Origin of the sequence: Hypnocyclicus thermotrophus (assembly GCF_004365575.1) — a bacterium.
Lineage (GTDB): Bacteria > Fusobacteriota > Fusobacteriia > Fusobacteriales > Fusobacteriaceae > Hypnocyclicus > Hypnocyclicus thermotrophus.
This window is the reverse complement of the sequence record NZ_SOBG01000006.1, coordinates 57,672-115,342: the sequence shown is the minus strand read 5'-3', so window position 1 is coordinate 115,342 and position 57,671 is coordinate 57,672. Positions and strand designations below refer to the sequence as shown.

At 23.9% G+C, this 57,671-nt stretch carries 48 protein-coding genes, 1 pseudogene and 1 riboswitch (2 of these 50 cut by a window edge); of the genes and pseudogenes, 38 read left to right on the top strand and 11 right to left on the bottom strand.

The features are described 5' to 3' along the window. From EV215_RS07670 to EV215_RS07620, 11 genes are all read left to right on the top strand, one after another. Positions 1-623, top strand: the 3' portion of a protein-coding gene (locus EV215_RS07670) for a class I SAM-dependent rRNA methyltransferase (protein ID WP_134113420.1). Its footprint begins 562 nt before the window's first position; 623 of the gene's 1,185 nt are visible here — the last part of the coding sequence; its start codon lies beyond the left edge, outside the window; its stop codon occupies positions 621-623. A gap of 10 nt (positions 624-633) precedes the next feature. Next, positions 634-1,185: a CvpA family protein gene (locus EV215_RS07665; protein ID WP_134113419.1), complete on the top strand. Its 552-nt coding sequence runs from the start codon at positions 634-636 to the stop codon at positions 1,183-1,185. Between the two features lie 3 nt (positions 1,186-1,188). Continuing rightward, on the top strand, positions 1,189-2,271 hold the full coding sequence (locus tag EV215_RS07660) for an LptF/LptG family permease (protein WP_134113418.1): 1,083 nt from the start codon (positions 1,189-1,191) through the stop codon (positions 2,269-2,271). Further along, positions 2,272-3,354, top strand: a complete 1,083-nt coding sequence (locus tag EV215_RS07655; RefSeq protein WP_134113417.1) for an LptF/LptG family permease — start codon at positions 2,272-2,274, stop codon at positions 3,352-3,354. Positions 3,355-3,363: 9 nt separating this feature from the next. Continuing rightward, entirely contained in the window at positions 3,364-4,590 is a 1,227-nt protein-coding gene (locus tag EV215_RS07650; protein ID WP_134113416.1) for a M16 family metallopeptidase, read from the top strand. Then, positions 4,583-5,026, top strand: a complete 444-nt coding sequence (gene dut, locus EV215_RS07645) for a dUTP diphosphatase (RefSeq protein ID WP_134113415.1) — start codon at positions 4,583-4,585, stop codon at positions 5,024-5,026. The genes EV215_RS07650 and dut overlap by 8 nt, the downstream gene beginning before the upstream one ends. A 17-nt stretch (positions 5,027-5,043) precedes the next feature. After that, a complete protein-coding gene (gene minD, locus EV215_RS07640; protein ID WP_134113414.1) occupies positions 5,044-5,835 on the top strand; it encodes a septum site-determining protein MinD in 792 nt (263 codons plus the stop codon). Positions 5,836-5,849: 14 nt separating this feature from the next. Beyond that, a complete protein-coding gene (gene minE, locus EV215_RS07635) occupies positions 5,850-6,122 on the top strand; it encodes a cell division topological specificity factor MinE (protein WP_134113413.1) in 273 nt (90 codons plus the stop codon). Next, a complete protein-coding gene (gene rodA, locus EV215_RS07630; RefSeq protein ID WP_134113412.1) occupies positions 6,112-7,224 on the top strand; it encodes a rod shape-determining protein RodA in 1,113 nt (370 codons plus the stop codon). Before minE ends, rodA begins: the two co-directional genes overlap by 11 nt. Positions 7,225-7,267: 43 nt before the next feature. After that, the gene (locus tag EV215_RS07625) at positions 7,268-8,137 is read left to right on the top strand and encodes an RluA family pseudouridine synthase (RefSeq protein WP_134113411.1); all 870 of its coding nucleotides are present in this window, start codon (positions 7,268-7,270) and stop codon (positions 8,135-8,137) included. Between the two features lie 54 nt (positions 8,138-8,191). Then, positions 8,192-8,289: riboswitch (purine riboswitch) on the top strand. Between the two features lie 77 nt (positions 8,290-8,366). Then, the gene (locus EV215_RS07620) at positions 8,367-9,671 is read left to right on the top strand and encodes an NCS2 family permease (RefSeq protein WP_134113410.1); all 1,305 of its coding nucleotides are present in this window, start codon (positions 8,367-8,369) and stop codon (positions 9,669-9,671) included. Between the two features lie 33 nt (positions 9,672-9,704). Here EV215_RS07620 and EV215_RS07615 read toward each other — a convergent pair whose 3' ends face one another. From EV215_RS07615 to EV215_RS07605, 3 genes are read right to left on the bottom strand one after another with little or no spacing between them, the layout of a single operon-like run. Beyond that, the gene (locus tag EV215_RS07615) at positions 9,705-10,091 is read right to left on the bottom strand and encodes a DUF1987 domain-containing protein (protein WP_134113409.1); all 387 of its coding nucleotides are present in this window, start codon (positions 10,089-10,091) and stop codon (positions 9,705-9,707) included. 3 nt (positions 10,092-10,094) lie between these two features. Then, positions 10,095-11,519 (bottom strand): PP2C family protein-serine/threonine phosphatase, encoded by a 1,425-nt coding sequence (locus tag EV215_RS07610; protein ID WP_134113408.1) that lies wholly within the window; start codon positions 11,517-11,519, stop codon positions 10,095-10,097. Positions 11,520-11,532: 13 nt separating this feature from the next. Continuing rightward, positions 11,533-13,173: an ATP-binding protein gene (locus tag EV215_RS07605; protein WP_166667376.1), complete on the bottom strand. Its 1,641-nt coding sequence runs from the start codon at positions 13,171-13,173 to the stop codon at positions 11,533-11,535. A gap of 131 nt (positions 13,174-13,304) precedes the next feature. On the opposite strand from EV215_RS07605, the gene truB reads away from it, so the two are divergent. After that, positions 13,305-14,177 (top strand): tRNA pseudouridine(55) synthase TruB, encoded by an 873-nt coding sequence (gene truB, locus EV215_RS07600; protein WP_134113406.1) that lies wholly within the window; start codon positions 13,305-13,307, stop codon positions 14,175-14,177. Positions 14,178-14,208: 31 nt separating this feature from the next. On the opposite strand, the gene EV215_RS07595 is transcribed toward truB, so the two are convergent. From EV215_RS07595 to typA, 5 genes are all read right to left on the bottom strand, one after another. Beyond that, positions 14,209-15,672, bottom strand: coding sequence for a glutamate synthase subunit beta (locus EV215_RS07595; RefSeq protein WP_134113405.1), 1,464 nt, complete (start codon positions 15,670-15,672; stop codon positions 14,209-14,211). A gap of 2 nt (positions 15,673-15,674) precedes the next feature. Continuing rightward, positions 15,675-20,126 (bottom strand): glutamate synthase large subunit, encoded by a 4,452-nt coding sequence (gene gltB, locus EV215_RS07590; protein ID WP_134113404.1) that lies wholly within the window; start codon positions 20,124-20,126, stop codon positions 15,675-15,677. A gap of 172 nt (positions 20,127-20,298) precedes the next feature. Then, positions 20,299-21,366 carry a mannose-1-phosphate guanylyltransferase gene (locus EV215_RS07585; RefSeq protein ID WP_134113403.1) on the bottom strand — a complete coding sequence of 356 codons (1,068 nt, stop codon included), beginning with the start codon at positions 21,364-21,366 and terminating at the stop codon, positions 20,299-20,301. A gap of 76 nt (positions 21,367-21,442) precedes the next feature. After that, positions 21,443-22,747 (bottom strand): PhoH family protein, encoded by a 1,305-nt coding sequence (locus tag EV215_RS07580; RefSeq protein ID WP_134113402.1) that lies wholly within the window; start codon positions 22,745-22,747, stop codon positions 21,443-21,445. 79 nt (positions 22,748-22,826) lie between these two features. Then, positions 22,827-24,632, bottom strand: coding sequence for a translational GTPase TypA (gene typA / locus EV215_RS07575; protein ID WP_134113401.1), 1,806 nt, complete (start codon positions 24,630-24,632; stop codon positions 22,827-22,829). A gap of 135 nt (positions 24,633-24,767) precedes the next feature. Here typA and EV215_RS07570 point away from each other — a divergent pair, with 135 nt between their 5' ends. The 6 genes from EV215_RS07570 (at position 24,768) to EV215_RS07545 (ending at position 36,813) form a co-directional block, all read left to right on the top strand. After that, entirely contained in the window at positions 24,768-29,960 is a 5,193-nt protein-coding gene (locus tag EV215_RS07570; RefSeq protein WP_134113400.1) for a response regulator, read from the top strand. 5 nt (positions 29,961-29,965) lie between these two features. Then, positions 29,966-31,051, top strand: a complete 1,086-nt coding sequence (locus EV215_RS07565; RefSeq protein WP_134113399.1) for a response regulator — start codon at positions 29,966-29,968, stop codon at positions 31,049-31,051. A gap of 100 nt (positions 31,052-31,151) precedes the next feature. After that, positions 31,152-33,251 (top strand): flagellar filament capping protein FliD, encoded by a 2,100-nt coding sequence (fliD, locus tag EV215_RS07560; RefSeq protein WP_134113398.1) that lies wholly within the window; start codon positions 31,152-31,154, stop codon positions 33,249-33,251. A 10-nt stretch (positions 33,252-33,261) separates the two neighbouring features. Then, positions 33,262-33,861, top strand: coding sequence for a hypothetical protein (locus EV215_RS07555; RefSeq protein WP_134113397.1), 600 nt, complete (start codon positions 33,262-33,264; stop codon positions 33,859-33,861). Between the two features lie 69 nt (positions 33,862-33,930). After that, positions 33,931-34,737 carry a glucodextranase DOMON-like domain-containing protein gene (locus EV215_RS07550; RefSeq protein ID WP_134113396.1) on the top strand — a complete coding sequence of 269 codons (807 nt, stop codon included), beginning with the start codon at positions 33,931-33,933 and terminating at the stop codon, positions 34,735-34,737. Between the two features lie 51 nt (positions 34,738-34,788). Further along, positions 34,789-36,813, top strand: a complete 2,025-nt coding sequence (locus EV215_RS07545; protein ID WP_134113395.1) for an alpha amylase N-terminal ig-like domain-containing protein — start codon at positions 34,789-34,791, stop codon at positions 36,811-36,813. Between the two features lie 17 nt (positions 36,814-36,830). Here the strand turns inward: EV215_RS07545 and EV215_RS07540 are convergent, their stop codons facing one another. The 3 genes from EV215_RS07540 to EV215_RS07530 form a co-directional block, all read right to left on the bottom strand. Beyond that, the gene (locus tag EV215_RS07540; protein ID WP_134113394.1) at positions 36,831-38,432 is read right to left on the bottom strand and encodes a Na/Pi cotransporter family protein; all 1,602 of its coding nucleotides are present in this window, start codon (positions 38,430-38,432) and stop codon (positions 36,831-36,833) included. Positions 38,433-38,657: 225 nt separating this feature from the next. Next, a complete protein-coding gene (locus EV215_RS07535; RefSeq protein ID WP_134113393.1) occupies positions 38,658-40,832 on the bottom strand; it encodes a sensor domain-containing protein in 2,175 nt (724 codons plus the stop codon). Positions 40,833-41,341: 509 nt separating this feature from the next. Next, the gene (locus EV215_RS07530; protein WP_134113392.1) at positions 41,342-42,193 is read right to left on the bottom strand and encodes an aldo/keto reductase; all 852 of its coding nucleotides are present in this window, start codon (positions 42,191-42,193) and stop codon (positions 41,342-41,344) included. A 120-nt stretch (positions 42,194-42,313) separates the two neighbouring features. On the opposite strand from EV215_RS07530, the gene EV215_RS07525 reads away from it, so the two are divergent. The 20 genes and pseudogenes from EV215_RS07525 to EV215_RS07430 form a co-directional block, all read left to right on the top strand. Beyond that, the gene (locus tag EV215_RS07525; RefSeq protein WP_134113391.1) at positions 42,314-43,582 is read left to right on the top strand and encodes an RnfABCDGE type electron transport complex subunit C; all 1,269 of its coding nucleotides are present in this window, start codon (positions 42,314-42,316) and stop codon (positions 43,580-43,582) included. Next, positions 43,575-44,903, top strand: a complete 1,329-nt coding sequence (locus EV215_RS07520; protein ID WP_134113390.1) for an RnfABCDGE type electron transport complex subunit D — start codon at positions 43,575-43,577, stop codon at positions 44,901-44,903. Before EV215_RS07525 ends, EV215_RS07520 begins: the two co-directional genes overlap by 8 nt. Before the next feature lie 9 nt (positions 44,904-44,912). After that, positions 44,913-45,365 (top strand): hypothetical protein, encoded by a 453-nt coding sequence (locus EV215_RS07515; RefSeq protein WP_134113389.1) that lies wholly within the window; start codon positions 44,913-44,915, stop codon positions 45,363-45,365. Then, on the top strand, positions 45,362-45,808 hold the full coding sequence (locus EV215_RS07510; protein WP_134113388.1) for a hypothetical protein: 447 nt from the start codon (positions 45,362-45,364) through the stop codon (positions 45,806-45,808). Before EV215_RS07515 ends, EV215_RS07510 begins: the two co-directional genes overlap by 4 nt. A 125-nt stretch (positions 45,809-45,933) precedes the next feature. Next, positions 45,934-46,245 (top strand): 50S ribosomal protein L21, encoded by a 312-nt coding sequence (rplU, locus tag EV215_RS07505; protein ID WP_134113387.1) that lies wholly within the window; start codon positions 45,934-45,936, stop codon positions 46,243-46,245. Continuing rightward, the gene (locus EV215_RS07500) at positions 46,245-46,595 is read left to right on the top strand and encodes a ribosomal-processing cysteine protease Prp (RefSeq protein WP_134113386.1); all 351 of its coding nucleotides are present in this window, start codon (positions 46,245-46,247) and stop codon (positions 46,593-46,595) included. Before rplU ends, EV215_RS07500 begins: the two co-directional genes overlap by 1 nt. Beyond that, entirely contained in the window at positions 46,595-46,876 is a 282-nt protein-coding gene (gene rpmA, locus EV215_RS07495) for a 50S ribosomal protein L27 (protein WP_134113385.1), read from the top strand. Before EV215_RS07500 ends, rpmA begins: the two co-directional genes overlap by 1 nt. A gap of 185 nt (positions 46,877-47,061) precedes the next feature. After that, entirely contained in the window at positions 47,062-48,342 is a 1,281-nt protein-coding gene (gene obgE, locus EV215_RS07490) for a GTPase ObgE (RefSeq protein WP_134113384.1), read from the top strand. 87 nt (positions 48,343-48,429) lie between these two features. Next, entirely contained in the window at positions 48,430-49,326 is an 897-nt protein-coding gene (miaA, locus tag EV215_RS07485; protein ID WP_134113383.1) for a tRNA (adenosine(37)-N6)-dimethylallyltransferase MiaA, read from the top strand. 59 nt (positions 49,327-49,385) lie between these two features. After that, a complete protein-coding gene (locus EV215_RS07480) occupies positions 49,386-49,889 on the top strand; it encodes a hypothetical protein (RefSeq protein WP_134113382.1) in 504 nt (167 codons plus the stop codon). 6 nt (positions 49,890-49,895) lie between these two features. Continuing rightward, the gene (locus tag EV215_RS07475; protein ID WP_134113381.1) at positions 49,896-50,282 is read left to right on the top strand and encodes an ATP-binding protein; all 387 of its coding nucleotides are present in this window, start codon (positions 49,896-49,898) and stop codon (positions 50,280-50,282) included. Between the two features lie 12 nt (positions 50,283-50,294). After that, the gene (locus tag EV215_RS07470) at positions 50,295-50,639 is read left to right on the top strand and encodes an STAS domain-containing protein (RefSeq protein WP_134113380.1); all 345 of its coding nucleotides are present in this window, start codon (positions 50,295-50,297) and stop codon (positions 50,637-50,639) included. A gap of 30 nt (positions 50,640-50,669) precedes the next feature. Further along, complete coding sequence (locus EV215_RS07465) at positions 50,670-51,752, top strand: tetratricopeptide repeat protein (RefSeq protein ID WP_134113379.1); 1,083 nt, start codon at positions 50,670-50,672, stop codon at positions 51,750-51,752. Positions 51,753-51,772: 20 nt separating this feature from the next. Continuing rightward, entirely contained in the window at positions 51,773-53,338 is a 1,566-nt protein-coding gene (gene rny / locus EV215_RS07460) for a ribonuclease Y (protein WP_134113378.1), read from the top strand. Positions 53,339-53,403: 65 nt separating this feature from the next. Then, a pseudogene (locus tag EV215_RS07455) lies at positions 53,404-54,191 on the top strand (TIGR00282 family metallophosphoesterase). 12 nt (positions 54,192-54,203) lie between these two features. Further along, positions 54,204-54,635, top strand: a complete 432-nt coding sequence (locus EV215_RS07450; protein ID WP_134113377.1) for a hypothetical protein — start codon at positions 54,204-54,206, stop codon at positions 54,633-54,635. After that, complete coding sequence (gene surE / locus EV215_RS07445; RefSeq protein WP_134113376.1) at positions 54,632-55,381, top strand: 5'/3'-nucleotidase SurE; 750 nt, start codon at positions 54,632-54,634, stop codon at positions 55,379-55,381. The genes EV215_RS07450 and surE overlap by 4 nt, the downstream gene beginning before the upstream one ends. A gap of 8 nt (positions 55,382-55,389) precedes the next feature. Further along, on the top strand, positions 55,390-56,322 hold the full coding sequence (gene prmA, locus EV215_RS07440; protein WP_134113375.1) for a 50S ribosomal protein L11 methyltransferase: 933 nt from the start codon (positions 55,390-55,392) through the stop codon (positions 56,320-56,322). 21 nt (positions 56,323-56,343) lie between these two features. Next, entirely contained in the window at positions 56,344-56,997 is a 654-nt protein-coding gene (cmk, locus tag EV215_RS07435; RefSeq protein ID WP_134113374.1) for a (d)CMP kinase, read from the top strand. 12 nt (positions 56,998-57,009) lie between these two features. After that, positions 57,010-57,671 carry the 5' portion of a divergent polysaccharide deacetylase family protein gene (locus EV215_RS07430; protein ID WP_134113373.1) on the top strand. The gene runs 361 nt beyond the window's last position, so the window shows 662 of its 1,023 coding nt (coding positions 1-662); its start codon is at positions 57,010-57,012; its stop codon lies beyond the right edge, outside the window.

The window sequence follows — 57,671 nt, the reverse complement described above, 5'->3', positions numbered from 1 at the left end:
ATATAGTAGATATAATAAATGGTCAAAAAACAGGATTTTTCTTAGATCAAAGAGAATCAAGAAAATTTATAAGAAGATATTTAAATAAAGAAACTAAATTTTTAGATGTTTTTTCATCTAGTGGTGGATTTTCTATTGCAGCTTTAAAAGAAGGATGTCAAAAAGTAGTAGCAATAGATAAAGATAAATATGCATTGAAGTTATGTCATGAAAATTATAATTTAAATAAATTTAAAAATGAATTTAAAACTATTGAAGGAGATGCATTTGAAGTTTTAAAAGATATTGTAAAAAGTGGAGAACAATATGATGTAATTACATTAGATCCCCCATCTCTTATAAAAAAGAAAACAGAAAGAAAAAAAGGAAGAGAGTTTTTTTACAACTTATGTTTAGATAGTTTTAAAATTATAAAAAATGGAGGTATAGTAGGGATAATAACATGTGCATATAATATTACTTTACAAGACTTAATAGAAACGAGTAGAATGGCGGCATCAGAAAATGAACAAATATTAGAGGTGTTGGGAGTAAATTATCAACCAAACGATCATCCATGGATTCTTCATATACCAGAAACTTTATATTTAAAATGTTTGTGGGTAAGAGTATATAAAAAATAGGGAGGCGTATATGTATTTAGATCTATTATTTATTGTTATTTTATTGATTTTTGCATTACTTAGTTTCAAAAAAGGGATTATTTATGAGATATTATCGATATTTTTTTTGGGATTAAATATAGTAATATCAAAACAACTAACACCTATTGTATATTCAAAACTTAATGTTAGTGTTGACAAGGGAATAGCTAATACTATTATATATACTTTACTTTTTATAGCAGTATATATAGTATTTGGATTTATATTAAAATTATTTAGATTTGTTATAACTAAAAGTGTTAGTGGGAGTTTGGATAAAGTATTAGGAATGATACTTGGAATTATAAAAGGAGTAATTGTATCAGTATTTTTATTATTTATAATTACATTTGTAGCAAAATATCAAGAAAATTTAGAAAAACAATTAGATGATAGTAAAATAGCAAAAATATATATAAAAGCACAAAATGTTATTTTACCAATGATACCAAAAGATATATCAGACACAATAAAAAAATATACAGATGAAAAAGAGATAAAAAAAGTATTGAAAGAAGCACTTGATAAAAGGGGAAAATAAAAAATGAAGCTAATTAATAAATACATATATAAAGAGCTTACATTACCAATCATTTTTGGAATCAGTTTGTTTACTTTTATTTTTTTAATAGATATTTTAGTAAGCATGATGGAAAATATATTAGTTAAAAGTGTGCCAGTACTAGATGTACTGGAACTTTTATCTTATACGTTACCACCTATTTTTGCAGAAACTATACCTATGGGCGTTTTTTTAGGTATAATGATAACGTTTAGTTCTTTATCAACAACAAGTGAAATAATAGCAATGGAATCAATTGGAATTAGTTTAAAAAAAATAATAAGACCGACATTTACTTTATCTTTTATTATTATGTGTTTTGTATATTTTTTATATCAGAGTGTAATACCGCGTTCTGGTGAAAAACTTATAAAGATATCTAGAAAAATTGCTTATACAAAACCTTCGGTGCAGTTAGAAGAAAAAATATTTGTTACTGGAATAAATGATTATAATGTTTATATAAATCATTTAGAACCAGAAGGAACAGTTGCAGATAGTTTGGTTATATTTAAAAAAGAAATAGATACTATTTATCCACAAGTAATTTTGGCAAAAAAAGCAAAATGGGAAAATTCTAAAATGTATTTAAAAAATGCAACCTTTTATAAAGTGAGCAGTGATGGGAAAATATCTTTAAAAGGAAAATTTGAAAAACAAGAAGTTCCAATTAATACTTTTTTTGGAGATTTTAATACAACAATAGAAAAACCCGAAAACATGAGTATTAGTGATCTTTTAAAAAAAATTAATAATTTAAAAAAACAAAATAAAAAAACAATTAAATACGAGCTTGAAATGTATAAAAAGTTATATACTCCTAGTTCGATTTTGATATTATCAGTACTTGGAGTAATATTATCTGTAAATAATAATAGAACTGGGAAAGGTGCAAGTTTTGGAATAAGTATATTAATAATTTTTATATATATAACTCTTATTAATATTTTTTATATGATATCGCAAAAAGGAAATATTGCACCAAGTATTGCGATGATTATTCCTAATATTTTACTTTTATTACTTACAATGTTTTTATATGTAAAAAAAGCTAGGAGTAGATAGATGCTAAAAAAAATTGATATATACATATTGAAAAATTTTATAAAAAATTGGATTATGAGTTTGATTGGGTTTAATGTAATTTTTATTCTTAGTCAAATATTTAGAATTATAGGGTATGTTACTCAAGGTGAAATGACATATAGCGAGGCATTAATATATACATTATCAATAACTCCAGATATGATAATGACAGTATTACCACTCTCTATATTATTAGGTGGGCTTATAACTGTTAACAAAATGGCAACAACGCTTGAAATTACAGCATTAAAAACTTCAGGAATAAGTTTTTTTAGAATAGTAAGATATCCGTTAATATTTACTTTTACATTATCTTTTGGAGCGTTTTGGTTTTATAATAATGTTGTACCAATATCTAATAAAAAATCTAGAGAATTAAGATATGAAAAAGTATATAACAATCTTAAAATTTCTCAAATAAAAGCAGATGTTTTTTTAAAAGGAGAAGGTAATTATCTTTATTATATAAGGATAATAAATGGCGAAAAAAACACTATTGATAATATGGAATTAGTTTTATTTGATGATGAATTAAAAAAAATAAAAAAAATAATAGTATCTAAAAAAGGATATTTTGATATAAAAAAAAATAATTGGATATTAAAAGAAGTTGTTGAGAATGATTTAGAAAATAATGAAACTATCTTTTTTAATGAAAGGATATATGATATAATAAAAGAAAAACCACAAGATTTTTTAAGGGATAAGATAATATTAAGAGAAGCTAAATTAAATGATTTAAGAGATAGTGCAAATTTTATTAAAAGAACAGGTGGAGATGTCAGTAAATTATTGGTAGAGTTAAATAAAAGAATAGCTTATCCATTTGCAACTTTTGTTGTTAGTTTTTTGGGCTTATCTTTAGGAAGTAGATTTGTAAGAGGTGCATCAGCAATTAGTTTAGCACTTAGTATTTTTCTAGGCTATAGTTATTATGTAATTCAAGCAACGTTAGAAGCTTTATCAATTGGTGGTAAAATAAATAGTTTTGTAGGAGCTTGGATACCAAACTTATTATTTTTAGTAATTGGAATATATTTTTTAAATAAAGCAGAATATTAGGAGGACTTAATGGGTAAAATACTTCATTTAGATAATGGAACACCTTTATTATATGAAAAAATAACACATATTAATTCTTTTTCAATGGGAATATATGTAAAAACTGGAGCAATAGACGAAAAAGAAAATGAAAGTGGGATTTCGCATTTTATAGAGCATATGTTATTTAAAGGAACGGAAAAAAGAAGTGCAAAAGATATATCTGAAGAAATAGATAATATAGGTGGGAAAATGAATGCCTATACATCAAAAGATACAACAACATTTTATATAACGGGATTATCAGAACATTTTGAAATTGCTGCAGATGTATTAAGTGATATATTTTTAAATTCTACTTTTACAGAGAAAAATATTGAAAAAGAAAAAAAAGTAGTTATTGAAGAAATAAGAATGTATGAAGATATACCAGAAGAAAAGATACATGATATTAATAATGAATATATATTTAATGGGAACTATGGTAAAAATATTTTAGGAACAGAAGAGAGTATTAATGCGCTTACAAAAGAGAAGATATTAGATTATTATAGAACAAGATACACAAGTGATAATATTGCAATTGTAGTTGTAGGAAACTTGAGTGAAGAAGAAGTTTTAAAAACCTTTAACTTATACTTTAAAAACTTTAATACTATAAAAAAAGATAGAATAGAAAAAAAAGAATTTAAATTAAATGCAGTAAAAAATATATTAAAAAAAGAGATAAGTCAAGTACATTTATGTGTTAATACTTTGGGCAGTTCGTATACAAGTGAAAATAGATATGTAGGTTCTATACTTTCAATTATTCTTGGAGGAAATATGAGTTCTAGGCTTTTTCAAAAGATTAGAGAAGAAAAAGGACTTGCATATTCAGTATATACATTTAACACTGTATTTTATGAAGGTGGGGCTTTTTCTGTTTATGCAGGAACGACAAAAGAAAATTATAATGAAGTAATAGATATGATATACGAAGAATGGAAGGATATAAAAGAAAATGGAATCACAGAAAAAGAACTTGTTAAAGCTAAAAATCAAGTTTTAAGTTCGCTTATTTTAGGATTAGAAACAACAAGAGCTAGAATGTCAAGATTAGCCTCTTCATATATAACATATAATAAAATAATTCCTTTAGAGGAAATAAAAAATAAGATAAATGCTATTGATTTAGAAAGAGTAAAAAAATATGCAAATAAAATTTTTGATGAAAAATATTATTCAGTTACAATACTTGGTGATATAAATGAATAAAGTAATAATAAAATTAAAAAAAGAAAATGAAAATATAAAACTACCAAAATATATGACAGAAGGCGCTGCAGGAATGGATGTTTACTCTAATAATAGTGTTCCTATAACATTAAAACCATTAGAAAGAGCTCTTATTCCTACAGGATTGTATCTTGAGATTCCATATGGATATGAAATACAAGTAAGGCCTAGAAGTGGGTTAGCTATAAAACATGGAATAACAATGCTTAATACTCCTGGAACCATAGATTCTGATTACAGAGGAGAAATAAAAATCATATTAATAAATTTAAGTAATGATGAATATATAATTAATCCACAAGAAAGAATAGCACAACTTGTATTACAAAAAGTATATAAAGCAGAATTTAAGATAGTAGAAGCCTTAGAAGAATCTAAAAGAAACAGTGGTGGATTTGGACACACTGGAAAATAATAAAAGGAGGAAGTTAAATGGGGAGAGTAATAGCAGTTACATCTGGAAAGGGAGGGGTAGGTAAAACTACCACAGTATGTAATATAAGTACAGGATTAGCACTTGAAGGATATAATGTAGCTGTAATTGATGCTGATATAGGTCTTAGAAATCTAGATTTAGTAATGGGGTTAGAAAATAGAATAGTATATGATATAGTAGATGTAGTAGAAGGTAGAGCTACATTAAAACAAGCACTTATAAAAGATAAAAAGTTAAAATCAAAGTTACAACTTTTGCCAGCATCACAAACAAAAGATAAAACAGCAGTGTCACCCAAGGATATGGCAAAAATCACTGAAGAGTTAGCAAAAGAATTTGACTTTATTTTAATTGATTCACCTGCCGGAATTGAGCAAGGATTTAGAAATGCTGTAGTTGGAGCTGATGAAATAATTATAATAACAAATCCTGAGCTTTCAGCTATAAGAGATGCTGATAGAATAATAGGACTTTTGGATTCATATGAAAAATTAAATCTTAAACTTATCATTAACAGAATTAGACCAGAAATGGTTAGAAAAGGTGAAATGATAAATGTAGAAGAGATAAAAGATACATTAGAGGTTGATTTACTTGGACTTATTCCAGATGATGAAGCTGTTATAATTTCTACAAATAGAGGAGAAGCTGTAATTAAAGATGAAGAAACTAAAGCAGCTAAAGCTTACAGAAATATAATTAAAAGGTTACTCGGAGATGAAGTAGAATTTTTAAATGTTGAAAAAATCAAATTTATGGATCGTGTATTAAATATATTTCGAGGATAGGGAGATGTTGGGTGATGTTAAGTATATTTAAAAAAAATAAAAATAGTGCTAGTATAGCAAGTAATAGATTAAAAGTTGTAATTACTCAAGATAGAGCAAGTATTAGTCAGGAAGTAATGGAAGACTTGAAAAAAGATATGATAAAAGTATTTCAGAAATATTTAATTATTGAAGAAAGTGGACTGGAATGTAGTGTCCAAAGAGAAAGAGAGAAAAATATAGGTCTTTCTATTACAATACCAGTAAAAAAAGTAAAAAGAAAAGGAAATATTTTTGATGAAGACTAATAGTAGAACTATTTCTAAGTTAAATAAAAGATTAAAAAAATTAGATTATGTGTTTATTATTAATATAATAATAATTTTTTCTTTTGGATTGATGACAATTTATAGTGCTACAAGAGTTAAAACAGATACGTTTATTATAAAAGAAATAATATTTGGAATTATGTCAATAGTTGTATTTTTAGTTTTTTCTCTTATAGACTATAGAATTTATTCTAAAAATGCAAAACTTATATATATATTTAATATTTTATTTTTGTTATCTATATATATATTTGGAAGTAAAATATTAGGGGCAACAAGATGGATAAAGCTAGGACCTATAAATATTCAGCCTTCAGAATTTGCGAAAATATTTTTCATATTAACTTTTTCAGAACATTTAGTAAATGGTTATAACAAAAATTTTTATGGGCTAAAAAGTGTTTTTATTTCAAGTATACATCTAATTCCAATATTTTTATTAATTGTAAAACAACCAGATTTAGGGACTTCGTTAGTTTTAGTATTTTTATATATGGAGCTTATATTTTTAAATAATATAGATTTAAAAACATATATTAGTTTGATATTTTTAGGTATTGTATCTATTCCAATTGGATATTTTTTCTTTTTAAAAGAATATCAAAAGAAAAGAATATTAACTTTTTTAAATCCAGAAGCTGATATTTTAGGAAGTGGATGGAATGTAATTCAATCAATGATAGCCGTAGGTTCCGGAGGAGTATTTGGAAAAGGATTATTTCAAGGGACTCAAAACAAATTAAAATTTCTTCCAGAATCACATACTGACTTTATATTTGCAGTACTTAGTGAAGAATTAGGATTTGTAGGGTCCGGATTTTTAGTAATATTATATCTTTTTTTAGTATTTTCAATTATAAAAATAGGAAATAAAAGTGAAGATAAATATGGAAGTTTAGTAGCATATGGAATAGCGGGGATAATTTTTTTTCATAGCATAGTAAATATAGGAATGGTAATAGGAATAATGCCTGTTACAGGATTACCCCTTTTACTTATGAGTTATGGAGGAAGTTCACTTTTATTTACAGCAATGATATTAGGAATAGTTCAAAGTATAAAAATATATGGTTCAAAATAGCAAGGATTTCTTGCTATTTTTATATTAAAGAGAGGAAATAAAAATGATAAAAATAATAATAAATGAACAATATGAAAATAGTAGGATTGATAAATATATTAGAAAAAATTATCCAAAATTAAAATTAGGAGATATATTTAAATTTTTGAGAAGTGGTAAGATAAAAGTAAATAATAAAAAAGTAAAACAAAATTACAGATTAAATATAGGAGATGAATTATCTTTATATTTTATTTATGAAAATGAGGAATATAAATATTATAAACTTAATGAAAAAGAGAAACAAGATATAAAAAATAGAATAATTTATGAAGATGAGGAGATATTAATATTTTTTAAAAATCCAAAAGAAGTAATGCATAAAGGAAGTGGATATGAAGTTGGAATTAGTGAAAAATTAAAAAGTTATTTGAAAAATAAAAATTTTTCATTTGTTAATAGGATAGATAAGGATACGTCTGGGCTTATACTTGGTGGAAAAACACTTCCTAAAATTAGAGAATTAACAGAAATTATAAGAGAAAGAAATATAAGTAAAAAATATTATTTACTAGTTAAAGGAAATATAAATAAAAATAGATTTGAAATAAAAAATAAATTATTAAACAATGGCGATAAAGTAGTAGTAGATGATAATGGGAAAATAGCTATAACAAAATATAGAGTGATAGAACGCTATAATAGTTTTACTTTACTTGAAGCAGAAATTCTAACAGGAAGAAAACATCAAATAAGAGTACAAATGCAAAATATTGGACATTCTATTATAGGTGATAAAAAATATGGTGGGATAAATGATAAATATATGTATTTAAATTCTTATAGTATATCATTTGATAAAATAGACATTCAAACAGATATACCAAATTATTTTAAAAAATACATTAATAATAAAAATATTAAACATTTATAATATATATGGTAAGAAGTGTTGAAAAAAAATAAAATTAATGATATAATTTGTCGTAAAATAAATAATAAGATAACTCATATAATTCTGTAATAAGGTCAGAAGTCTCTACAGGCTACCGTAAATAGCCTACTATGAGTGGAAAAACCTAGTTGGTGTATTTCACTTAGAAATGAGTTTTTAAGTGTTATATATTAACTAGGTTTTTTTAATATAAAAATAGGAGGTAGAGATGGAAAATTTTTTAATGAATTTTTTCAGAATTAAGGAACATCATTCATCAATTAAAAGAGAAGTAATAGGAGGATTTACTACATTTATTACTATGGCGTATATTATATTTGTAAATCCTAACATTTTAAGTGCTACAGGGATGGATAGAGGAGCATTAATAACAGTGACTTGTTTAGCGTCCTTTATAGGAACAATTATTGCTGGGTTATGGGTAAATGTACCATTTGCTATGGCACCAGGAATGGGACTTAATGCATTTTTTACATATACATTAGTAATAGGAAACGGGGCTAGTTGGCAACAAGCGTTAGGAGTAGTATTTTTATCAGGAATAGTATTTTTATTGCTTACAATTATTGGAATAAGAGAAAAAATAGTAAATGCAATACCAATCTCTTTAAGACTTGCTGTATCAGCAGGAATAGGACTTTTCATTACTTTTATAGGATTAAAAGGGATGGGATTAATAGTTGGTGATCCAGTAACACTTGTAAAATTAGGAAAAATAACAACACCATTAATTTTAGGACTGACAGGTCTTGTAATAATTACTGTACTTGAAATAAAAAATATAAGAGGATCATTATTAATAGGAATTTTAGCAACAACAATTTTAGGGATAATGATGAAACAAGTAGAATTACCTACTGCGATTATATCTATGCCACCGGCTATTTCACCAATAGTATTTAAACTTGATATAAAAGGAGCATTACAAATAAGTATGCTTGGAGCGATATTTTCATTTATGTTTGTAGATTTATTTGATTCAGTTGGTACAATTATGGCTTGTGCTCATGAAGCAGAACTTGTAAAAGAAGATGGGACAATAGATAAAATAGGGAAAATATTAGAAGCGGATGCAATAGCTACAGTAGTAGGGTCATTACTAGGTACAAGTACAACAACTACATATGTAGAGTCGTCATCAGGAATAGCAGCTGGAGCAAGAACAGGACTAGCTTCTGTAGTAACAGGGTTATTGTTTTTATTAGCATTAATATTTACACCAATTATTGGGATAGTACCAGTATTTGCAACATCTCCAGCACTTGTTGTAGTTGGAGTATATATGTTTAAAAATGTAAAAAATATTGATTTAAAAGATTTTGAAGTAGCAGTACCATCATTTATTACAATAGTAACAATGCCTTTAACTTATTCAATTAGTACAGGAATAAGTTTAGGTTTTATTTCTTATGTTATAGTAACAGTAGCTGCAGGAGATATTAACAAAATAAAACCTACAATGTGGATAATAGCATTATTGTCATTATTAAATTTTATAGTGACAGGACATTAATATAAAAAAAGGCTCTAGATTTTTCTAGAGCTTTTATTCTTCTAATTTTTTTATTTCAAAATTATAGCTAACATCTTCTTTAAATTCTTCTATAATTTCAACAATTTCTTCGTTGTCTTCATCATAAAACCATATTAACGAAATATCTTTATTATTTTTTTTATGATATAATTCTAAAATATCAAAAATATTCATAATACATTTTGAACTACTTGTATTTAAATATGTAAGATAGATTTCAAGTGATAATTGGTTGTTTGAAGTATCTGAAAAATAATTTTTAATAGCTGTAAAAAGAGGTGTATAAAATTCAAATGAATTTTCTGGATAAGACTCTCCTTTTATGATTAATTTTGATTTGCTAATGTTAAAATGAATTTCAGGGCTATATTTAGTAGCTCTAATAAATAAATCTTCCATTTTTTATTCCCCCTTTTTTAAGTCAATTCCTATTATTGTAATATCATCTCTTTGTTCATCAAAAAAATTATTAAAATAAGATAAGAAATGATTTTTTTGATTATGCATTGAATAAAGAGAATATTTTTTTATTAATTCTTTAAATCTTTTTTTTGAAAATCTTTTGTTATTATTTTTATTAGGTTGTTTTATAATCCCATCAGTAGTAAGATAAATTGATTTAATTTCCTCAAGGTCAATAAATTGACTAGAATAATTAAAATTATAAGGTGTTTTTAAATATCCTAGACTAGGTTGTTTTTGGTAAATTTCAATAACATTATTTTGATTATCTAATAAATACATGGGTATTTTTGTATTAGAAAATATTAACTTATTGATTATAGGATTATATTTAAAGATAGCAATTTCTAATCCATCATCAGTTAAGTTGCTTTCATGTTTATTGAGAATATTACGAAGTTTTTTATGTAATATAGTTAATATTTGCCCAGTATCTTCATTATATGGATTAGATAATATATTTTCTAAAAATTGATATACTTTAATTGATAAAAAAGCACCAGGGATACCATGCCCAGTACAATCTATAAGAGCAAAGTAAAGAATGTTATTAACTTCTTTTGCATAATAAAAATCACCACTAACTATTTCTAAAGGCTTCCAAATAGAAAAATATGAAGAAAAATATTTATTAAGTAAATTTTTTTCTGGGAAAATAGAAAGCTGTATTTTTTTAGCATATCGCAAAGAATCTATAAATTTATAATTAGTATTTAATTTTTCATTGTTTTTTAATAAAGATAGAGCAGTTTCTTCAATCCTAAGATCTAAATCTTGGTTATAAAATTCAATTTGTTTTTCGAGTTTCTTAATTTTATAATTAAAATTATCAATTTCTTTTTTATATGAGTTAATTATTTCTTCAATAATAATAATTTCATTTTTTAAGTTACCATTATAATTATAATCGTTAATAATTTTTTTTATATTAAAAAAAATATTTCTATTTATATAATTATAAAGAATAAAAATAAAAATAAAGAAGCTCATAAAAAGAGAAAATACTGTTAAATAATAAAACTTAAAAAATTCTTCTTTTTTAAGTTTTATATTTGAATATGTTTCAGTAAAATCGTTTGAAATATTTAATAATCTTTTGTTTTTTTCAAAAATTAATTTATTTTTAAATTTTAAATAGTTGTTATTATCAAAAATCATATTGTCAAATATATAATTGATATTTGATTCTGTTTTAAATTCAAGGAGTAATAATATTTTTTCATTATCTTTTGATAGTTTATTAATCCTAGGTTTAAAGTAAAAAAAATTAAGAATAACAAATAATAAAAAAGACACCATAATTAATATATTTAAAAAAAATATTAATTTAGTAGAAAGTGAATAGTTTTTAATAATTTTTTTCATGAAATCCCTCAATTTATTCAAGATATGGTAAAGTGATTATAAATCGTGTACCTTTATTTATAATAGATTCTACTTTTATAGATCCGTTTAATTTGATTATTTCTTCTTTAACTTTTGTTATTCCCACTCCTCTGCCAGCAGAATAATTTATAGTTCTATTAGTAGAAAAAGAAGGCTCAAAAATAACCTCTAAAATATTTTTAGAATATTTTTTCTTTAAAAATTCTCCATTTGAAAGAGAATTAAGTTTTTTTAATAACATTTTTTTATCAATACCTTTACCATCATCAGTAATTATTATAGAAAATAAATTTTTATTTTTTATAGTTTTTATATTAATATTTCCACCTTTAGTTTTTTTTAATAGATCTCTTTTTTCAGGAGATTCAATAGCGTGTTCTGCAATATTTCTAAATAAATGTATAAGAGTTTTTAAAAAATTTTTATAATATTTAGGAGAAAGCATAATATCATTACCTTCTATTTTAAATGATGATATAAATTTATGGTTTGATTTACAACTGTTATATGTGAAAGTTTTTAAATTATTAAAATGTTTATGTAGTGAAATATATTTTAAAGAATAAACTTCTTTTTTTATATTATCAGAAGGACAGTATTTACTTACTGCGTTTATAAGTAAATCAATTCGTTCTTCTGAAATTTCAATATATTTATTTTCATTAAAGAAATTCTTTCCAAGATAAAACTCAATAATAGATTTATCTTTTTGAAAAAGTTTTGAATGATTAATATTTTTTATTAGTGGGAAAATATCAAATTTAAGTTTATGTTCCATAAAATAACTAAGCTTTGATTCAAAGTGATGTAATTTTTTGACAGTATTAAACATATAAAATTGAGAAAATAAAGCTTTAAAATTATGGATTTCAATAAATATTTTACTACAACTTTCTTCAAAAGAATAAGAAGAAATTATTTCTGGTAAAATTTGATGATAAAAATTTATATAATCATTTATATTGTTTTTTAATTCAATACTATTTGAGATAGCACTAGTTAACATTAAAATAGTTCTTTTTTCATTTTGGATTCTTCTTCTAAATTTTATTTGTTCAGTAATATCAGTTAAAATAAATACTAATAATTCTACTTCAGTATTGTCACTTAAAATTTTAGTTAATTCATAGTCGATTGTAATATGTTTTTTATTTATAATAAAATTATTTTCTAAAAGAGATAAGTAAACTCTTTTTTTTATAGGATGAGATGTAAACAGTGAGTTTAATGTATTTATATATGTTTCTTTAGCGTGTTCTGACTTAAATGATAATAAATCTAGGATATTTAATCCAGTAATAGAATTTTTATTAAAAATTCTTAAAGATTCTTTACTAATTTTTTTTTGAATAATAAAATTTTTATCTATAAATAAAAAACCTTGTTTAGAGTTATCTAATAATAATTGAACTTCTTTTTCAGAAATAAGAGATATTTTTTGAAATTTATCACCAAGTGCAGTAAGCTTTAATGTTTGTTTTAATAATTTTTGATAATCCTTTAATAATTGGTTATAGGAATTAGAAATTTCTTCTTTTGAAATGTTATTATTATTTTTAAAAAAATCTTCTAAAAATTTTTTATTATTTTCAATAATGTCAAATTCTTTTTTAAATAAATTATCAAGCTTCATATTATCCCCCATTTTATTTGACCTTATAATACATTATAATATAAAATACATATATATTTCAATAAATATAATTGTTTTTTTTAAAAAGTTTTGTTAGAATATATAACAGTAATTAAAAAAAAGGAGATATCATGAAACTAGAAGGAATAATAAATATAAATAAACCCAAAGGGATCACTTCATTTGATGTTATAAGAAAATTAAGAAAAATATTAAAAGAAAGAAGAATAGGACATACAGGTACTTTAGATCCTTTAGCAGAAGGAGTTTTAGTAATTTGTGTTGGGAAAGTTACTAAACTAGCAAGTTTGATTGAGGCAAAATCAAAAACATATATAGCAGAATTTGAATTTGGCTATAAAACAGACACTTATGATGTTACTGGAAATATAATAGAAAAAACAGAAAATTTTATTATTTCAAAAGAAAAATTAATAAATATATTAAAAAAATTTGAAGGTGAAATAAAACAAATACCTCCAATGTATTCAGCAATAAAAGTAGATGGTAAAAAATTATATGAGTTAGCTCGTGAAGGAAAAGAGATAGAAAGAAAAGCTAGAAAAATAAAAATAGATTATATAAAGTTATTAGAGTTTGATGCTAAAAAAGCTAAAATAGAGTGTAAAGTATCAAAAGGAACATATATTAGGAGTTTAATTTATGATATAGGTGAAGAATTGGAATGTTTTGCTACAATGACATCACTAATAAGAACTAAAGTAGGAAAATATAATATTAAAAATAGTTTTACAATAGAAGAAATAGAGGGAAATTTTATAAAAAATAATATAGATTTTTTACTTAGAGTAGAAGAAAGTTTTGATTTTAATAATATAGAAATAAAAGAAAAAATCAAAAAAAATATGCTTATAAATGGAAATAAAATAAGTTATAAAGGGGAAAATGGTTATTATAAAATATATTTTGATAATAAATTTTGGGGAATAGGAATAATTGAAAATAATTATTTGAAGCCATATAAATATTTTAATATAGAATAAAAAAAAGCTGTCAAATATTTGACAGCTTTTTTTATTTTGATGATAAAAATTTATTAATAGATTCAGCAGCTTCTCTTCCTTCATTTATAGCCCATACAATAAGAGATTGACCTCTTCTCATATCTCCAGCTGCAAATATTTTTTCTTTTGAAGTTTGATAATTTTTTGTATCTGCTTTTACATTTCCACGATTATCAAGCTCTATTTTTAAATTATTTATCAAACCATCATGTTCTGGATGAACAAAACCAATAGCCAAAAGAACTAAGTCTGCTTCGACTTTAAATTCACTATTAGGAACTTCTTTCATAACTTTTTTTCCATTTTCATCAGTAATCCATTCTACTCTAACAGCATGGAATTCTTTTACGTTATTATTTTCATCACCAGTAAATTGTTTTGTTAATATATTCCATTGTCTGATTTCTCCAAGTTCACATTTCCCTCCAAGACATGTTTCGGCTTCTTCATGAGCTGTATTAATTTTTAATGTTTGTGGAAAATTTGGCCAAGGATTATCTTGAGGTCTATCAAGGGGCGGCTTATTTAAAAGTTCTATTTGATATATAGTTTTAGCGCCTTGTCTTATAGCGGTTCCAACACAGTCAGCTCCTGTATCTCCACCACCAATTATTATTACTGATTTATCTTTTGCGGTTATTAGCTCTTTTTCTGGGATAGTTTCTCCTGCATTTAATCTGTTTTGTTGGATAAGATAATCCATTGCATAATGAATACCTTTTAAATCTCTTCCATATACAGGAAGGTCTCTAGCTAATTTGGAACCACCAGCAAGTAGTATAGCATCATATTCTTTTTCTAATTCGTCTACGCTAATATCTACTCCAACATTAGTATTATAAATAAACTTTACACCCTCTTCAATAATTTGATTAACTCTTCTTTCAACTACATATTTTTCGATTTTATAATCAGGAATACCATAAGTTAATATTCCACCAGCTTTACTATCTCTTTCATATACAGTAACATTGTGTCCAGCTCTATTAAGTTGCTGAGCAGCTGCGAGTCCAGCAGGACCACTTCCAATAACAGCTACTTTTTTATTAGTTCTATTTTTAGGTGGCATAGGTTTAATCCATCCATTTTCCCAACCTTTTTCTACAATATTTAGTTCGATATTTTTTATTGTAACAGGTTTATCATTAATTCCTAAAACACATCCACCTTCGCATGGTGCTGGACAAACTCTTCCAGTAAATTCAGGGAAGTTGTTTGTACTATGAAGAATAGTAAGAGCTTTTTCCCATTCACCTTTGTGTGCAAAATCATTCCATTCAGGGCATATGTTTCCTACGGGACATGAAAAGTGGCAAAAAGGAATACCACAATCCATACATCTAGCAGCTTGTTTAACTAAATATTCATCTGTAAATGGTTTATATAATTCTTTAAAATCTTTTATTCTTTCTTCAATAGGTCTTTTTTGTGCTTCTTCTCTAGGAAATTCTAAAAATCCTCCTAATTTACCCATTATTATTTCACCTTCCCTTCTAATAGAAGAGCTTTATATTCTGGAGATAATACTTTTACAAATTTTTGTAAAGATTGATCCCAATTTTCTAAAATTTCTTTTGCTCTATTACTATTAGTATATTGATAATGTTTTTCAATCATAGATTTTAGCTCATTTATAGATGTTTCATCATCTACTTTTTCCATAATTACCATATTTTTATTTAATCTTGATTCAAATTTTCCGTCAATATCATATACATATGCAATTCCACCACTCATACCAGCACCAAAGTTTCTTCCAGTAGTACCAAGAATAACAGCTCTACCACCAGTCATATACTCACATCCATGATCGCCAATTCCTTCTACTACTGCATAAGCACCAGAGTTTCTTACGCAAAATCTTTCCCCAACTCTACCATTAAAGTATGCTTCACCTTTTATAGCACCGTATAAAATAGTATTTCCTCCTATTATATTATCTTCAGGTTTAAAAGTAGCTTCTTTAGGAGCTTTTATAATAACTTTTGCTCCGAATAATCCTTTACCAATATAGTCATTACCTTGACCTTCTAGATTATAAGTAATACCCTTCATTCCAAATACTGCAAAACTTTGACCAGCAACACCTTTAAAATTTAAAGTGATTGTATCATCAGGTAATCCTTGAGAACCATATTTTTTAGCAACTTCACCACTAAGCATAGTTCCAGTTGTTCTATTCATATTTATAATAGGTTTGTTTATTATAATTTTTTCGCCATTTTCAAGAGCTGGTTTAGCAAGATTAATTAATTCTCTATCTAAAATACTGTCTATACCATGATTTTGTTTTCTTAAACATTTAGTACCAATAGAGGAGTCAACTTGTGGTTTATAAAGTATTTTGCTAATATCTACACCATTAGCTTTCCAATGATTAATAGCGTCATTCATTTCAATTAAATCAGTTCTACCAATCATTTCGTCAAGTGTTCTAAATCCAAGCTCAGCCATTATTTCTCTCACTTCTTGAGCAATAAATCTAAAGAAATTAATTACATATTCAGATCTTCCTAAAAATCTTTTTCTAAGTACAGGATCTTGAGTAGCGACCCCTACTTGACATGTATTTGTATGACAACTTCTCATCATAACACATCCAAGAACTACAAGTGGAGCAGTAGCAAAACCAAATTCTTCAGCTCCAAGAAGAGCAGCAATTACGACATCTCTACCTGTTTTTAATTGCCCATCAGCTTGTATTCTTACTCTATCTCTTAAATTATTTAAGATAAGTACTTGATGTGCTTCTGAAAGACCAAGTTCCCAAGGCAATCCAGCATGTTTAATTGATGATAATGGAGCAGCACCGGTACCACCATCATATCCAGAAATAAGTATCATATCTGCATGTGCTTTTGAAACACCAGCAGCAACAGTACCAACCCCTACTTCAGAAACTAATTTTACACTTACTCTTGCTTGAGGATTTACATTTTTAAGGTCGAATATTAATTGTGCTAAATCTTCAATTGAGTATATGTCATGATGTGGAGGAGGAGAGATTAAATCTATTCCGGGCGAAGTGTGTCTAACACTTGCAATTTCTTCACTTACTTTATGTCCAGGAAGATGCCCTCCTTCTCCAGGTTTAGCTCCTTGAGCCATTTTAATTTGAAGTTCATCTGCATTTACAAGATAATGAGTAGTAACACCAAATCTACCAGAAGCTATTTGTTTTATAGCACTTCTTCGATTATCTAAAAATCTAGCAGGATCTTCGCCTCCTTCTCCAGAGTTAGATTTTCCTCCAATAGTATTCATTGCAATAGCTAGAGCTTCATGAGCTTCTCTTGAGATTGAACCAAATGACATTGCTCCTGTAACAAATCGTTTCATAATATTTTCAACAGGTTCTACCTCTTCAATTGAAATAGGAGTAGATTTTTTTAATTTAAATAAACCTCTAATAGTTGCTAATGCCTCACTTTGCTCATTTATAATCTTAGAATATTTTTTGTATTCTTCATAATTTCCGATTCTAGTAGAATACTGTAATGTAGCTACAGCTTCTGGAGAGAATAGATGTTTTTCACCTTTTTTTCTCCATTTATATTCACCTTCATTAACTAATAAATCATCTTTATCTAAAAAATTATCAAATGCATAGTCATGTCTTATTCGTGTTTCTTTTTCTATTACATCAATTCCAACTCCTTCTATTCTCGAAGGTGTTCCTTTAAAGTATTTATTAATGAATTCATTTTTTAGTCCAAGTGCTTCAAAAATTTGAGCCCCTCTATAACTTTGGATTGTAGAAATACCCATTTTTGACATTATTTTTAATAAACCTTTGCCAATAGCTTTTATATATTTTTCTTGTTTTTTATCAATGTTTGAGTTAGTTAAATATTGTTTAGTTTCACATAAATATTTAATACTGTCTAATGCTAAATATGGATTAATAGCAAGAGCACCATATCCGATAAGTAAAGCAAAATGCATTACCTCTCTAGCTTCTCCAGTTTCAATAATTAAATCTATACCATTTCTTAGATGATTTTGTATTAAATAATGATGCAATCCAGCGGTAGCTAATAATACTGGAATAGCTATTTTATCTTTGGAAATATTTTTATCAGATAAAATAAGAATTTTTTTACCAGATTTAATTATTTTTTTAGTATTTTCAAATAAATTATTTAAACCTTCTTCTAAAGATAGATTTTTATCAAAGCATATATCAATAATTTCAGCAGAATCCAAGTTTTCAATTTTAGCTAATTGAATGTTGCTTAAAATAGGTGTATCTAATTTTATTAAATCGCAATTTTCTTCTTTATCAATAAGTATATTACCATGAATACCTATATTAGTAGTAAGAGACATTACAATTTCTTCTCTTATTGGGTCAATAGGGGGATTAGTTACTTGAGCAAATAATTGTTTAAAGTAAGCAAATATATTTTTTGATTTATTTGAAAGTACAGCAAGAGCAGCATCATTTCCCATAGAACCAATTGGCTCTTTAGAATTTTTAGCCATATTTGCAATAACTTCTTTTAATTCTTCTCTAGTATAACCAAATGCTCTAAATTTTTTAATTATTTCATTTTTATTGTAATCATTTTTTAATTTTGGCATAGGTAGTTCATCTATTGATTTTTTTCTTTCAAGCCATTTTTTAAATGGTTTAGATTTTGTAAGAAGGTTTTCTATTTCATTCTCATCAAATATTTTTCCATTTTCAGTATCTATAAGCAAAACTTTGCCAGGTTGTAATCTATTACTTGATTTAATATTTTTTGGTTCAATTTCTAATGTACCAGCTTCAGAAGCTAAGATAATAGTATCGTCATGCGTTATAATGTATCTAGCGGGTCTTAAGCCATTTCTATCAAGTTTTCCTAATATATATCTACCATCTGTCATAGCTAAAGCAGCAGGACCATCCCAAGGTTCTACAAGACCAGAATAATATTCGAAATAAGCTTTTAAATCTTCAGATATATCTGGGTTATTTTCCCAAGCCATAGGTACTAATATACTAGCAGCATCTAATAAAGACTTTCCAGAAGCTATTAATAATTCAAGAGCATTATCTAAATTAGCAGAATCACTTTTTATTGGATCATTAATAGGAAATAATTTTTTAATATCCTCACCTATTACATCATTAAATAATTCAGGTTCTCTAGATAACATCCAGTTAACATTACCTTTTATTGTATTTATTTCACCATTATGGGCTAAATATCTAAAAGGTTGTGCTAAATCCCACGAAGGGAAAGTGTTAGTACTGTATCTTTGATGAACTAAAGCAATAGCACTTTCTAGATCTTTATCTTGCAAATCCAAATAGAAGGAATGGACTTGATCTGCAAGTAAAAGTCCTTTGTATACAATAGTTTTACTAGACATCGAAGGGATATAAAAATATTCTTTTTCTTCTATCTCTAATTCTTTTACGGCGTTTTCTATTTGTTTTCTTAAAATATATAATTTCAATTCAAAATTTTTACTTCCATTATTTTTTATAAATAACTGTTTTATATATGGTCTTGTTAGTTCAGCAGTTTTTCCAACTTCTTTTGTATTTACGGGAACTTCTCTCCAAGCAATAATTTCAAAGCCTTCATTTTTAACTATATTTTCTATTGTTTCTTTACACATAGTTCTAGAGTTTTTATTTTTAGGAAAAAATATCATTCCTACTCCATATTCAGAAAATTCAGGAAGATTATCAATTACTTTAGTAAAAAATTTATGAGGTAGTTGTAATAGAATACCAGCACCATCACCAGTAGTTGGATCAGCACCAACAGCTCCTCTATGTTCAATTTTTTCTAAAACACGTATTCCGTTTTTAACAATATCATGACTTTTTATTCCTTTAATGTTAGCTACAAGCCCTATACCACAATTGTCTTTTTCATATAACGGTGAATATAAACCTTGTGCCTCTGGAATTCCTATTCCTCTTTTCATAGTATATCCTCCAATCTTAAAATTACAACATAATTGTTTTTTTATATAATACAAGAATACTAAAAAAATAACAAATATATTATTTTTGTAATAAGTATATATAATATTAATAGTAATCTTATAAAAAAAATATAAAAGGGAATTAATTTTTAAAATTAATTCCCAATGTAAACTATTTGTTATCTTTTGGTAAAAAAGGCATAAGTTTTTTTATTTGTTGTGCACTATTTTTATCACATACCAATAATGCATCGTCAGTTTCAACGATTACCAAATCTTTAACCCCTAACGTTGCAATAATCTTTTTATTATTTCCAATAATGATATTATTTTTACTATTTATATTTATAGCATGAGTGTTTTTTACAACATTACCATTTTCATCACAGGGGAAAATTTCGTCAAGAGCAGGAAAGCTACCAATATCATTCCACCCAAAATCAACAGGAATAACTTTTATATTATTAGATTTTTCCATAACTCCAAAATCAATAGAGATTTTTTCAAATTTTTCAAAATCTTCTCTTACGAGTTCGGATAACTCTAAACCATATTTGCCAGTACAAATTTTATTTTTAATATTACATAGAATAGAATAATGTTTTGGCATGTATTTTTCAATAGATGAAAGCATAACTTCAGATGAAAATATAAACATACCACTATTCCATAAATAATTTCCAGCAGCAACATATTCTTCTGCTCTTTCAAGATTTGGTTTTTCCCAAAATCTTTTTACAGGAGCAGGCTCTCCTATATAGCATTCTCCATTTGTTTCAATATATCCATAGCCAGTTTCTGGTCTACTAGGCTTTATCCCTAAAGTTATTATTCCACCTTTTTTAGCTTCTTCAGCTGCAGATTGGAGTCTTTTTCTAAAATTTTCTTCATTTTTTATAAGATGATCAGAAGCTAAAACAATTATTTCAGATTCTTTATATTTATTATCAATAATCATAGTTCCATATCCAATGGCTGCTGCAGTATCTTTAAAAAGGGGCTCTATGATTATGTTTTCTTCAGGAATAAAAGGTAACTCATTTTTTACTGAATCAGCTTGAATAATATTAGTCCCTATAAATATTCTTTCAGCAGGGATAATAGGTAAAATCCTGTCAACTGTTTCTCGAATCATAGATTTTTCAGATATTAATTTTAGTAATTGCTTAGGTTTGTTATTTCTTGAAAGAGGCCAAAATCTTTGTCCGCTACCTCCTGCCATAATAAAAGCTGTTAGCATTGTATTCCTCCTTAAAAATTTATAGTAATTTTTATCACATATATTTTACTATAAAAATAAAAGAATTAAAAGAAATTTATAATAATTTAGAAGCTATTTCAGCTAATTTTGAACGTTCTCCTTTTATTAAAGTAATATGACCAGCTAAATCAACATTTTTAAATTTTTCAGCTAAATATGTAAGTCCATTGCTATTTGAATCTAAATATGGATTATCAATTTGATAAGGATCACCAGTAAATATAAGTTTTGTATCTTCTCCCGCTCTTGTGACAATTGTCTTAATTTCATGTGGAGTAAGATTTTGAGCTTCATCAATAATAATAATACCTTTTGGGATAGTTCTCCCTCTTATATATGTAAGAGCTTCTATTTTTAATAATCCCATACTTTGTAAAGCTTCCACTACTTTTTCTCCTGATTTATCTTCTTTAGTTTCTGATAAGTAATCAAAATTATCAAATATTGGTTGCATCCAAGGTTTTAATTTTTCTTGTTCACTACCAGGAAGATATCCAATATCTTTTCCCATTGGAATAATAGGTCTAGCTACAAGGATTTTTTTATATATTTTTTGTTCAACTGTTTGTTCTAAAGCACTAGCAAGAGCAAGAAGTGTTTTACCAGTACCAGCTTTTCCAACTAAAGTTACTATTTGAATATTTTTATCTAAAAGTAATTCAAAAGCACATTTTTGTTCTAAATTTCTTGCTTTAATACTCCAAGGGGTATTAAAACTAAAAGATAATTTTTCTAATCTTTTTTTTGTATAGTTATATTTAGTTAAAAAAGATTTATTATTATTTAAAATATTAACAAATTCATTAGGATAAGGTTCATTTTCTAAAATTTCATTATATTTAATTTTACCAGATTTATTTATTGTATTGAATAATGATTCATCGACTTCAATTTTACTTAATCCGCTATAAAGTTCATCAATTTTTATAGTATCTGTTTCATAATCTTCAACAGGAATTTTTAAAGCATCTGCTTTTATTCTCATATTAATGTCTTTTGTAACTAAAATTGTTTGTTCTTTGTTATCTGAAATTTCTTTTGCAACAGATAGTATACGATTATCTACTTTGTCTTCTCTTAAAAATTCAGGTAAAGAGGTTAAAGAACCTTTTGTTTCTACTATTAAAGTACCATTATTATTTAATTTGACACCAGTATTGAGATTACCATTTTTTCTAAGAGTATCTAACAGCCGTGCTGTAACTCTAGCATTTCTACCTTTTTCTCCTTCAGCTCTTTTTAATTTATCAATTTCTTCAATAACATAAATAGGTACAATAACTCGATTATCTCCAAAATTATATATTGCATTAGGATCATGAATTAGAACATTAGTATCTAATATAAAATTCTTTTTCATCTTTTTCATCTCCTTTCATATATATATTATACAAAAAAAAAGAGAAAAAACCTTTTGTCTTTTCTCTAAAATTTATTTATTATCTTTTTGATCTTTTTCTTTCTCCTGCTTTTAGTATTTTTTTTCTCATTCTAATATTAATAGGAGTAATTTCTAATAATTCATCATCTTCTATATATTCAAGAGCTTGTTCTAAAGAAAATTTTCTAGGTGGAGCAAGTTTAACATTCTCATCACTACCAGCTGCCCTCATATTTGTAAGTTTTTTACCTTTACATGCATTTACAATAAGGTCATTTTCTCTACTGTGTTCTCCGACAATCATTCCTTCGTATATATCGACTCCAGGTTCAATAAAAAGTGTTCCTCTTTCTTGTATATTAAACAAAGCATAAGCAACACTTACCCCAGGTTCTGTTGCCACTAAAACACCTCTAGTTCTTGTAGGAATATCGCCTTTATAGAATTCATACTCATAAAATGATTGATTTAAAACACCAGTTCCTTTTGTGTCAGTTAAAAATTCATTTCTAAATCCAATAAGACCTCTGGCAGGAATTTTAAATTCAAGTCTAGTATATCCATCGTTTCCTTGAACCATATTTATCATTTCACCTTTACGAAGGCCCATTTTCTCTATGATTGTTCCCACATATTCATCTGCTACATCAATAGTAGCTAATTCAATTGGTTCTGTTTTTTGTCCTTCTAACTCTTTAAATATAACTTGTGGTTTAGAGACTTGTAATTCATATCCTTCTCTTCTCATATTTTCAATAAGAATAGATAATTGAAGCTCACCTCTTCCTTTAACAATAAAGGCATCTGGAGAATCAGTCATTTCTAATTTCATACTGACATTAGTTTGAACTTCTTTTTCAAGTCTAGCAAGGATTTGTCTAGAAGTAAGGAATTTACCATCTTGGCCAACAAATGGAGAATCATTTACCATAAATGTCATAGCAAGAGTAGGTTCATCAATTTCTATTAATGGAAGAGGGATAGGGTTTTCTTTTGAAGCAATAGTTTCCCCTACATCAACTTTTTCAAGTCCAGCAATAGAGATAATATCCCCAGCGAAAGCTTCCTTTAATTCAACTTGATTAAGGCCTTCATATCCAATTAGTTTAGATATTCTATATAATAATCTTTCGCCATCGCGTTTTAAAAGAACAACTTCTTCACCTAATTTTACACTACCGTTATATATTCTTCCTGTTCCAATTTTTCCTAAATAGTTATCATAATAAATATTTGTTATTAAAAATTGAAATGGTGCATTTATATCTCCTTCTGGGTCATCAACATTTTCTAAAATTGTATCAAATAATGGAATAAGATTTTCATCAGGATCATCAAGGTTATGTTTAGCAAAACCATTTTTAGCTGATGCATAAATTATAGGGAAATCAAGTTGATATTCATTGGCATTTAATTCTACAAATAAATCAAAAACCATATCAACAACTTCATCAGGCCTAGAGTTTGGTCTATCAATTTTATTTATAACTACAATTGGTCTATGACCATGTTCAAGTGCTTTTTTTAATACATACTTTGTTTGAGGCATAGCCCCTTCAAATGCATCTACAAGTAAAAGAACATTATCTGCCATTTTTAAAATTCTTTGTACTTCACCACCAAAATCGGCATGTCCAGGTGTATCAACAATATTTATTTTATAATCTTTATAAAATATTGATGCATTTTTAGAAAAAATAGTAATTCCTCTTTCTTTTTCTAAATCATTACTATCCATAACTCTTTCTTCAATTTTTTGGTTATCTCTAAAGATACCACTTTGTTTAAGCATAGCGTCAACTAAAGTTGTTTTACCATGATCAACGTGTGCAATAATTGCAATGTTTTTAATTTTATTACTCATTCATATAACTCCTTCATTTTTTAAATTACACAATAGTATATCATTTCTATATAAAAATTACTATATATTTTATTTTTGATTTTATTAGAGGATATAAGTTATAATTAAAGTAAAGTAAATATGAGGTGAAAATAAATGAAAAAATTAATAAGTTTAATATTATTTATGATAAATATATATATTGTTAATGGAAATGAAGTGTCGCAGCTAAATATAGCAATTCCTGTAGATACTAAACCATTTTCATTTATTAATAATAATGAATTAGATGGTATTATTGTAGATTTTTGGAATATATTAGGGGAAAGAAATAATTTAAAAATAAATTTTATTAAAACTAGATTTCAAGATATGAAAAAAATAATAAAAAATGAAGAGATAGATGGTTTAGCTTATTATCTGTATGATAAAGAACTAGCTAAAAATTATATTTTCTCGGATATTATTTATCAATTGGGGATAAATGCGTATTATTTAAATAAACTAGATTTTGATTTAAAAAAAGATAGAATAGGAATATTAAACAATGCTTTCTTAAAAAATTATTTTATTTATTCAAAAAAAGTTAAAATATATGAAACTGCAGAAGAAATGATTAAAGATTTAAAAAATGAAAAAATAGATGGAATAATTTTAAGTGATTTAGAGATAAAAAATGTTTTAGATAATTTTAATAATAAATTAGAATTAAAAAAATTAGAAAATTTTAAATTAAGTTTAGGATATAGAATTTTATTAAAAAATAAAAAATTAGAGGAAATGATAAAAAAATCTTTAAATGAATTGAAAATATCAGATATAAAATCTCTAAAAGAGAAATGGAAAATAGATTTAGATAAAATCTTTTTTAATAAAAAAGAAGTAGAAGAATTAAAAAAATCAAAAAAAATAGATGTTTTAGTGAAAAAAGATTTTCCACCGTATTCATTTAAAAATAATTTTGGTGAATATGACGGGATGTTTATAGAAATTTTTGAAAAAATAGAAAAAGAAACACCATTGAAATTTTATTATTTAAATAGTTATACTAAAAAAGATGAAATAGAATTAGAATTAGATTTTGATTATAGTAATAATTCTAATGGGATTATTTCTTCTAAAATGAGTATGGTAGTTAATGAAAATACAAATGAAATTAATGAGAATACTTTGAAAAATAAAAAAATTGTTATAGAAAAAAATAATAAAAAATTAAAAAAAATCAAAGAATTATATAAAAAAAATATAGATATAAAAGAAGTAAAAAATATATATGATGCATTGTCGCTTGTAAATGCAAATAAAGATTATGTATATATAGGAAATAATTTAACAATAAATAATATTTTAAAAAATAATATTTTAAAGAATATAAAAATTATTAAATATGATTTAATAAAATATTTAAATATAACAATTGAAAGCAATGATAAAAAATTAAAAGAATTAATTGAAAAATTAATTTTAAATCAATCGAGAGAATTTAAAGAAGAACTATTAAGAGAATATTCTTTAAAAAATAATATATATTTTTTACTAAATGAATACGAAATTAATAACTTGAAAACAGTAAAAACAATAAAAATAGGTTCATTAGTGAAAAATATAGAAAACAATGAATATAAAATAATAAAAGAATATTTTGAAAAATTGTTTAGTAATATAGGAATAAAGTATTCAATAGAAGATATTCATGAAGGTGAGAATATAGAAAAATATGATATAATTATTAATTCAAATAAAATTTTGAATGAAGAAAACTTTTTTTCTAAAAAAGTATTATATAAAGATAATCCTTTATTTCTAGTTGGGAATAGATATTTGGTAAATAATATTAATTTAAATAATGAAAAAATTGCAATATTAAAAGATTATAAAATTGAAAAAGAATTAAAAATCAAATATCCTAATTTAAAAATAGTTTTAGTAAATAACATAGAAGAAATGTTAGAATTAGTTAAAAAGAAAGAAATAGATTTTTTTATTATAGATAAAATTAATTATTTGGAAAAAATTAAAAATCAAAATTTTAAAATAGAATTAATATTAGAAGAAAGATATCCTATTTTTTATTATATATCAAAAAAAGATAAATTATTGGATAGTGTACTGTCAAAAGCTGTATTTAGTTTAGAAGATGAAATAAAAAAAGAAATATATAGTAATTATGAATTAAAAAATAATAATTTATCACATCAAACAGATAAATATTATATATTAGTTATAATATTTTTATCATTTTTTATATTTATATTTATAATTTATTTATTAATTTTTAATAAAAAATTGATTTTATTTCAAAAGGAAATAAATGAATTGAAAAATTATGAAAGGTTATTAAAATTTACTCCAATAGGTTTAATTTTAATAGATGATGAAAAAATAATTCATTATTTAAATGATGAATTTGAAAAAATCACAGGCTATTATAAAGAAGATTTAATTGGAAGATTTTTTAGAGAAGTAATAATTGACAAAAATATATTTAATGTAATAAATGAACAACTTACAATAGGATTTTTATCGGGCGAACATAAACAAGAAATAGATTTTTTAACAGCTAAAGGAGAAAAAAAATGGTTGAAAATACATATGAAAAGAGTATCAAATATGTATATAGCTATATATATATTTGATATTACTTCAGAAAAAGAGGTAGAAAAAGAAACAAAATATCAAATAGCAATAGAAAAACTTTTTGCAGATATTTCTACACATATTGTTATATATACTAGAAAAAATATTGATAAAGAGATAAGATATGGTCTTGAAAAATTAGGTGAATTTATAGATGTAGATAGAGCGTATTTATTTTTATTTTCAAAATCAAAACAGCATATTTATAATCATTATGAATGGAGAAAAAAAGGTATAGATTCAAATATTGATATATTAAAAGGTGTATTTCCATTTTCTTATTTTATGGAAAATTTTGAAAAGTTTAGAAATATTTATATAACAAATATAAACAAAATGGAAAAAGGAATTGAAAAAGAGTATTTATTACAAGCAAATATAAAATCACTTCTTTGTGTACCAATAAGATATGGGAATGAATTAATGGGATTTGTTGCTTGTGATACAGTAAATAAAAATAAAGTTTGGTCGAAAGAAGATATGTCGGTATTAAAAATATTTGGGGATATTTTTGCAAATGCGATTGTTAGAAAAGAAATGGAAGAAAGATTAAAAGAAGCAAAGAAAAAAGCTGAACTAGCTAATAAAGCTAAAAGTAGTTTTTTGGCTAATATGAGCCACGAAATACGTACTCCAATGAATGCAATAATAGGAATAACTCATCTTTTAATGAATACAACACTTACTAGAAAACAGATAGATTACGTAAAAAAGGTTGAACAAGCATCAAATAATTTATTGGGAATAATAAATGATATACTTGATTTTTCAAAAATTGAAGCTTCTAAGCTCACACTAGAAAATACAGAATTTAATATAAATAAAATATTAGAAAACATATCAAATATATTAAGTATAAAATTACAAAATAAAAAATTAGAAATAATAATAGAAAAACATTTAGATGTACCAGACTATGTGGTGGGAGATCCTACTAGAGTTGGGCAAATATTATTAAATTTATCTAATAATGCTATTAAATTTACTGAAAGTGGAGAAGTAAATATAAGAATAAAAAAAGAAAAAGAGTATGGAGAATTTTTGATATTAAAATTTGAAGTAGAAGATACTGGAATAGGAATAGATGAAAAATATTTAAATGAATTATTTTCTCCATTTACCCAAGAAGATACTAGTATTACTAGAAAATACGGCGGAACAGGACTAGGATTAACAATCTCAAAACGACTTGTAGAGCTTATGGGAGGTAAAATATTTGTTGAAAGTGAAAAAAATAAGGGGACAAAATTTACATTTACAATTAGATTTTTAAAAAGTTTTAGAAAAAAAACAGATTATGTTTTACCAAGTATAAATTTAGAAGAAATAGGAGTTTTATTATTTGAAAAAAATATTAATATAGCAAAAGTATTAACAATGTATTTGAAAAGATTTAGATTTAAGATAGATACAGCTATAAATGATGAAGAATTTTTTATCTATATAAAAGAGAGTAATTATAAATTAATAATAATAGAATATGATCTGATAAAAAATATCTCAAAAAAAATATTAAAAAATATAAAAAATAAAAATAAAGAATTAAAAATTTTATGTCTTATGAATTATAATGAAAGTTTAGAATATCAAAAAAATAATACATTAAAAATAGAAGTAGATGATATTTTATTAAAGCCAATTACAGAATCTACAATATTTGATTCAATAATTAATATTTTTGAAAAATTTAAGAAACATAATAAAATAGTAAAATCTACTTATATAGCAAATGGAGTTAATGTACTTCTTGCTGAAGATAATGAAATAAATCAAGTAGTAGCAAAAGAAATACTAGAAAAAAAAGGATTTATGGTAGATGTAGTAGATAATGGTAAAAAAGTAATAGAGAAAGTAACAGAAAATAAATATGATATTATACTAATGGATTTACAGATGCCAATAATGGATGGAATAGAAGCTACAAGAGAATTAAGATTAATAGGAGTAGATATACCAATTATAGCACTTACAGCTGATGCTATATCAGGAGTAAAAGAAAAGTGTATTGCTGCAGGGATGAATGGGTATATAAGTAAACCGATAGTTCCTGAAAAAATGATAAAAATAATATCAAACTGGGTAGGAAAAGATAAGATATTAAAAATAGATGATATTGACCTTGAAAAAAATATAAAAAAAGAAATAGAAATAGATTTCAAATATTTAAATTATGTAGAGGGAATAAAAAGAATAGGTAATTTAAAACTTTATAAAGATATACTAGAAAAATTTATTAAAAATAATTTTAATACAGAATTAGAGTTAAAAAGAGAATATAATACAAATAATTTTAAAAATCTTTCTAAATTAATTCATACTTTAAAAGGAGTATCTGCTAATATATCCGCTAATAAATTAAGTAATATATGTAAAGAAGTAGAAAGCTCAATAAAAGAAAAGAATCCTAATAAATTAAAAGAAAATTTTGAAGAATTTTTAGAAATTTATGAAAAAACTTATAAAGAAATAGAAAATTATTTAGAAAAAGAGAAAGAAAAAGAAGATGAAAAGCCAAAAGAAAAAATAAATAATTATGAAAAATTGATAAAAATGCTAGAAGAAGAAGATATGGATGCAGTTGATTATTTTGAGTCAATTGATTTCGGAGAGTTTGATAAAAATGAAATTAATTTAATAAAAGTCTTAATAAATAATTATGAATTTGATAAAGCATTAGAAAAATTAAAAAAAATATTAACTATTAGTAGGTGAAGACTATGGATGAGCTATTAAAAAATCAAAAGATATTAATTGTAGATGATACTCCGGAAAATATAGACGTTTTAGGAGGAATATTAAATGAATATAAAAGAACTTTTGCATTAAATGGTAAAAAAGTATTAGAGAAAGTCTTTTCTGATAATCCACCAGACTTAATTCTTTTAGATGTAATGATGCCAGAAATGGATGGTTATGAAGTATGTAAAATATTAAAACAAGACTATAGGAGTAAAAATATACCTATAATATTTATTACAGCTAAAACAGATGTAGAAGATGAAACCTATGGATTTTCATTAGGAGCAGTAGATTATATTAATAAACCTGTAAATCCAGAAATAGTAAAAGCTAGAGTAAAAACTCATCTTATGCTAAAAATAGCAAACGAAAAATTAGAAAAACAAAATAAATATTTAGAAAAAGAAGTAGAAAGAAGAACAGAAAAAATAGCACAAACAGAAGATTTAACAATAAGAACTCTAGCTTCACTTGCTGAAACTCGTGATAATGAAACAGGAGAACATATTTTACGAACTCAATATTATGTAAAAGTTTTAGCTGAATATTTAAGGGATAATTTTAAATATAAGGAATTAAAAGATGAAAAAGTAATTAAATATATATTTAAATCGGCACCACTTCATGATATAGGGAAAGTAGGTGTTCCAGATAAAATTTTATTAAAACCAGGAAAGCTTACTTTTGAAGAGTTTGAAGAAATGAAAAAACATACTATATATGGTAGAGATGCTCTTTTAAAAGCAGATAAAGCATTAAATGGAGAAAGTTTTTTACATTATGCTATGGAAATAGCATATACACATCATGAAAAATGGGATGGAACTGGTTATCCAAGAGGGTTAAAAGGAGAAGAAATACCAGTTTCAGGGAGATTAATGGCATTAGCAGATGTGTATGATGCTCTTATATCTAAGAGAATCTATAAGCCTGCTTTTTCTCATGAAAAAGCAAAAGAGATTATATTAGAGGGAAAAGGAAAGCATTTTGATCCTGATATAGTAGAAGCTTTTATAGTTTTAGAAGAAGTTTTTAAAACGATTGCTAAAAAATATAAAGACTAGAAATCATAATGTTTCTAGTCTTTATATTTTGTTAAAGAAAAAGAAAAAAAAAGACGATAAAAGAAATGAATAAAAAGGTTTTTTGGAAGGAGAGTCGAAAATGGGGATACAATTAACCGGATTAGCATCTGGAATGGATACAAATAGTATGGTTAAAAAATTAGTTGAAGTAGAGAAAAAACCTATTGAGACAAAAAAGAAAGAAATTAGTAAATTAGAAGAGCAAAAAAAAGAATGGGCAGATATAGAAAAGAAAATTAATGCTGTAAAAATAGCAGCACAAACATTAAATACAAGTTCTAAATTTAATAATAAAGAAACATCAGTAAGTGATGAAACTTTAGTAAGTGCAGAGGCAGCAACAAATGTAAAAAATGGAGTATATGTAATAGAAGATATACACCTTGCAAAACCAGCACAAGTAAGTTCAAGAGAAGGATTACCACTTAAAGAAGGTAGAAATTCTACTATTATTAGTAGCCGTACAGGGATAAAAAATCCAAATGATAAATTTTTAGATGTATTTTTTAGTTTTATAAATAAAACAGATTACTCAAATATTGGTTTTAAAATAAATGGAGTAGATATAAATGTAACTCCAGAAGATACAGTTGGATTATTTTTAAATAAGATAAATCAATCCAATGCTGGGGTAAAAGCAATGTATGATTCAAAGAGAAGAAGAATTATATTTGAATCAAAAGATGAAACATCAGCAATAAAAATAGAAGCAAAAGATAGAGGTTTTTTAAGAGAATTAGGCCTTGATCAATATAACGGAAAAGAGATAAAAAATGGAGTAAAACCAGAAAGTTTTAAACTTTTAAAAGATTCGGATTATTTTAATGATGTAAAAAATGGATATTTCACAATAAATGGATACACATTTAATGTAGATCCAACAAGAGATAGTCTTAAAAGTATAATAAGTAAAGTAAATAATTCTGGAGCAAATGTAAAAGCAGTTTATGATGAAGGATCTAAAAAAATAAGTTTCATATCTACTATTCCTGGAGAAGATATGATAATAGAAAATGATAATAGTGGACTATTAAAAAAATTAAAAGTAATGCAACAGACAAAAAGTGGAAGGGATAAGGTTAGATCACTTTTTAAAGGACAAAAAGCAAGCTTTAAAATGGATGGAGTAACATATGAAAGAAATTCAAATAGTATAGAATTAGAGGGGCTTAAAATAAATTTAAAAAATGAAACTAAGGATGGAGAAAAAGTAACTATAAAAGTAGATTATAATACAGATGCTGCATTAGAAGAAATAGCTAATTTATTATATTCATATAATCAAGTAGTAGATATAATAGAAGAAAAAACAAAAAAAGATGGTATATTGCAAGGGGATACAACTGCGACTTCTTTACTTGTAAATTTAAGAAATAAAATGACAGCCAGTGTAAATGGTATTGAGGATAAGTATAATCAATTAGCTTTAATTGGAGTAGAAACAGATGCTAAAAGTGGAAAGTTAACAATTAATGAATCAAAATTAAGACAAGCAATAGCTGAAAAGCCACTTGAAATAAAAAAATTGTTTACTCAAAAAGCAAATGATGCAAAACCGGTAGATTTAGGTATAGGAAATGGAAGTAAAACTGTATTTGATCCAACAGAACCACTTCCAGGAGAAATAGAAGATATAAGAGTTGTTGTAGGAGATAAAAGTTATTCTTTAGATAACCAAAAAAATCCTATAATTAAAAAAAGTGAATTATATAAATATACAGTTTCTAGACTTGATTTAATAAAATATATTATTAATGGCGATGTAAAAACAAAAGATGAAGCGTTAGCAAAATTAGGTAAGAAATTACCACCAAATGCAGTAATAATAGATGATGTTACTGGTAAGATAGAATTTGGGACACCTCCTAAAAAAGGAGAAAAAATATATGTTGAATCTAAAAAAGTATCAACTACAAAAAAAATAGGAACAGATGAAGGGATTTCTAGAAGAATGGAAGCATTTTTAGCACCATATACAAGATATGGAGGAACGTTAAAAAACAGATTAAAATATTATGATGAAAGAATAGATACAATTAACGATTGGATAGATGAAACAAATGAAAGAATAACTAGAAAAGAAGATGTATATAAAGCACAGTTTGGTTCAATGGAGGGTGCTTTACAAAATAGTAAATCACTTAGTAGTTGGTTAAATGGACAAATAGCAGGTTTATAGGGAGTAAATTATGGATATAATTTTAGATAATCAAAAAATTAATTTAGTAAAGATAGATAACTTTAAGAGTATTTTAAGTCAAATAAGTAAAATATTAAGTGAACAAAACAGAATTATAAATGAAATTATAGTAGATGGAATGAATGTGAGGGAAAATGCAGAAGTAGATATAACTAAAATATTGACAATAGAAATAAATAGTAAAAAAACTAAAATTTTACTTATAGAAACAGTAAATGAAATGGAAGTTTTTTTAAAAAAATTTATTAAGAATTTATATAATATAGATTTAGCAAATAATATAGAAGAAGAGTTAGATAAATATTTAAAAGATAATATTGATGGACTTGAATGGATATTTAATGTTTTTTCTTCTGTTTTAAACTTGAGTAATATTAGTTTTAGAGAGTTGGGGATAGAAGAAACTTATTTAAAATTTGAAGATATTTTTAATACTTTTTTAGAATATGTAGAAAAAGGGAAAAAGAAACAATTATTAATATTTTTTAAATTTCAATTAAAAGAATTTTTAATTGAAATCCAAGAAAAAACTCCTATAATAATGGAGTATTTAATAAGTGAAGAAAAATTAGACAGAATAAAAGCTTAATTTTTTTGACAGATAAAAAACTTTAGTATATAATTGTTATGTTTAAAATGCAACATTTAGGAGGAAAGCATGAAGAAGGTAAGTAAAATATTATTAGCATTATCTATATTATCACTTAGTGCATGTAGTGTTATAGAAACTAAAACAAATAATACACAGGGTCAAAGTTTATTTTTTTACAAAGATAAAGTAAATGATGATAATGGTTATGGAAATTATAAATATCCAACTGATAAAAAATATACTTTGAAATCATTAGATATTAATTCAATAGAAATAACAGAAAATAAAAAAGAATATAATTTTATTATTACAGTAGGAAGCTTTATTAATAATTATTCAAATAATGATTTTGGTTGGGAAGCTCAAATGTTTGATATATATTTAAATTTTAATGAAAATAAATATTACAATACTATTTATGGAAGAAACTTAAAAATAAAAGATAAATGGGATAAAGTTATAGTAGTAGCCCCTTTAAGAAACGTAGATTTTAAAACAAAATTTATAAAAGAAAATACAGATGTTAAAGATGATACTACTGGATATGAAAATATAACAGAAGGATTAATTTATCCAGATAATGTTGATGTTCAAGGAAACAAATTTATAGTATCTGTGTCAAAAGATAAAATTTCTTTTAATAAATTAAAAGGAATTCAAGTATTTAGTATGGGATTTGATACCTCAAGTAATGGTACTTTTAATACTAAAGTAGATGAATTTGTGGGATTAAATAGTTTTGGTGGTGGAACAGACTATAATGGAGATAGTAATGTAATAGATATTTTAGGTGATAACTCTTTAATGAAAAATTATGTTTCAGAAGAAGGAAAAGAAGAGTTTGCTGAGATTGAATTAATAAAAGTGAAATAAATAAGAAGACTCTAAAGGGTCTTCTAATTTTTTTATTTATTGGAGGATGGAATGAAAAAAATAATTTTATTATTATTACTATTTTCTGGATGTTTTAGTGTAAAAAAACAAAATTTTGATAAGTTTGTACCTAAAAATAGTAAAAAAGGTGATGGATATATATTTGAAAATAATTTATCACATAAAATAGAGTATAAGAATAATAATATTTATATAATATTTAAAACAAAAAAAAATGATATAGAAAATGTTTATTTGATAACAGATAATCAAAAATTAAAATTAAAATATTTAAGTAGCGATAGATTAAATGATTATTATTATATTAATCTAGAAAAGTCAATAGAATATTATTTTGAGATAATTGATGGTAATCTTATAAGATTTTATGACAAAACTGGAATAAAAAAAGAAAATAATAATATAGAAAAATTTAAATTAGAAAAAAATATACAAGAAAACAATTTAAAAATTTTAGGAGATGTTATATATAAATTAGAAATAGATAGTTTTTATAATGGAGATAGAAGAAATGATCCTAAATATAATGCAAAAGGAAATTTTTATAATGAAAAATTTAATGTTACAGATTTTGAAGAAAATATAGATAATATAAGAGAAATAGATAATATTATTTATGGTGGTGATTTAATAGGAGTTAATAAAAAAAGAAATTATTTTAAAGGTTTAAATATAGATACGGTAGAACTATCCTCACCATTTATTTCTTTTTCAGCAGATAAAAGTGACGTGATAGATTATAGATACATTTCACCAAATTATTTTGATATTAATGATTTTAAAAATATAGATTTTGAAAAAAATATTTATACAAACTCTGATAAAGATTTTATAAAATTAATAAATGATTTTTACGAGAATAATATTAATATTATAATAGATGTAAATTTAAATTATGTATCAGAATATTTTTTTGCATTTTTAGATGTAGTAGAAAATGGTAAAGATTCAAAATATTTTGATTGGTTTTATATATATGAGATAAAAAAAGGATTTAAAAAAATAGATAAAGATTTAACTGGAGAAATAAAAAAAGAACGAATAATATCAAATATAAAAAATATGAAATTTAAAAATACTCTTGGGAAACCTATTTTAAATGTACAAAATGAAGAAGTAAAAAAATATTTATTAACAGCATTAAAAAAATGGGAAAATAGTAAACTTTTAGGGATTAGAATTTCTGGTGATAAAGAAATAATAGCTTATTTAAAAGAAAATTTAAATTATAAAATAATATTAAGTGATGAGAATACAAATTATAATTTTGTCATAAATAGTTTGAAGTTTTATAAAAATAAAATTAGTAAAATGGAATATTTATCAAATATTATTTTTAATGAATTTTTGGATAATAAAATAGATATTATAAGTGATGAATATACAGAGAGAGTATATTCAGCACTTATTAATAATAATATTTATGATAATAATAATAAATCTATAAAAGGCGATAATTTTTTAGAAATAAGACCAGATTTAATTTTAGAAGATAAAATTAATGAGTTAAAACAAATAATTTTTTTACAAATGTGGCTAGGGAAAAATTTGGATATTTATTATGGGGATGAAAAAGGAATGTGGGGTGGAGATATTCCAAGAAATAGAAAAGCTATGCTTTGGGAAGAAGAATATATATATTTAGATGAAAGTGATGATTTGTTTAAATATGAAAAGATAAAAGCAAAATTAAATGAAAAAGTTATAATAGATGAAGTAAATAAAAAAATATATTACAAGGTAATTTCAAATGACAAAATATTTAATTATTATAAAGAAATTATAAAATTGAAAAAAGAATTAAAAAATTCTTTAGATACAATTTCAAAAATAATAAATAGTAATGATAAAGATATTATAATCTTAGAAAAGAAAGATTTAAAATTAGTTATAAATAAAAGTTCAAAAGAAAAAAAAATAATATTAGATGTAAATAAAAATAGTGAAATAATATTTAGAAATAATCTAAAAAATAAAGAAAAATTAAATATTATAGATAATAAAACAGAATTAAAATTAAATAAATATGATATAGTATTAATAAAAACCTTCTAAATATATTTAGAAGGTTTTTATGTTGTATAATTTTCTAAAATCTCTGCAATGTATAAAAGATGTCTATTTATTCTACGATATTTAGCCAAAATTTCAGAGTAAATAAAATCAATAGAATTTTTTTTAGAAATTTTAATATTATCATTTAAAATTTTATTATTTTTATTAATAATATATTTACATTCAATAATTAATTCTTTATTTTTATTATTTTCAAATAAGATAGATATTTTAAATGCAACTTTTTCAATTTTTTTATGAATAGAATTTATTTTATGTATTTGTGATTCTGAAAAATATATTTTATTATCATAAGCTTTTTTAGTTATTTTTCCAAGACTTGCAATGTAATCCCCCATAGATTCTAAAATATTAGATAACTTTAAATAATATTGGATATCAATAATACTATTATTATAAGGATTATAGTTAACAAAAGAAGTTAATAAAAGATTTTGTTTTTCTTCAAAAGAATCAAGTTTCTTTTCGTTTTTTAATATAATATTTAATGATTTTAAGTCTTTATTATTTAATAATGAATTATAATTATTGAGACTATTTAAAAATAATTTATTCATTTTTTTTAATTGAATATTTGATTTTTCTAAGATTATAAATGGTGATTCAAAAAGTTTTTTATGAATAATTTTAGATTTTTGTTCATTTTTATCAATCTTGATAAATTTATTTAATAGTAATATAAATTTAGGTATAAAGGGAATAAAAATAAGAGAATTAGTGACATTAAAAATAGTATGAGCAAGAGGGATGTATTTTATACCATTAGAAAATGGTGAAATATAATTTATAAAGTTAGAGTAAACATAAAATAAAGGAATAATAATTGTAACTCCAATTATTTTAATTAAAATATGGGCATAAGCAGTAGATTTTGCATTTTTAGAAGCTCCTAAAGAAGCTAAATATGCAGTAATAGTGGTACCAATATTTTCACCTAAGACTAAAGCAATAGCAGTATATGGTGTAATTAGATTTTGGGATGCAAGAGCAATAGTTACTCCTATTGTAGCAGCAGAAGCTTGTAAAATAGCCGTTAAAAAAGCACCTAAAAAAACACTAAAAATAATACCTGAAAAATTATTAGTATTAAATAATTGAAATAATTTTATAAAATTTGGACTATTTTTAATAGGAATAATACTTTCTTTCATATATTCGAGGCCAATAAAAATTAGACCAAAAGCCATAAATATTTTAGCAATGTTTTTTAACTTATAATTTTTACTAAATAAAAAAATAATAGCAAAACTACCGAAAAGAATAAAACCATATTTGCCTATTTTAAGAGCAAGTATCCATCCAGTGATAGTAGTACCAATATTAGCACCTAAAATTATACCAATAGCTTGTTTGAGAGTCATTAAAGTAGCATCAACAAATCCAACTACCATTACAGTAGTAATAGAAGAAGATTGTGTAATAAGGGTTATAGTAATACCCAAAAATAAAGCTGAAAAAGGATTATTTGTAGATTTTGCTATAAAATTTTTAAGTTTTTTATTTGATGCTTCCTGAATACTCTTTGACATAATTCGCATTCCATATAAAAATACTCCAAGCCCAGATAAACTATTTAATAAAATTGATAATAACAACATTTTAATCACCTCAATTGTTTTTCTGAAAGAAAAATAAAAAGCCAATCAATTGTTTTTCTGAAAGAAAAATAAAAAGCTAATCAATTGTTTTTCTGAAAGAAAAATAAAAAGTAGTTTTTATATTATATTATACGTTAAAAAACAAAAATTCTTTTTTTATTTTAAAAATAAATAAAAAAACTATCGATAAAATACCGATAGTTTAGAATGAAATATTTTTAGATATTATTTTTTTAAAAGTTCTTCTATTTTATATTTTTGCATAGGCTTATAAAAATAATATCCTTGAATAGTATCAACTTTTTTATTTTTAATAAAGTTGTATTGTTCAGGAGTTTCAACACCTTCAGCAATTATTTCAAAATTTAAATATTTTCCTAAATTAATAATTAGTTCAAGAAGTTTTCCTTCATCTTTTTCTGGGTAGTCAGCAATAAATATTCGATCAATTTTTAATTTATCTATTTTAAAAAGTCTTAAATAATTTAAAGATGAATAGCCAGTACCAAAATCATCAAGAGCAATATTAAAGCCGTAGTTTTTAAATTTATTTATTATTTGATTAGCTTTATCGATATCTTCAATAAGAATGCCTTCTGTAATTTCAAATGTAATATATTTTGGATCTAAATTTAACTTTTTAACTTTTTTATAAATTGAATTAACTATATTATCTTTTCTAAATTGAAGAGGTGATAAATTTATAGAAATTTCTATTTTTTTATTAAAAAGAGTATTCCATTCTTTTAAACTATTTAGTGAAGTATTAATAACCCATTCACCAATTTGATGAATCATTCCATTTTCTTCAGCAATAGGTATAAAAATAACAGGTGGGATAAAACCTTTTGTAGAATGTTTCCAACGTATTAATGATTCAACTCCTATTATTTGACCAGTAGATATATTAACTTGTGGTTGATAATATAATTCAAGTTCATTAAACTTTAATGCATTTTTTAAATGATTTGAAATTTCTATTCGTTCAATATGTTTTTTATTTAGTGTTTCAGTAAAATAATGGACACCATTTTTTCCATTATTTTTAACATATCTTAATGCAAAAATACTATTTTTTTCTAAAGTATCAATATTTAGTCCATTATCAGGATAAATAGATATTCCTAAACTAATTGAAATATTTATTTCATTATTGTTTATATAAAAATTTTTATTAAATGAATTTTGAATTTTTTCTAAAAAATTGTTTAATTCTGTTATAGAAGAAAAATTAGGGACTATTATTCCAAATTCATCACCACTTATTCTAGAAAAAGTATAATTTGGTTCTATAATAGTTGAAATTCTATTAGTAATTTCTTTTAATAATTTATCACCGATAGAAAAATTATAATAAGTATTAATTGAATTAAAGTTATCAATATCTAGATAAATTAAAGCAAATTTAAAATTATTTATTTTGCTATTTATAATAGTTTGAGAAAGACGATCTCGAAATAAAAATCTATTTGGCAAACCAGTAAGTCTATCAATATTATAAACTTCTTTGTTTTTAAAATTGTCTGTTTTATCTTGAGAAATATCTTCTATAAAGATAATAAAATTATTATAATTTATTGGAACAAAATTTATCCAAGTAGAAAAAAGAGTACCATCTTTTTTTTTCATCCAAAACTCTCTTAAAATGTTATTTTTTGCATTTATTAAATAAAAGAATTCATTTTTATCATAAAAGAATTCTTTAAAATCATTAATAGATTTAAGATTACTTTTGACTGGGAACAAATTTTTAAAAGAATTATTTGTCTCTAAAATATCACCATTTTTGTTAAAAATAACAATTCCTTTACTAGAATTTTCAAAGACAAGAGATTTTATTTCATTATTTAGTTGATTTTTTTTAATTGTTGTAATATCGGTTCCGATTCCACCAATATATTCAATATTACCAAATTTATCAAAAATAGGAAATTTGTTTATCAAAAAAATTTTATTATTAATAGGGATTTCTACGGAAATTTTTTTCTTTTTAACTTTAATTTCTTCATCTGTTGTATAAATCTGACTTAAAACTTCATTGTTAAAAAAATTTTTAGGGTTTTCTAAAATATTTTGATATTTTTTATTTGTTAAAATATATTCCCCATTTAAATTTTTTATAAAAATAAAAGATGAAGTATTATTAATAATATTATTCATTAAATTTTTATTTTTTAGATTTTCTATATTTAGTTTTTCTTTTTGTTTTGTTTCAAAATAAATTAATAAGTATATTAAAAAAGTGCTAAGAAAGATAAAGAAGCTTCCTTTATATGTTTGTATGTGTGTAAGAATAATAGGATCTTTAGTTAAAACCAAAATAAATTTATCAGAATAAATCACCCATAAAAAACTAAATATAAAATATATTAATACAATTTTAAAATTTGTTAATTTCATAATAAAATCTCCTAATTTATAAATATATATAGATTATAACAGATATTTTATTATAAATACAATTATTTTTTTTATTAAAATTATTAAAAAAAGGTTGAAAAATTTTATTATATATTATATAATGACAATATAGGAAGATATCCCTTTCCTATCGAATAACCCTAGATTAACCCCTAAAATTGCTTAAAGCAATTTAAATCCCTTTAATTAACCGGCTAGTAACCCCTAGCCGGTTAATTATTTTCTATTTAAAGTCATTATATAAAATGACTTTAAATAGAAAAACAAATAAAAATATTGACTTTAAAAGAATGGTATGATATATTAATTATGGAATATCCCTTTCCACAAATCAAGGAAAACTTGATTAACCCTTAATTATCAGAAATGATAATTCCCTTTATACACTAAAAGTAATAGAAAGCATATGCTTTCTATTATTTTGTATTTTTTTAATTTATAAATTTGAAATTTTAAGCTATAGAATATGATAAATTAGTAGCAGAGAGTTATATACTTTCTGCTATTTTTATATTTTCTTTTAAATGATTTAATTTTGTCATACTAATTAAAATAGAAGAAACGTCTTTTTTTTCTAAAAGAAATTTTAGAGCACTATTTATAAGAGGTTTATTGATTTTATCAATTTTATTAAACAACTCTTTATCTTTAAATAATGGATTGAATCTACGAATATCATTTTTTGAAAATTTATAACTAGAGTCTATTTTTCCAGACAATAGTCCTTGAGCCAAAGGACTATAAGCTATAAATCCAATATTTTTTTTATTACAAAATGGCAGAATGTTACTTTCGACATTTTTTTCTAATAGATTGTATTTGTTTTGTGTTGAAACTATAAAAGATGAAATTTTTTTTAAGTCATCTATATTAAGATTTGAAACACCTATATGTTTTATAATTTTTTGAGATTTTAATTCTTCTAAGGTATTTATTACTTCAAGTATATCAGTTTTATTATCAGGCCAATGAATTTGATAGAGATCAATATAATTAGTTCTAAGTCTTTTTAAACTAGCTTCTATTTCATACATTATACTATCTCTAGATAAATCATGTATAACTTTTCCAAATTCATTCCAACGTAAACCAAATTTTGTTGCAATTATAATTTTATTTCGAACACTGTTAAATACTTGACCTAATATTTCTTCAGATTTCCCAAAACCATAAATAGGAGCAGTATCAAAGAAATTTATTCCATATTCAAATGATGTTTCTAATGTTTTTATCGCATCATTTAAATTTACATCTTTCCAACCATGTTTTGAAGTAGCCCAGCATCCAAAACCTATTTTTGATACATTTAAATCAGAATTACCTAATAAATTATATTTCATAAATATTCCTTTCTATAAAAATTAAATAGTATTTAAAAATATTATAACAAAAAATATATTTATTTAAAACAAAACATTGTGGTATAATTTATTTGAATATTAATATAAAGGTGAGTATATATGAAAAATTTTTTAGAACTTCATTACTGGAAAAAAGAAAAAGATGAAATTGAAATAGAACATTTTTTTGATGTAGAAGAGGTTCTTATTCCTCTTGATTTTAAAGAAAAATATACTATTTATAAACAAAAGAATGATTATATCCACATGGGAGAAGTTGTAGCAAAGGATATTAATAATTTTCCTATATTTTCAAGTGTAGCAGGAACCTTTATTGAAATAATAGAAAAGAATTATAAAAAAGATAAAAAAATAAAATATATAAAAATAAAAGTTGATATTAAAAATAAAAAAAATAATTTTAAAAAAAGAAAAAATTATGAAAATTTAACGAAAAAAGAATTTTTAAAAATTTTAAAAGATTATGGTATTATAGATTTTAATAAAAAAAATACACCGGTATATAAAAAATTTATGAAATTAAAAGACGACAAAATAAAACATTTCATAATTAATGGATTGGAAACAGAACCTTATTTAAATGGAAATAATATAGTTATTTATGAAAAAATTAAAGAATTAAAAATTATAATTAATTTTATAATCAAGCTTTTTAAATTAGAAAATATTATAATTATTATAGAAAATAATAAAGAGCTGTCAAATTTTTTTAAGATACATTTTGACAAAAGTGTAATTATAAAAAGAGTTCCTAAGCTCTATCCATTACACAAAGAAAATCTATTAATAAAATATTTATTTAAAAAAAAATATTCGCGTGATTTAACGAAACATAAAATACTGATGTTAAATATTTTATGTGTATTAGATATATATAATGCAGTTGTAGAGAATAAACCTGTTATTGAAAAAATAGTATCAGTAAATGGAAAGGGCATAGAAAAGCCGTCTATTTTATTAGTTCCGATAGGAATGAAAATAAAAGATATATTAGAATACTGTTTTTATTACAATAATAAATGCAAACAAATTGTAATAAATAGTTTAATGGACGGAGAAGCAATTTATAATATTGAATTACCTGTACTTAGAGAAACTAAAGCTATAATAGCATTAGATGAAAAAGAAACAGAAAAAATAAAATCATATAAATGTATAAATTGTGGAAGATGTGTAGAAGTTTGTCCAATGAATTTAGTTCCATTGAAATTTTTAGATTTATCTGTGAAAGATGTAGAAAGTATAAAAAAATATAATTTTGATAAATGTATTAGTTGTGGAAGTTGTCAATATATTTGTCCAACTAATCAGCCACTTAGAGAAACAATATATTATTTAAAAAAGAAATTGGAGGAAATAGATGAATAAATTAAAAATATCTATAGCGCCCTTTATTCGAACAAAATATAGTTATAAAAATATGTTAAATGATAGATTTATTACTTTAATACCGTTTATTATTATAAAAATATTTTATTTTAAAGAACAATTTGTATATTCATATATTTTAGTATTTACAATATATTTTATGTTTAGTTTATTTATAAAAAAATATTTAAAAAAAGAAGTTTTTGATATTAATATGATATTGAATCAAACAACAATATTAATGCTGATTTTACCACAAAATTTAAGTATAAAATACTATTTGTTAAGTGGAATTATGTTATCTTTTTTTGATTATTTAATAGGAAATTTATTAAATCCTGTAATTTTAGTAAAATTATTTTTTTCTATTTTTTTATTAAATGTTAATAAAATTAATTTAATGCTTTTTAAATATAATATAGATAATTTTAGAATTAAAAAAAATTTATTTTTAGGTATTTTTAATGATAAAGAATTTGGAGTAATACTTTTAATATTAGCAATTTTTTATTTAAAAATAAAAAATAATATAAAAATAAGGATACCATTAATAACAATAATAGTAACGTATGTTTTATTTGCATTAAAAGGATATGATAGTGATTTGATAATTATGTCTGGACCATTATTATTTTCATTAGTGTATTTAGCAGCAGACACAATTTATTCACCATATACAAAAATAGGAAAGATTTATTATGCTGTATTTATAGCAATTTTAAATTTTTATTTATTCTATTATACTCAAAATACAGACTCTATATTTATAGCAATTTTAATTTCAAATTTATTAGTTCCTTTTTTTGAAGAAAATAGTACGCCAATAAGTTTTGGAGAAAAAATTAATTATAAAAAAATATTAAAAATTTTACTTTTATTTTTAATGATATCAATACCTATTTTTTCAAAAGTTAATTCAAGTGATTTAAATAAAATTTTTGAAACAACGGTTTATATAGATAGAAATGATAAAATTGAAGGTGAAGTTATCTATTATAGTGTAAAAGATATTTTTGGCGATAAGATAGGTTATATAACAAAGGTTAAATACAAAGAGAATGAATTATTAGTTGGGATATCATTATATAAAAAAATATATAATGTAATAATTCAAAATGAAAATAAAAAAGAAATACTTAATGAGTATAAATTAGTAGATAAAAATAAGCTTTTTTTAAGAGTCTTGAAAAATAAAGAAAATAAAACAATTGATAAGATAATGTTAAAAATTTTAAAGGATTTTGAAAAATATACTTATATGTATAAAAAAGATTTAAAAAAAGATATAGAAAATGCAGGAGCAACTAAATATATTGAATAGGTGATTTGAATGCAAATATTTTCAGAATATGCTGTTATGTTAATAGTAATGGGAAGTGTAAATTTAGAAACAAGTCTAGACGCTGTTTTAGGTTTTTTAATATTATATATTTTCAATTTACTTCTTATTAAAATTTTTAAAGATGAATATAAAGTCAAGTTAATATTAAGTATTTTTATTTGTATATTAGTTGAAATATTAAAAACAATATATATTTTTTCTTTAGATAAAAACATATTAATATTTTCTTTGATTTCTTTATTATATAGTTTTAAATTTTCAGAAAAAAATGTACTAAAAAATATATTGATAATTATATTTTTAAGTTTTTTTAGAAAAAATCTAGAAATGTTTTTTGGGATGAAATATGTAGAAAATGCTGGAATAGGAATAATATTTTTTTTAATAATTAGACAAATTATAGAAAATTTCTTGTTTTTTAAAAAGGAGAACGAGACATGAGAGAATATATGCATGAAATATTAATAAATAATTCGTATTTTTTTTTATATTTAATAGGAATAGAATTTTTTTTAGATAAAAAGAAATTGTTTTTAAATAAAAAAGAAATTATTTTATTTATAGGAACACCGATATTTTATAAATTGTTGTCTAATAATACTGAAATTAATTTTTCGATTTATTTTTTATTGTTTTTAATATTAGCAATTTTTATAAAATATAAAATAGATTTTTTGACATTACCTTTTTTGATGTTGCCTTTTTTATTAGTAGAAAATAATACTTTTTTTAAACTAACCACATTAATTTTAGTATATATTATTATTTCTTTTTTTATAAAAGAAATAATAAAAGAAATAAAAACAAAATATAAAAAAAATTCTTATGAAGAAATATATCTTATTATTTTTGCAATTATTTCAATAATAATAGCCTATTTATAAAATATCTAATAATTAAAGTAAAATTACTTGACAAAACAAAGAAAAAAGTATAAAATAAGACGGTTAACGCATAACAAGGGCTTTCAGCAGCCTTAAGTTAGCGAAAATATTTTGGAGGTGAAAACATGTACGCAGTAATAAAAACTGGAGGAAAACAGTACAAAGTAGCGGCAGGAGATAAAATAAGAGTAGAAAAAATAAATGCTGAATTAAATCAAGAAGTTGAATTAAATGAAGTGTTATTAGTAGCAAATGAAGGTGAAATTAAAGTTGGTAAACCTTTCGTAGAAGGAGCAAAAGTTGTAGCGACTGTAGTAGCTCAAGGAAAAGGGAAAAAAGTAATTAACTTTAAATATAAACCTAAAAAAGCTTCTGCTAGAAAAATGGGACATAGACAGTTATTTACTCAATTAGAAATAAAATCAATAGAAGCATAATGACAAAGTTTACAATTGTAAGAAAAAATTATAAAATTATTGGGTTTTATGGTGAAGGGCATAGTGGGTACGCAAATAGCGGAGAAGATATTGTATGTTCAGCTATTTCAGCTATAAGCCAACAATCAGCTATTGGAATAACAGAATATCTTAAAATTCCAGCAGCTATAAAAATAGATGAAGATACAGGTTATTTAAAACTTGATATATCTTCTATAAAAATACAAAAAAAAGTAATACAACATAGAAAAGAAATAGACGCTATTTTAGAGTCTATGTGTATAATGTTGAAAGAAATAGAAAAGCAGTATCCAAAGTTTTTAAAAGTTGTTGAAAAGGAGGCAAACTAATGTTAATGATAAATTTACAATTATTCGCGTCTAAAAAAGGAGCGGGTTCTACAAAAAATGGAAGAGATTCAAATCCTAAATATCTTGGAGTAAAAAGATATGATGGGCAATTTGTAAAAGCTGGAAATATAATTGTTAGACAAAGAGGAAACAAATTTTACGCAGGGACAAACATGGGACAAGGTAAAGATTTTACTCTGTTTGCTTTAGTTGATGGATTTGTAAAATTTGAAAGATTAGGAAGAGATAGAAAGCAAGTATCTGTATATCCTGCAGAATAATTAATTATCCCGGCAAGCCCGGGATTTTTTTATTAAAACAAATTTTTATTAAAGATAGAGTGAATAGAAATAATAAAATTGTTTAAAATATAAATGAAATTATATATAATATAAGGAAATAAATTTTATTTTTATATTGATTTTATCTGAAATGTTTAAAAAGAGTAGTAAATTAAGGAGGAAATATGTTTATAGATGAGGCTATAATAACAGTAAAAGCGGGTAAAGGTGGAGATGGAGCGGCTACATTTAGAAGAGAAAAACATGTCCAATTTGGTGGTCCAGATGGTGGAGATGGTGGAGATGGTGGAAGCATTATTTTTATAGCAGATAATAATATAAATACATTAATAGATTTTAAATACCAAAAATTATTTAAGGCAGAAGATGGTAAAAATGGTGCTAAAAAGAAAATGTATGGGAAAACAGGAGAGGATTTAGTAATTAAAGTACCTGTTGGAACTATGGTTAGAGATATAGAAACTGGAAAATTATTATTAGATTTAAATAAAGAAGGAGAAAAAAGAGTTCTTTTAAAAGGTGGAAAAGGAGGACTTGGAAATATTCATTTTAAATCTTCTATAAGAAAAGCACCTACTTTAGCAGGAAAAGGAAGAGAAGGAAAAGAATTAAAAATAAAATTAGAACTTAAATTATTAGCTGATGTAGCTCTTGTAGGATATCCTAGTGTAGGGAAATCAAGTTTGATTAATAAAGTTTCAGCGGCAAAATCTAAAGTAGCAAATTATCATTTTACTACTTTAGCACCTAAATTAGGAGTAGTGAAACATCACGATAAATCATTTGTTATTGCTGATATTCCAGGACTTATCGAAGGGGCACATGAAGGGGTAGGATTAGGAGATAAATTTTTAAAACATATAGAAAGATGTAAGATGATATATCATATAGTTGATGCAGCTGGATTAGAAGGGAGAGATCCAATAGATGATTTTGAAAAAATAAATAATGAACTTCAAAAATTTAGTGAAAAATTATCTAAAAAATCTCAAATTGTGTTAGCAAACAAAATGGATATGATATATGATGATGAAAAATATGAAAAATTTAAAAAATATATAGAAAAAAAAGGACTAAAATTATTTCCAGTATCTGTATTGTTAAATGATGGGTTAAAAGAAGTTCTTGATGAAACATTAGTTATGTTAGAAAAAATAGAAAGAGAACCTTTAGAAGAAGAAGTAGAAGTAGAAAATGTAATAGCAGAAATAGAAAAAGATAAAAAAGATTGGGAAGTAACAATAGATGAAAATGGTACATTTGAAGTAACAGGAAAGATTATAGATAATATATTGAATACTTATGTATTCAATGGAGATGCTGGAATAGTTAGTTTTATTAGAATGTTAAAAAATTTAGGTCTAGAAAAAGAATTAAAAAAACATGGGATTGAAGATGGAGATGTAATTAGAATAGAAGGATTTGAATTTGAGTATGTAGAATAATAATTTCCCTTAGGTATAAAAGTATTTCATTATATCTAAGGGAATTTTAAATTATAATAAATAAAATAAGTATTAGGTAGGTGAAATATGAATAAAGGAATTGTTATAGCAGGCCCAACAGGAGTTGGTAAAACATCACTTTCAATAAAATTAGCAAAAAAAATAGATGCAGATATAATTTCTAGTGATTCTATGCAAGTATATAAATATATGGATATAGGAACAGCTAAAATAACAAAAAACGAGATGGAAGGAGTGAAACATTATTTAATAGATGAAATAGAGCCAACACATAAATATAGTGTAGGCGAATATTATAATAGAGTCAATGAAGTACTAAGTAATCTTAATGGAAAGAATGTTATATTAGCTGGTGGAACAGGGCTTTATATTAGAAGTATAACAGAAGGATTATCTAGTTTACCAGAAAGTAATTTAGAGATAAGAAAAGAATTACTAAAATATACTTTAGAAGAATTATGTGAGAAATTAAAAAAAATAGATATTGAGGCATATAAGGCTATTGATTTAAAAAATAGAATAAGAGTAGAGAGGGCCTTAGAAGTTTGTCTAATTACAAATGAAAAATATTCGAAATTAAGAAATAAAAATATAAAAAATAACAATTATACTTTTATTAAGATTGGATTAAAAAGAGATAGGGAGATTTTATATAATAGAATTAATAAAAGAGTCGATATTATGTTTAATGAAGGTCTTTTAAATGAAGCAAAATTTCTATATGAAAATTATAAAAAAGGAATTGAGAATATAAAAGCTATAGGTTATAAAGAGCTATTTTTATATTTTGAAGGGAAAATCACATTAAATGAAGCAAAAGAAATAATAAAAAGAGAAACAAGACGTTATGCAAAAAGGCAATTTACTTGGTTTAATAAAGAAAAAGATATTATTTGGTTTGACTTAGATAAGCAAGCTGAAGAGGAGATTATAGAAAATATATTAGAGATTTTTAACGTTTAATTCAACTTGCGTATTTAATCAGAGTATGATAAAATAAATTGATACCTTAGGGGGTAGTTTTGAAAAAAATATTTATTTTTATTATAACTTTATTTATAATAAGTTGTAGTAATTTAGAGAAAAAACAAGAAATGCCAGTTTATGAAAAAAAGTTCTATTATTACTATGAAAATTGGGATCTTAAAAACGCAAAAGAAATGTTGAAGTATATTAAAGAAGGTAAAAAACAAGATTATTTACGGCAAAAGTTAAAATACAAATTAAAAAAAGAACAAGATTTACGAGAGCTTCTTAGTAATATAAAACAAGAATTAAAAGATTCGAAGTATAATTTACTAAAAGAAAGTACTTTAGATACTTTAGAAAACGAATTAATTATTAAGAATATGAAAAAATATAATATTACTAAAGCAAAAATTTACTTTGGAAAAATAAAATTTGGAAGAGATATAACAAAAGTTCCATTAATAATAAGTTATTTTGATGATAGTTTTTATTTTGAAATAAATAGTAAACTTGTTAATGAAAAATGGGTATTTATCTCTTTTAGTGAAAGAGGGTAAACATAAATGAATACAAATTTTTTTTTAAAAGTAGAAGCAAAATATGAGCTTTTAAGTAAAATAAGAAATGCCGTAAAAAATTTTTTAATAAACAATAAAATAGATGAAAAAAATATATTTCAACTAATATCAATAATTGATGAATTATGTACAAATGTAGTAGAACACGCATATTTTTCAAAAGATGATAAAAGAGAATTAGAATTAAAATTAAAAATTAAAGATGGAAAAATATTTATCATTGTTGAAGATTTTGGAAGTGGTTTTAAAGGTGAAGGACATAGTAAAGAAGAAGGTGGAATGGGTCTAAATATAGTTCGAGGACTTGTTGATAGTTTAGAAATTATAGTAAAAAAAAGAGGAACTAGAATAGAAGCTTTAAAAAAATTATAAGGAGGGAAGTATATGGTAACTAACTTTGAAATACTAGAAGAAAAAATAGGTGATACTGTTATACTTAGAGTAAAAGGAGAGCTAGATGCGTTAGTTGCACCTCAATTAAAAGATAAGTTAATAAAATTAACAGAAAATGGTGTGAAAAAAATTATAATTGATTTTAAAGAATTAGTACATATCAATAGTTTAGCGATGGGAATATTAAGAGGACGATTAAAAGAAATTAGGGAAAAAGATGGAGATTTAAAATTAGTGAATTTAAATACACATATTTCTACAATTTTTGAAATGGTTGGATTAGATGAATTATTTGATATTTATAATAATGAAAACGAGGCTTTAGAAAGCTTTTAAACAAAATTAAAATTTAAATAGGTGGATATTATGAAAAATCCAAAAAAAATTAGTTTAATAATTATATATTTTACTTTAGTAATAAATATTTTTTCAGCGAATATATACGAAGAATATAAAAATGCTAAAGAATATTACAATCAAAAAGATTATAAAAAAGCTATGTATAGTCTAGAACTTGTATTAAATGAAGTTCCTGACTATGAAGATGCTAAACTTCTTTATTTTAAAATAAATTATGAGTTAAATAATAGTGAAAAAGTAAGTAAATTATTTAAGGAATTAATTACAACAGATGATGATGTTAGAGTGAAATTGTTTAATTATTTAATGTTAAATAACGAAACAACAGCACTTTTACAAATATATGATACTTTAGAAAATAAAGAAGCACTTGAAAATATATTTTTAGAATACTTATATTTAAATAAAGAATATAATATTATTTTAAATAAATATCCGTCAATTGAATATGTAAAAAGGATAGAAAAAGACAAACAAAAAGCAGATAATTACTATTATGAAGCTATAAGTTTATTAAAGAATAATAGTACAAATGAAGCTATGGTACTTATGAAAAAAGCAATAGAAACATATCCAGAAAATTATATATATTATTATAAAATAGGAAAAGTTTATGCAGATAATAAAAATTTTGTTTTAGCAGAATATAATTTTAATAAAGCTTTAGAATATAATGATTCTGAAGAAATAAAATTAAGTTTATTAAAACTTTATTATGACCAAAAAAAATATGATAAAGTATATGAAATGTCAAGAACTATTTCACACCTTCCAGAAGTAAGAAAAATATTAAAATCTATATATTATGACCAAAAAGATAATTACAAAAGAGTTAGAATTATCACAAGATGGAATACTCAAGTAACTATAGATAGAAGAATAATTCCCAATGCTACATTAGGTGATACTTATATACTAAGCAGTGTATTACCAAGTGTATTTGATAATAGAACAGGAGAAAAACTGGCAACTAGAACATTACCTGTCGCAAGGGTAAGAATAAGTAGACTTGATCAAAAATTAGCAACATTTGAAATAATAGAAGAATATACAGTTATAGAAGTTGATCAAGAATACATTATAAACTAATACAGAAAGAGGGAGAAGTTATGAATATAGTATTACTAGCTTCCGCTACAATATTGGTTGCCGGAATATTTTTAGCACTTTACTATAAAAAGAAAAATATAGATAGTAGACTAGAGCAATTAAAAGGAAAAATAAAAGAATTAGAAAATGCTAAAATTGAAGCAGAAGATATAGTGGAAACAGCAAAAAAGAAAGCTCAAGATATAAAAAGAGAAACAGAAATAAAAACAAAAGAAAAAATTTATAAAATGAAAGAAGAAGCAGAGAAAGAAATAAAAGCTGCAAAAATTGAAATAGATAAAAAAGAACAAAGAATTATAAGAAAAGAAGAAAATGTAGATAATAAATTAGAAAAAATTGAAACAAAAGAAAAACATTTAGAAGAAAAATCAAGAGAATTAAATGTTAAAATTGAAGAAATAGAAAAATTGAAAGAAAAACAAGAACTAGAATTAGAAAGAGTAGCTGAATTATCAAAACAAGAAGCAAAAGAAATTCTTTTAGATAAAATAAAAGAAGAATTAACTCATGAAACTGCTGTTGTTATAAGAGAATACGAAAATAAACTAGAAGATAATAAAGAAAGAATATCAAAAAGAATACTTTCAACTGCAATATCAAAAGCTGCATCAGAATATGTAGTAGATGCAACTATATCGGTTGTTCAATTACCTAATGAAGAAATGAAAGGTAGAATAATAGGTAGAGAAGGAAGAAATATAAGAGCAATAGAAGCACTTACAGGAGTAGATGTAATTATAGATGATACACCTGAAGCAGTAGTTGTTTCGAGTTTTGATGGTGTAAGAAGAGAAATAGCAAAATTAGCCTTAGAAAAATTAGTTCAAGATGGAAGAATTCATCCTGCTAAAATAGAAGAAAGTGTTGATAAAGCAACTAAAGAAGTTAATCAAGCTATTGTCGAAGCTGGAGAACAAGCATTATTTGAATTAGGAATTACAGATATGCATCCAGAAATCATTAAAACTTTAGGAAGATTAAAATATAGAACAAGTTATGGTCAAAATGTATTAGTACACTCTATAGAAGTAGCTAATTTAGCTTCAACATTAGCTGCTGAACTTGGATGTAATGTAGAGTTAGCTAAAAGATCTGGACTTTTACATGATATAGGAAAAGCCTTAGATCATGATATAGAAGGGTCTCATGCTATAATTGGAGCAGAATTTCTTAAAAAATTTGGTGAAAAAGAAAATGTTTATAATGGAGCTGCGGCGCATCATGGTGAAGAAGAATTTACTTGTGTAGAATCAGTTTTAGTACAAGCAGCAGATGCTATATCGGCTTCTAGACCAGGGGCAAGAAGAGAAACATTATCTACTTATTTAAAAAGATTAGAAAATCTTGAAGAAATTGCAACATCATTTGAAGGAGTAGAAAGTTCATATGCTATACAAGCAGGAAGAGAAATAAGAATAATTGTAAATGCAGAAGAAATTAATGATGATAAAGCAACAATAATGTCAAGAGAAGTAGCTAAAAAAATAGAAGAACGAATGCAATATCCAGGACAAATTAAAGTTACAGTTGTTAGAGAAACTAGAGCTGTAGAATACGCAAAATAAATAATAATGGCGACTTACTTGGTCGCCATTTATAATTCTATAAGTAAACATTAGAAAGGTATTATATGAAAATATTAATTATAGGAGATATAATAGGAAAACCAGGAAGAAAAATATTATATGAATTTTTAGAAAGAAAAAAAGAAGAATATGATTTTATAATTGTTAATGGCGAAAATTCTGCTGCAGGATTTGGAATTACAACTAAGATAGCAGATGAGTTTTTTGAATATGGAATAGATGTTATAACTAGTGGAAATCATATATGGGATAAAAAAGAAATATACAAATATTTAGATGAAAACAATGCACTTCTTAGACCTTTAAATTATCCAAAAAGTGTTCCAGGAAGTGGTTATATTATAAAAGAATCTAAAAATGGTGAAAAAATAGCAGTAGTGAATTTACAAGGAAGAGTTTTTATGCCACTTGTAGATTCACCTTTTGAAGTAATAGAAAATATATTAAATGAAATAAAAAAAGAAACAGATATAATAATAGTAGATTTTCATGCTGAAGCAACATCAGAAAAAGTAGCTTTAGGATGGTTTTTAGATGGGAAAGTAAAAGCTATTTATGGAACACATACGCATATACAAACTGCTGATAATAGAATATTAAGCGAAGGGACAGCTTATATTACAGATATAGGGATGACAGGATCACATGATAGTATTATAGGAATGACAATAGAAAGTGTTTTACCTAAATTTTAAATAGTTTGCCTTCAAAATTTGAAATTGGAAATGATAACATAAGATTAAATGGTGTAGAATTAATTTTAGATGATAATAAAAATGTAAAAGAATTCAATAGAATAGATGTGTCTTTAGAAGAATTAGATTTTATATAAAATGGAGGGTATATGAAAAAGTGTATTAGATGTGGAAAAGAGATAGATGTTATCTCTCAAGATCCAGATAAAGTATTTTATTGTAAATCTTGCAGTCTTAAGCTAATGAATTTAAGTGAAAAGGATTTAGAATTTGAAAACGATGAAAATAATCAAGAAACCCCTAATTTTTTTAAAATAGCACTTAATATTTTTTCAACTATTTTTCCTGGAGTAAATAAACTTTTAAAAGGAGAAATAATAAAAGGATTTAATTATTTAATTAGTGGGATATTTATTCCTTTAATATGGATAGTTTTATTTGTTTATATAAATATATTTGAAATAAAAGAAGAAATTAAACTTATTTATATAAGTTTTGGATTTATAATACTATTTAATACACTTTTAATATACATAGAAAATTTTTTAGAGATTTGGATTAGAAAGGAAGAAAGCAATTGAATATACTTATTTCAAATGATGATGGAATATATGCTGAAGGAATAAAAATTTTAAAGAATTTTTTGGAAAAAGCAGGACATAAAATATATGTAACAGCACCATTAGATGAACAAAGTGGAGCAGGACATGGAATAACATTACATTCGCCATTAAGAATAAAAGAAATTGAAAGAGATGGAAAATTTTTTGGATATGGAATAAATGGTAAACCTGCAGATTGTGTAAAAATCGGTTTATTAAAATTATTTAAAGATAAAAGTATTGATCTTGTAATATCTGGAATAAATAAAGGAACAAATTTAGGAACAGATATATTTTATTCAGGAACTTTTGGAGCAGCAGCAGAAGGAAGTTTATTAGGAGTAAAATCAATAGCTTTATCTTTATGTGATATATTAGATAATAATCACTTTGAAACAGCTGCAAATTTTATAGTAAAATATTGTGATAAAATAAAAAACATTAAATTTCCAAAAGATACTTTATTAAATATAAATGTACCAAATATAGTAAACGAAGATATAAAGGGATATGTATATACAAAACAAGGAGATAGAAGATATTTAGATAATATTATAGAAAGAATAGATACTCAAGGGAACAAATATTATTGGTTAGGTGGCAAAGCTTCTGAAAAAGGAGAAGATTTAGAAATAGATTTTGTAGCAGTAAAACAAGGGTTTATTTCAATAACACCTATAAAACTTGATATGTATTCAGATGAATTAAAAAAAATATTAGATTAGGTGATAAAATGAAACTAGTGGAATTAAAAGTAACGTATGAAGCAGAGAATTATGAAAAAGCAAAAGAAGAAATTATAAATTTTTTATATGAATTTGGAATACAAGGAGTAAAAATAGATGAACCATTTGAGAAAAATCCATTGGATTATTATTCAAATGAAAAACAATTTTTACTAGATACTTATGCTATTTCTGTTTATTTTCCAAAAAACTTTTATTTCGAAAAGAAGAAAAAATTAATTATAGAATCTTTTAATGAAAAATTTTCTAAAAGAGAAGACTTGATATATAATTTAGAATTTTATGAATTAGATGATGAGGATTATCTTGAAAATTGGAAAAAATATTTGTACCCAGAAAAGATTAGTGAACATTTTGTAGTAAAACCTACTTGGAGAAAATATAATGCTTCTGAAAATGAAAAAATAATAGAACTTGATCCAGGAAGGGCTTTTGGAACGGGAAGTCATCCTACAACATATTTATGTGTACAACTTATGGAAAAATATATAGATGAAAATGTAAATGTAATAGATGTAGGAACAGGCTCTGGAATACTTATGATTGTCGCTAAAATGTTAGGTTCGAAAGAGGTATGGGGAATAGATATAGATGAAGATGCAGTAGAAGCTGCAAAAGAAAATTTAGAGTTAAATAATATAAAAATAGATGAAACAATTAAAGTTATACATGGTGATTTACTAGGAAAAGTAGAAGAAAAAAAATTTGATGTAGTAGTAGCTAATATTTTACCAGATGTTTTAATACTTTTGTTAGATTCTATTTCAAAAGTATTAAAAGAAAATGGAATAATAATTTTATCAGGTATAATTAAAGATAAAGAACAAGATATATTAAATGCTATTAAAAATCAAAATCTTAAAGTAATTGATAAAAATGAATCGAAAGATTGGATAGCATTTACAGTAAAGAGTGTTTAATAAGGAAAGGGTGTAAAAGTTTTGAAGAGATATGTATTAGCAATAGATGGACCAGCAGGAAGTGGAAAAAGTACAGTATCAAAATTAGTTGCTAAAAAATTAGATGGTTTTGTTTATCTTGATACAGGTGCAATGTACAGAATGATTACGTATAAGTGTTTAGAAAATAATATTCAAGTGGAAGAAATTGAAAAAATAAAAAAAATATTAGAAGAAACAAATTTTGATATAAAAGAAGATAAATTCTTTTTAGATAACAAAGATGTTAGCTTTGATATTCGTACAAAAGAAGTTACTTCAAATGTATCAAAATATGCTGCAGTAAAAATTATTAGAGAAAAACTAGTAGATATACAAAGAAAAATATCTGAAGGTAAAAAAATAGTAATAGATGGAAGAGATATAGGAACGGTTGTTTTTCCTGATGCAGAATTAAAGATATTTTTAGTTGCTTCTCCAGAAGAAAGAGCAAATAGAAGAGTTAAAGATTATGAATCAAAAGGAATAAAAGCTGATTATAATGAAACTTTAAAAGAAATAATAAAAAGAGATAAATTAGATAGTGAAAGAGAAGAAAGTCCATTAAAAAAAGCAGAAGATGCAATTGAATTAGATACAAGCAAATTAACTATTGATGAAGTAGTAGAAAAAATATTATCATATATGAAAATATAATGAGGTGGAATTATGGGGAAAAAGAAATTTTATATTCTAGGGAGTGTTATAATTTTTTTATTTACATCTTTTTTTATTTATAATTATAATATAATGAAAAAAGAAAAAGAAAGAATACAGATGGAAAATAAAGAAATAGAAAGCTTTAAAATAAGCTTATCATTTTTAAATAATAATAATTTAATTAAAATAAACAAAATAATTGAAACGGATAAACTAGAATTAGATGTAGAATTTTATGATGATAATGAACAAAAATTCAACGAACTTTTACAATCAAAATTATTTACTATAGATAAAAAAGATAATAAAATATTATTTAAAAATAATAAAAATGAATTAAAAATAGTGATTAATACTCATATGTTAGAAAGAATAAAAATGGCAATAATTATAGACGATGTAGGAAATAATTTAAGATATATAAATGATTTTAAAGAAATAGATAAACCGTTAACTTTCGCAATAATACCTTTTTTATCAAAATCAAAAGAATCAAATGAAAAGCTTAAAGAATTAGGTTATGAAACTATTTTACATATGCCTATGGAAGGATCCTTAAAAAATCTTAATGATAGAACTAAAGGACTTGTATATAAAAATATGAGTAATGAATTAATAAGAGAAAAATTTAATGAAGCACTTAAAAATGTAGGGGAAGTATCAGGTTTTAA

Excerpts from the sequence above, each read along its gene's own strand:
- EV215_RS07665 (WP_134113419.1), top strand. The coding sequence starts at position 634 with ATGTATTTAGATCTATTATTTATTGTTATTTTATTGATTTTTGCATTA.
- EV215_RS07660 (WP_134113418.1), top strand. The coding sequence starts at position 1,189 with ATGAAGCTAATTAATAAATACATATATAAAGAGCTTACATTACCAATC.
- EV215_RS07655 (WP_134113417.1), top strand. The coding sequence starts at position 2,272 with ATGCTAAAAAAAATTGATATATACATATTGAAAAATTTTATAAAAAAT.
- EV215_RS07650 (WP_134113416.1), top strand. The coding sequence starts at position 3,364 with ATGGGTAAAATACTTCATTTAGATAATGGAACACCTTTATTATATGAA.
- dut (WP_134113415.1), top strand. The coding sequence starts at position 4,583 with ATGAATAAAGTAATAATAAAATTAAAAAAAGAAAATGAAAATATAAAA.
- minD (WP_134113414.1), top strand. The coding sequence starts at position 5,044 with ATGGGGAGAGTAATAGCAGTTACATCTGGAAAGGGAGGGGTAGGTAAA.
- minE (WP_134113413.1), top strand. The coding sequence starts at position 5,850 with ATGTTAAGTATATTTAAAAAAAATAAAAATAGTGCTAGTATAGCAAGT.
- rodA (WP_134113412.1), top strand. The coding sequence starts at position 6,112 with ATGAAGACTAATAGTAGAACTATTTCTAAGTTAAATAAAAGATTAAAA.
- EV215_RS07625 (WP_134113411.1), top strand. The coding sequence starts at position 7,268 with ATGATAAAAATAATAATAAATGAACAATATGAAAATAGTAGGATTGAT.
- EV215_RS07620 (WP_134113410.1), top strand. The coding sequence starts at position 8,367 with ATGGAAAATTTTTTAATGAATTTTTTCAGAATTAAGGAACATCATTCA.
- EV215_RS07615 (WP_134113409.1), bottom strand. The coding sequence starts at position 10,091 with ATGGAAGATTTATTTATTAGAGCTACTAAATATAGCCCTGAAATTCAT.
- EV215_RS07610 (WP_134113408.1), bottom strand. The coding sequence starts at position 11,519 with ATGAAAAAAATTATTAAAAACTATTCACTTTCTACTAAATTAATATTT.
- EV215_RS07605 (WP_166667376.1), bottom strand. The coding sequence starts at position 13,173 with ATGAAGCTTGATAATTTATTTAAAAAAGAATTTGACATTATTGAAAAT.
- truB (WP_134113406.1), top strand. The coding sequence starts at position 13,305 with ATGAAACTAGAAGGAATAATAAATATAAATAAACCCAAAGGGATCACT.
- EV215_RS07595 (WP_134113405.1), bottom strand. The coding sequence starts at position 15,672 with ATGGGTAAATTAGGAGGATTTTTAGAATTTCCTAGAGAAGAAGCACAA.
- gltB (WP_134113404.1), bottom strand. The coding sequence starts at position 20,126 with ATGAAAAGAGGAATAGGAATTCCAGAGGCACAAGGTTTATATTCACCG.
- EV215_RS07585 (WP_134113403.1), bottom strand. The coding sequence starts at position 21,366 with ATGCTAACAGCTTTTATTATGGCAGGAGGTAGCGGACAAAGATTTTGG.
- EV215_RS07580 (WP_134113402.1), bottom strand. The coding sequence starts at position 22,747 with ATGAAAAAGAATTTTATATTAGATACTAATGTTCTAATTCATGATCCT.
- typA (WP_134113401.1), bottom strand. The coding sequence starts at position 24,632 with ATGAGTAATAAAATTAAAAACATTGCAATTATTGCACACGTTGATCAT.
- EV215_RS07570 (WP_134113400.1), top strand. The coding sequence starts at position 24,768 with ATGAAAAAATTAATAAGTTTAATATTATTTATGATAAATATATATATT.
- EV215_RS07565 (WP_134113399.1), top strand. The coding sequence starts at position 29,966 with ATGGATGAGCTATTAAAAAATCAAAAGATATTAATTGTAGATGATACT.
- fliD (WP_134113398.1), top strand. The coding sequence starts at position 31,152 with ATGGGGATACAATTAACCGGATTAGCATCTGGAATGGATACAAATAGT.
- EV215_RS07555 (WP_134113397.1), top strand. The coding sequence starts at position 33,262 with ATGGATATAATTTTAGATAATCAAAAAATTAATTTAGTAAAGATAGAT.
- EV215_RS07550 (WP_134113396.1), top strand. The coding sequence starts at position 33,931 with ATGAAGAAGGTAAGTAAAATATTATTAGCATTATCTATATTATCACTT.
- EV215_RS07545 (WP_134113395.1), top strand. The coding sequence starts at position 34,789 with ATGAAAAAAATAATTTTATTATTATTACTATTTTCTGGATGTTTTAGT.
- EV215_RS07540 (WP_134113394.1), bottom strand. The coding sequence starts at position 38,432 with ATGTTGTTATTATCAATTTTATTAAATAGTTTATCTGGGCTTGGAGTA.
- EV215_RS07535 (WP_134113393.1), bottom strand. The coding sequence starts at position 40,832 with ATGAAATTAACAAATTTTAAAATTGTATTAATATATTTTATATTTAGT.
- EV215_RS07530 (WP_134113392.1), bottom strand. The coding sequence starts at position 42,193 with ATGAAATATAATTTATTAGGTAATTCTGATTTAAATGTATCAAAAATA.
- EV215_RS07525 (WP_134113391.1), top strand. The coding sequence starts at position 42,314 with ATGAAAAATTTTTTAGAACTTCATTACTGGAAAAAAGAAAAAGATGAA.
- EV215_RS07520 (WP_134113390.1), top strand. The coding sequence starts at position 43,575 with ATGAATAAATTAAAAATATCTATAGCGCCCTTTATTCGAACAAAATAT.
- EV215_RS07515 (WP_134113389.1), top strand. The coding sequence starts at position 44,913 with ATGCAAATATTTTCAGAATATGCTGTTATGTTAATAGTAATGGGAAGT.
- EV215_RS07510 (WP_134113388.1), top strand. The coding sequence starts at position 45,362 with ATGAGAGAATATATGCATGAAATATTAATAAATAATTCGTATTTTTTT.
- rplU (WP_134113387.1), top strand. The coding sequence starts at position 45,934 with ATGTACGCAGTAATAAAAACTGGAGGAAAACAGTACAAAGTAGCGGCA.
- EV215_RS07500 (WP_134113386.1), top strand. The coding sequence starts at position 46,245 with ATGACAAAGTTTACAATTGTAAGAAAAAATTATAAAATTATTGGGTTT.
- rpmA (WP_134113385.1), top strand. The coding sequence starts at position 46,595 with ATGTTAATGATAAATTTACAATTATTCGCGTCTAAAAAAGGAGCGGGT.
- obgE (WP_134113384.1), top strand. The coding sequence starts at position 47,062 with ATGTTTATAGATGAGGCTATAATAACAGTAAAAGCGGGTAAAGGTGGA.
- miaA (WP_134113383.1), top strand. The coding sequence starts at position 48,430 with ATGAATAAAGGAATTGTTATAGCAGGCCCAACAGGAGTTGGTAAAACA.
- EV215_RS07475 (WP_134113381.1), top strand. The coding sequence starts at position 49,896 with ATGAATACAAATTTTTTTTTAAAAGTAGAAGCAAAATATGAGCTTTTA.
- EV215_RS07470 (WP_134113380.1), top strand. The coding sequence starts at position 50,295 with ATGGTAACTAACTTTGAAATACTAGAAGAAAAAATAGGTGATACTGTT.
- EV215_RS07465 (WP_134113379.1), top strand. The coding sequence starts at position 50,670 with ATGAAAAATCCAAAAAAAATTAGTTTAATAATTATATATTTTACTTTA.
- rny (WP_134113378.1), top strand. The coding sequence starts at position 51,773 with ATGAATATAGTATTACTAGCTTCCGCTACAATATTGGTTGCCGGAATA.
- EV215_RS07450 (WP_134113377.1), top strand. The coding sequence starts at position 54,204 with ATGAAAAAGTGTATTAGATGTGGAAAAGAGATAGATGTTATCTCTCAA.
- prmA (WP_134113375.1), top strand. The coding sequence starts at position 55,390 with ATGAAACTAGTGGAATTAAAAGTAACGTATGAAGCAGAGAATTATGAA.